Annotated in this window: 56 protein-coding genes (2 of these 56 cut by a window edge); 38 read left to right on the forward strand and 18 right to left on the reverse strand. The window is 64.1% G+C overall.

What is annotated here, in order from left to right; all coding sequences use genetic code 11:
* The 7 genes from AQ12_RS02675 to AQ12_RS23085 form a co-directional block, all read left to right on the forward strand.
* A protein-coding gene (locus AQ12_RS02675) for a hypothetical protein (protein WP_048438315.1) crosses the window boundary here: on the forward strand, nt 1–365 show its 3' portion. Its footprint begins 310 nt before the window's first position; 365 of the gene's 675 nt are visible here — the last part of the coding sequence; the start codon falls outside the window, past its left edge; its stop codon occupies nt 363–365.
* A gap of 66 nt (nt 366–431) precedes the next feature.
* Complete coding sequence (locus AQ12_RS02680) at nt 432–4,004, forward strand: indolepyruvate ferredoxin oxidoreductase family protein (protein ID WP_048438316.1); 3,573 nt, start codon at nt 432–434, stop codon at nt 4,002–4,004.
* Nucleotides 4,005–4,031: 27 nt separating this feature from the next.
* Nucleotides 4,032–4,763 (forward strand): class I SAM-dependent methyltransferase, encoded by a 732-nt coding sequence (locus AQ12_RS02685; RefSeq protein ID WP_053076532.1) that lies wholly within the window; start codon nt 4,032–4,034, stop codon nt 4,761–4,763.
* Nucleotides 4,764–4,921: 158 nt separating this feature from the next.
* Entirely contained in the window at nt 4,922–5,251 is a 330-nt protein-coding gene (gene yajC / locus AQ12_RS02690; protein ID WP_048438417.1) for a preprotein translocase subunit YajC, read from the forward strand.
* The gene (secD, locus tag AQ12_RS02695) at nt 5,248–7,131 is read left to right on the forward strand and encodes a protein translocase subunit SecD (RefSeq protein ID WP_048438317.1); all 1,884 of its coding nucleotides are present in this window, start codon (nt 5,248–5,250) and stop codon (nt 7,129–7,131) included. Before yajC ends, secD begins: the two co-directional genes overlap by 4 nt.
* 12 nt (nt 7,132–7,143) lie before the next feature.
* Entirely contained in the window at nt 7,144–8,097 is a 954-nt protein-coding gene (gene secF, locus AQ12_RS02700; protein ID WP_048438318.1) for a protein translocase subunit SecF, read from the forward strand.
* A 15-nt stretch (nt 8,098–8,112) separates the two neighbouring features.
* Nucleotides 8,113–10,971: a DUF1631 family protein gene (locus AQ12_RS23085; RefSeq protein ID WP_193387951.1), complete on the forward strand. Its 2,859-nt coding sequence runs from the start codon at nt 8,113–8,115 to the stop codon at nt 10,969–10,971.
* A gap of 35 nt (nt 10,972–11,006) precedes the next feature.
* Here the strand turns inward: AQ12_RS23085 and AQ12_RS02710 are convergent, their stop codons facing one another.
* The 3 genes from AQ12_RS02710 to AQ12_RS02720 all read right to left on the reverse strand — a co-directional run bounded on the left by AQ12_RS02710 (nt 11,007) and on the right by AQ12_RS02720 (nt 13,981).
* The gene (locus AQ12_RS02710) at nt 11,007–11,498 is read right to left on the reverse strand and encodes a DUF494 family protein (RefSeq protein ID WP_048438319.1); all 492 of its coding nucleotides are present in this window, start codon (nt 11,496–11,498) and stop codon (nt 11,007–11,009) included.
* Nucleotides 11,499–11,562: 64 nt separating this feature from the next.
* A complete protein-coding gene (gene dprA / locus AQ12_RS02715; RefSeq protein ID WP_048438320.1) occupies nt 11,563–12,711 on the reverse strand; it encodes a DNA-processing protein DprA in 1,149 nt (382 codons plus the stop codon).
* Nucleotides 12,712–12,724: 13 nt separating this feature from the next.
* On the reverse strand, nt 12,725–13,981 hold the full coding sequence (locus tag AQ12_RS02720; RefSeq protein ID WP_053076533.1) for a LysM peptidoglycan-binding domain-containing protein: 1,257 nt from the start codon (nt 13,979–13,981) through the stop codon (nt 12,725–12,727).
* Between the two features lie 161 nt (nt 13,982–14,142).
* Here AQ12_RS02720 and def point away from each other — a divergent pair, with 161 nt between their 5' ends.
* The 7 genes from def to pyk all read left to right on the forward strand — a co-directional run bounded on the left by def (nt 14,143) and on the right by pyk (nt 19,996).
* Nucleotides 14,143–14,655, forward strand: coding sequence for a peptide deformylase (gene def, locus AQ12_RS02725; RefSeq protein ID WP_048438321.1), 513 nt, complete (start codon nt 14,143–14,145; stop codon nt 14,653–14,655).
* Between the two features lie 28 nt (nt 14,656–14,683).
* A complete protein-coding gene (locus AQ12_RS02730) occupies nt 14,684–15,172 on the forward strand; it encodes a hypothetical protein (RefSeq protein WP_238587630.1) in 489 nt (162 codons plus the stop codon).
* Between the two features lie 6 nt (nt 15,173–15,178).
* On the forward strand, nt 15,179–16,153 hold the full coding sequence (gene fmt, locus AQ12_RS02735) for a methionyl-tRNA formyltransferase (RefSeq protein WP_048438323.1): 975 nt from the start codon (nt 15,179–15,181) through the stop codon (nt 16,151–16,153).
* Between the two features lie 66 nt (nt 16,154–16,219).
* Complete coding sequence (locus AQ12_RS02740) at nt 16,220–16,897, forward strand: AzlC family ABC transporter permease (RefSeq protein WP_048438420.1); 678 nt, start codon at nt 16,220–16,222, stop codon at nt 16,895–16,897.
* Between the two features lie 4 nt (nt 16,898–16,901).
* Entirely contained in the window at nt 16,902–17,240 is a 339-nt protein-coding gene (locus AQ12_RS02745; protein WP_048438324.1) for an AzlD domain-containing protein, read from the forward strand.
* Nucleotides 17,241–17,290: 50 nt separating this feature from the next.
* Nucleotides 17,291–18,493 carry a phosphoglycerate kinase gene (locus tag AQ12_RS02750; protein ID WP_048438325.1) on the forward strand — a complete coding sequence of 401 codons (1,203 nt, stop codon included), beginning with the start codon at nt 17,291–17,293 and terminating at the stop codon, nt 18,491–18,493.
* 69 nt (nt 18,494–18,562) lie between these two features.
* The gene (gene pyk / locus AQ12_RS02755; RefSeq protein WP_048438326.1) at nt 18,563–19,996 is read left to right on the forward strand and encodes a pyruvate kinase; all 1,434 of its coding nucleotides are present in this window, start codon (nt 18,563–18,565) and stop codon (nt 19,994–19,996) included.
* Between the two features lie 10 nt (nt 19,997–20,006).
* On the opposite strand, the gene AQ12_RS02760 is transcribed toward pyk, so the two are convergent.
* Nucleotides 20,007–20,318: a BON domain-containing protein gene (locus AQ12_RS02760; protein ID WP_048438327.1), complete on the reverse strand. Its 312-nt coding sequence runs from the start codon at nt 20,316–20,318 to the stop codon at nt 20,007–20,009.
* A 262-nt stretch (nt 20,319–20,580) separates the two neighbouring features.
* Here AQ12_RS02760 and AQ12_RS23460 point away from each other — a divergent pair, with 262 nt between their 5' ends.
* On the forward strand, nt 20,581–21,375 hold the full coding sequence (locus tag AQ12_RS23460; protein WP_048438328.1) for a beta/gamma crystallin-related protein: 795 nt from the start codon (nt 20,581–20,583) through the stop codon (nt 21,373–21,375).
* Between the two features lie 6 nt (nt 21,376–21,381).
* Here the strand turns inward: AQ12_RS23460 and AQ12_RS02770 are convergent, their stop codons facing one another.
* From AQ12_RS02770 to AQ12_RS02805, 8 genes are all read right to left on the reverse strand, one after another.
* Entirely contained in the window at nt 21,382–22,491 is a 1,110-nt protein-coding gene (locus AQ12_RS02770) for a cell wall metabolism sensor histidine kinase WalK (RefSeq protein ID WP_048438329.1), read from the reverse strand.
* Nucleotides 22,488–23,942, reverse strand: a complete 1,455-nt coding sequence (locus AQ12_RS02775; RefSeq protein ID WP_048438330.1) for an ATPase domain-containing protein — start codon at nt 23,940–23,942, stop codon at nt 22,488–22,490. Before AQ12_RS02775 ends, AQ12_RS02770 begins: the two co-directional genes overlap by 4 nt.
* Nucleotides 23,939–24,319, reverse strand: a complete 381-nt coding sequence (locus AQ12_RS02780) for a hypothetical protein (RefSeq protein ID WP_053076534.1) — start codon at nt 24,317–24,319, stop codon at nt 23,939–23,941. The genes AQ12_RS02775 and AQ12_RS02780 overlap by 4 nt, the downstream gene beginning before the upstream one ends.
* Before the next feature lie 49 nt (nt 24,320–24,368).
* Nucleotides 24,369–24,710, reverse strand: coding sequence for a hypothetical protein (locus AQ12_RS02785; protein ID WP_048438422.1), 342 nt, complete (start codon nt 24,708–24,710; stop codon nt 24,369–24,371).
* 105 nt (nt 24,711–24,815) lie between these two features.
* Nucleotides 24,816–25,637 (reverse strand): response regulator, encoded by an 822-nt coding sequence (locus tag AQ12_RS02790; protein WP_048438331.1) that lies wholly within the window; start codon nt 25,635–25,637, stop codon nt 24,816–24,818.
* Entirely contained in the window at nt 25,634–27,292 is a 1,659-nt protein-coding gene (locus AQ12_RS02795; protein ID WP_048438332.1) for an ATP-binding protein, read from the reverse strand. The genes AQ12_RS02790 and AQ12_RS02795 overlap by 4 nt, the downstream gene beginning before the upstream one ends.
* A gap of 78 nt (nt 27,293–27,370) precedes the next feature.
* Complete coding sequence (locus AQ12_RS02800; RefSeq protein WP_048438333.1) at nt 27,371–28,099, reverse strand: Crp/Fnr family transcriptional regulator; 729 nt, start codon at nt 28,097–28,099, stop codon at nt 27,371–27,373.
* Between the two features lie 35 nt (nt 28,100–28,134).
* Nucleotides 28,135–30,303 (reverse strand): catalase, encoded by a 2,169-nt coding sequence (locus AQ12_RS02805; protein WP_048438334.1) that lies wholly within the window; start codon nt 30,301–30,303, stop codon nt 28,135–28,137.
* A 255-nt stretch (nt 30,304–30,558) separates the two neighbouring features.
* Here AQ12_RS02805 and AQ12_RS02810 point away from each other — a divergent pair, with 255 nt between their 5' ends.
* Entirely contained in the window at nt 30,559–30,834 is a 276-nt protein-coding gene (locus AQ12_RS02810; protein ID WP_152682647.1) for a hypothetical protein, read from the forward strand.
* A gap of 24 nt (nt 30,835–30,858) precedes the next feature.
* On the opposite strand, the gene rpe is transcribed toward AQ12_RS02810, so the two are convergent.
* The gene (gene rpe / locus AQ12_RS02815; protein WP_048438336.1) at nt 30,859–31,539 is read right to left on the reverse strand and encodes a ribulose-phosphate 3-epimerase; all 681 of its coding nucleotides are present in this window, start codon (nt 31,537–31,539) and stop codon (nt 30,859–30,861) included.
* A 50-nt stretch (nt 31,540–31,589) separates the two neighbouring features.
* Here rpe and apaG point away from each other — a divergent pair, with 50 nt between their 5' ends.
* From apaG to AQ12_RS02850, 7 genes are all read left to right on the forward strand, one after another.
* On the forward strand, nt 31,590–31,970 hold the full coding sequence (gene apaG, locus AQ12_RS02820; RefSeq protein WP_048438337.1) for a Co2+/Mg2+ efflux protein ApaG: 381 nt from the start codon (nt 31,590–31,592) through the stop codon (nt 31,968–31,970).
* Between the two features lie 67 nt (nt 31,971–32,037).
* Nucleotides 32,038–33,291, forward strand: coding sequence for a cation:proton antiporter (locus AQ12_RS02825; protein WP_048438338.1), 1,254 nt, complete (start codon nt 32,038–32,040; stop codon nt 33,289–33,291).
* A 4-nt stretch (nt 33,292–33,295) separates the two neighbouring features.
* Nucleotides 33,296–34,417, forward strand: a complete 1,122-nt coding sequence (locus AQ12_RS02830; RefSeq protein ID WP_048438423.1) for a YbdK family carboxylate-amine ligase — start codon at nt 33,296–33,298, stop codon at nt 34,415–34,417.
* 45 nt (nt 34,418–34,462) lie between these two features.
* A complete protein-coding gene (locus AQ12_RS02835) occupies nt 34,463–36,040 on the forward strand; it encodes a Re/Si-specific NAD(P)(+) transhydrogenase subunit alpha (protein WP_048438339.1) in 1,578 nt (525 codons plus the stop codon).
* Between the two features lie 19 nt (nt 36,041–36,059).
* Nucleotides 36,060–37,472, forward strand: coding sequence for a Re/Si-specific NAD(P)(+) transhydrogenase subunit beta (gene pntB, locus AQ12_RS02840; RefSeq protein WP_048438340.1), 1,413 nt, complete (start codon nt 36,060–36,062; stop codon nt 37,470–37,472).
* 150 nt (nt 37,473–37,622) lie between these two features.
* On the forward strand, nt 37,623–39,299 hold the full coding sequence (locus AQ12_RS02845) for a long-chain-fatty-acid--CoA ligase (protein ID WP_048438424.1): 1,677 nt from the start codon (nt 37,623–37,625) through the stop codon (nt 39,297–39,299).
* Nucleotides 39,300–39,301: 2 nt separating this feature from the next.
* On the forward strand, nt 39,302–40,009 hold the full coding sequence (locus AQ12_RS02850; protein WP_048438341.1) for a 5'-methylthioadenosine/adenosylhomocysteine nucleosidase: 708 nt from the start codon (nt 39,302–39,304) through the stop codon (nt 40,007–40,009).
* Here AQ12_RS02850 and AQ12_RS02855 read toward each other — a convergent pair.
* The 4 genes from AQ12_RS02855 to AQ12_RS02870 form a co-directional block, all read right to left on the reverse strand.
* A complete protein-coding gene (locus tag AQ12_RS02855) occupies nt 40,006–40,689 on the reverse strand; it encodes a hypothetical protein (RefSeq protein WP_048438342.1) in 684 nt (227 codons plus the stop codon). The genes AQ12_RS02850 and AQ12_RS02855 overlap by 4 nt on opposite strands.
* On the reverse strand, nt 40,689–41,675 hold the full coding sequence (corA, locus tag AQ12_RS02860; protein ID WP_048438343.1) for a magnesium/cobalt transporter CorA: 987 nt from the start codon (nt 41,673–41,675) through the stop codon (nt 40,689–40,691). The genes AQ12_RS02855 and corA overlap by 1 nt, the downstream gene beginning before the upstream one ends.
* Nucleotides 41,676–41,810: 135 nt before the next feature.
* The gene (locus tag AQ12_RS02865) at nt 41,811–43,016 is read right to left on the reverse strand and encodes a patatin-like phospholipase family protein (RefSeq protein ID WP_048438344.1); all 1,206 of its coding nucleotides are present in this window, start codon (nt 43,014–43,016) and stop codon (nt 41,811–41,813) included.
* A 49-nt stretch (nt 43,017–43,065) separates the two neighbouring features.
* Nucleotides 43,066–43,596 carry a DUF421 domain-containing protein gene (locus AQ12_RS02870; protein ID WP_048438345.1) on the reverse strand — a complete coding sequence of 177 codons (531 nt, stop codon included), beginning with the start codon at nt 43,594–43,596 and terminating at the stop codon, nt 43,066–43,068.
* Between the two features lie 167 nt (nt 43,597–43,763).
* Here AQ12_RS02870 and AQ12_RS02875 point away from each other — a divergent pair, with 167 nt between their 5' ends.
* The 5 genes from AQ12_RS02875 (at nt 43,764) to hprK (ending at nt 46,296) form a co-directional block, all read left to right on the forward strand.
* Complete coding sequence (locus tag AQ12_RS02875; protein ID WP_048438346.1) at nt 43,764–43,949, forward strand: hypothetical protein; 186 nt, start codon at nt 43,764–43,766, stop codon at nt 43,947–43,949.
* Nucleotides 43,950–43,980: 31 nt separating this feature from the next.
* Nucleotides 43,981–44,145, forward strand: coding sequence for a hypothetical protein (locus AQ12_RS22930; protein WP_161798977.1), 165 nt, complete (start codon nt 43,981–43,983; stop codon nt 44,143–44,145).
* 237 nt (nt 44,146–44,382) lie between these two features.
* Entirely contained in the window at nt 44,383–44,709 is a 327-nt protein-coding gene (gene hpf, locus AQ12_RS02880; protein WP_048438347.1) for a ribosome hibernation-promoting factor, HPF/YfiA family, read from the forward strand.
* Between the two features lie 147 nt (nt 44,710–44,856).
* Nucleotides 44,857–45,324, forward strand: a complete 468-nt coding sequence (locus AQ12_RS02885; RefSeq protein ID WP_048438348.1) for a PTS sugar transporter subunit IIA — start codon at nt 44,857–44,859, stop codon at nt 45,322–45,324.
* Between the two features lie 18 nt (nt 45,325–45,342).
* Nucleotides 45,343–46,296, forward strand: coding sequence for an HPr(Ser) kinase/phosphatase (hprK, locus tag AQ12_RS02890; RefSeq protein WP_048438349.1), 954 nt, complete (start codon nt 45,343–45,345; stop codon nt 46,294–46,296).
* Between the two features lie 30 nt (nt 46,297–46,326).
* Here hprK and fur read toward each other — a convergent pair whose 3' ends face one another.
* Nucleotides 46,327–46,800, reverse strand: coding sequence for a ferric iron uptake transcriptional regulator (gene fur, locus AQ12_RS02895; protein WP_048438350.1), 474 nt, complete (start codon nt 46,798–46,800; stop codon nt 46,327–46,329).
* 70 nt (nt 46,801–46,870) lie between these two features.
* On the opposite strand from fur, the gene AQ12_RS02900 reads away from it, so the two are divergent.
* The 10 genes from AQ12_RS02900 to AQ12_RS02945 all read left to right on the forward strand — a co-directional run.
* Nucleotides 46,871–47,422, forward strand: a complete 552-nt coding sequence (locus tag AQ12_RS02900) for an outer membrane protein assembly factor BamE (RefSeq protein WP_048438351.1) — start codon at nt 46,871–46,873, stop codon at nt 47,420–47,422.
* A complete protein-coding gene (gene dapB, locus AQ12_RS02905; RefSeq protein ID WP_082151380.1) occupies nt 47,422–48,243 on the forward strand; it encodes a 4-hydroxy-tetrahydrodipicolinate reductase in 822 nt (273 codons plus the stop codon). Before AQ12_RS02900 ends, dapB begins: the two co-directional genes overlap by 1 nt.
* Before the next feature lie 37 nt (nt 48,244–48,280).
* On the forward strand, nt 48,281–48,922 hold the full coding sequence (locus tag AQ12_RS02910) for a MotA/TolQ/ExbB proton channel family protein (protein ID WP_048438352.1): 642 nt from the start codon (nt 48,281–48,283) through the stop codon (nt 48,920–48,922).
* A 2-nt stretch (nt 48,923–48,924) separates the two neighbouring features.
* Nucleotides 48,925–49,350 (forward strand): biopolymer transporter ExbD, encoded by a 426-nt coding sequence (locus AQ12_RS02915; protein WP_048438353.1) that lies wholly within the window; start codon nt 48,925–48,927, stop codon nt 49,348–49,350.
* A gap of 88 nt (nt 49,351–49,438) precedes the next feature.
* Nucleotides 49,439–52,075 (forward strand): leucine--tRNA ligase, encoded by a 2,637-nt coding sequence (gene leuS, locus AQ12_RS02920; protein WP_048438354.1) that lies wholly within the window; start codon nt 49,439–49,441, stop codon nt 52,073–52,075.
* Nucleotides 52,072–52,620, forward strand: coding sequence for an LPS assembly lipoprotein LptE (gene lptE / locus AQ12_RS02925; RefSeq protein ID WP_082151381.1), 549 nt, complete (start codon nt 52,072–52,074; stop codon nt 52,618–52,620). The genes leuS and lptE overlap by 4 nt, the downstream gene beginning before the upstream one ends.
* Nucleotides 52,621–52,634: 14 nt before the next feature.
* The gene (locus AQ12_RS02930) at nt 52,635–53,126 is read left to right on the forward strand and encodes an Lrp/AsnC family transcriptional regulator (protein ID WP_048438355.1); all 492 of its coding nucleotides are present in this window, start codon (nt 52,635–52,637) and stop codon (nt 53,124–53,126) included.
* Nucleotides 53,127–53,263: 137 nt separating this feature from the next.
* Nucleotides 53,264–54,592: an ornithine--oxo-acid transaminase gene (rocD, locus tag AQ12_RS02935; protein WP_082151382.1), complete on the forward strand. Its 1,329-nt coding sequence runs from the start codon at nt 53,264–53,266 to the stop codon at nt 54,590–54,592.
* Between the two features lie 196 nt (nt 54,593–54,788).
* Nucleotides 54,789–55,877 (forward strand): DNA polymerase III subunit delta, encoded by a 1,089-nt coding sequence (gene holA, locus AQ12_RS02940; RefSeq protein ID WP_048438356.1) that lies wholly within the window; start codon nt 54,789–54,791, stop codon nt 55,875–55,877.
* Nucleotides 55,874–56,417: the 5' portion of a glutamate-5-semialdehyde dehydrogenase gene (locus AQ12_RS02945; RefSeq protein ID WP_048438357.1), read on the forward strand. Its footprint extends 752 nt past the window's final position; only the first 544 of its 1,296 coding nucleotides appear in the window; the start codon lies at nt 55,874–55,876; the stop codon falls past the right edge of the window. The genes holA and AQ12_RS02945 overlap by 4 nt, the downstream gene beginning before the upstream one ends.

Here is a 56,417-nt window from a genome sequence, read left to right on the forward strand (position 1 = left end):
AATTGCCTGGCGGTAATTACCCGGCGTTGGTCGCGAACTGCTCTGAGGGCGAGCGTCCGATGATTGGCCACGAGTTTTTCAAGCCCTGGGACGGCTATTCGGAAACTCTGGAACGCGTTCGTTTTTACCAGCCCGTGTATGGTGTCAATGACACGGACCGTAACCAGTCCTGCGAGGACTTGCGCGTCGGCCCATACGCAGTTCTTAAGGTCAGGGGCGCGCTGCCACTTGTTCACGGCGTCGCGGTCGCCAGCGAACCCTGCCGCGAGACGGTGTATGGGGCCGCCGCGCCGTCTGCTGTCGGCAACCCCGTCATCACCGCCAGCCTCATCGCCTTCGCAGCGATCGCGCGCACGCTGGGTTGACACCGCGTTCGGGCGTGACCTGCGCCACCAAGACATTCGGCGCGTGCGGGCATACACTTTGCCCCCATGAACGCACCACTGCCCGAACATATCCGCAAGGCCCTGGAAACCGTCACCCTCGACGACAAGTATTCGCTCGATTACGGCCGGGCTTTCATGAGCGGCGTCCAGGCCCTCGTGAAGCTGCCGATGCTGCAGCGCCTTCGCGATGCCAACGTGGGCAAGAACACCGCCGGCTTCATCAGCGGCTACCGCGGCTCGCCACTGGGCGGCTATGACCAGGCGCTGTGGAAGGCCAGCAGTTACCTCAAGGCGCAGAACATCGTCTTCCAGCCCGGGGTGAATGAAGAGCTTGCCGCCACGGCCATCTGGGGCACCCAGCAGCTGGGCTTCACGCCGAAAGACACGCACAAGTTCGATGGGGTGTTCGGCATCTGGTACGGCAAGGGTCCGGGCGTGGACCGCACCTCCGATGTCTTCAAGCATGCCAACCTGGCAGGCACCACGCCCTGGGGTGGCGTCATCGCCGTGGCTGGTGACGACCACGTCGCCAAAAGTTCTACCGCCGCACACCAGAGCGACCACATCTTCAAGGCCTGCGGACTGCCGGTTTTCTTTCCGGCCAGCGTGCAGGAAATCCTCGACCTGGGCATTCATGCCTTCGCGCTCAGCCGCTACGCGGGGGTGTGGTCCGGCATGAAGACCATCCAGGAAATCGTCGAATCCGCAGCCACCGCGATGATCGATCCGGACCGGGTGCAGATCCAGATCCCGACCGATTTCGAAATGCCGCCCGGTGGCGTGCACATCCGCTGGCCCGACCACGCGCTCGACCAGGAGTCGCGCCTGTTCGACACCAAGTGGTATGCCGCGCTCGCCTACATTCGCGCCAATCGGCTGAACTACAACGCCATCGAAGGCCCCAATGATCGCTTCGGCATCATGGCCAGCGGCAAGGCCTACAACGACACGCGCCAGGCCCTGCTCGACCTGGGGCTGGACGACGCGACCTGCCGCCAGATCGGCATCAGGCTGCACAAGGTGGGCGTGGTCTGGCCGCTCGAAGCGCAGGGCACGCGCGCGTTCGCCACGGGCCTGCGCGAGATCCTGGTGGTGGAAGAAAAGCGCCAGGTCATCGAATACCAGGTGAAAGAAGAGCTCTACAACTGGCGATCCGATGTGCGCCCCAATGTGCTGGGCAAGTTCGAGGAGTCGGACGGCGAGTACACCGGCGGTGAATGGTCTATGCCCAACCCCACGGCCAACACCCTGCTGCGGGCCAATGCGGACCTGTCACCGGCCCTGATCGCACGCGCCATCGCGCGTCGCCTGAAGAAGCTGGGCGTGGACGGCGACATCGGCGCACGCATCGAGGCGCAGCTCGCGATTCTCGATGCCAAGGAGCGCTCGATGCAGGTCATCGAGGTCAAGGGCGACCGCGCGCCGTGGTTCTGCTCGGGCTGCCCGCACAACACATCCACCGTGGTGCCAGAAGGCTCGCGCGCGCTGGCCGGTATCGGATGCCACTTCATGGCGACATGGATGGACCGCGCGACCATCGGCTTCACCCAGATGGGCGGCGAAGGTGTGCCCTGGGTCGGGCAGCAACCGTTCACGACCGAAGAACATGTGTTCGCCAACCTGGGCGACGGCACGTATTTCCACAGCGGCCTGCTCGCGATCCGCCAGTCGATCGCTGCGGGTGTGAACATCACCTACAAGGTCCTCTACAACGACGCAGTCGCAATGACCGGCGGCCAGCAGGTCGGCGAGCGACCCGAGGGGCACAGCGTGATCCAGATCGCGCACAGCCTCATCGCTGAAGGTGTGACGCGCGAAGTGATCGTGACCGATGAGCCCGAGAAGTACGCAACCGCCAAACTGCCTCCAGGCGTCGAGGTATTCCATCGCGACGAACTCGACCGCATCCAGCGCGAGTTTCGCGAGCTCAAGGGCACCACCGCCATCATTTACGACCAGACCTGCGCGACCGAAAAACGCCGCCGCCGCAAGCGCGGCACCATGGTCGATCCAGCGGTGCGGGTGGTGATCAACGACCTGGTGTGCGAAGGCTGCGGTGACTGTAGCGCCAAGAGCAATTGCCTGTCGGTCGAGCCGCTGGAAACCGAATTCGGACGCAAGCGCACGATCAACCAGAACACCTGCAACAAGGACACCAGTTGCCTCAAGGGCTTTTGCCCCAGCTTCGTCACGGTCGAAGGCGGCCAGCTCAAGAAAAAAGCAAAGGACAAGGTCGTCTCGCCGTTCTCGCTGACCGCTTCACTGGGCGAGCTGCCGCAACCGCAGCTGCCGCAGATCCACGGTGCATTCGGCATCGTGGTGGCCGGCGTGGGCGGCACCGGGGTCATCACGATCGGCCAGTTGCTCGGCATGGCCGGGCATATCGAAGGCAAGGGCATCGTCACGCAGGATTCCGCAGGTCTCGCGCAAAAAGGCGGCGCGACCTGGAGCCATGTGCTGATCGGCGAGCAGATGGACGACATCCGCACCACCAAGGTCAGCATGGCCGGCGCCGATCTCATCATCGGCTGCGACCCCATCGTGACAGCAGGCAAGGAAACGGTGCTGCGCATGCGGCAAGGGCGTACACATGTCGCGCTCAACTCGCACAGCACGCCGACAGCGGCCTTCGTGAAAAACTCGAACTGGGCCAATCCTGCCGATGCGTGCGCGGGAGAAATCGCCAAGGCCGTGGGCGCAGAAGGCATCGGTGCATTCAATGCGGATGCGGCGTCGTCGAAGCTGATGGGCGACAGCATCTACACCAACCCGATGATGCTCGGCTACGCGTGGCAAAAGGGCTGGATTCCGCTCGGACATGAAGCGCTCATGCGTGCGATCGAACTCAATGCGGTTGCCGTGGACAACAACAAAGCTGCATTCGAGTGGGGCCGCCGCGCCGCGCACGACTGGGCATCGGTCGAGCGGCTGCTGTCGCCGGGCCAGGTGATCGAGTTGAAAAAGCGCGACACGGTCGATAGCCTGGTGACCAGGCGCGTCGAGTTCCTTACCGACTACCAGAACGCGGCCTATGCCTCGCTCTACCGGACCTTCGTCGAACGGGTGCGCCAGGCCGAGGCGCCGCTGGGCAAGACGCTGCTGACCGAATCGGTGGCGCGCTACCTGTTCAAGCTCATGGCGTACAAGGACGAATACGAAGTCGCGCGCCTGCACACCGAAACCGGGTTCCAGGAAAAGATCGCCGCGATGTTCGAGGGCGACTACCAGGTGAACTTCCACCTGGCGCCTCCGCTGACTTCGAAGCGCAATGAAAAAGGCGAATTGCAAAAACGCAAGTTCGGCCCTGCGATGCTCACGGGGTTCAAGCTGCTGGCAAGGATGAAGGGTCTGCGCGGCACCGCATTCGACATCTTCGGGCGAACCGAAGAACGTCGCACCGAGCGCGCGCTGATCGGTGAATATCGCGCCAGCATCGAACGTGTGATGGCCGAACTCAACGCTGGCAATCATGCGCTGGCCGTTGAAATCGCTCGGATTCCTGAGCAGATCAAGGGTTACGGCCACGTCAAGGAGCGCCACCTCGCGCTGGCGCGACCGCAGTGGGAACGCCTGATGCAGCAGTGGCCCCTGGCTGACGCCGAGCGCCAGGCCGCCTGAGCGATCGCATCGAGGACAGGGGTATCCGTGAACCTGACCACCGCATTGAAAGACCTGGCCAAGACCGCAGGTGACCCTGTGTTCTGGCCGGCGTCGCGGACCGAGATCCGGTCGTTGCTCAAGACCTACCCGGCCCCGCAGTCGGCCGACGTCTGGAAGATCACGCAGCAATATGCGGGACAGGGCTGGTACAAGCGGCTGGGTGCCTACCAGGTCGAGTCGGAGTTTCGCGGCCTGACCGACTGGGCCGCTTCGGTGAAGCCGGCGGTGGTGATCGAGATCGGGACCGCCAATGGCGCCACGCTGCTGATGTGGTCGCGCGTGGCGACCCAGCACATCATTTCGATCGATCTGCCCGGAGGCATTCACGGCGGCGGCTATCCCGAGAAGAAGGGCAAGCTGTTCAAGGAGTTCCTGTCGGATCGCGCGCAGGTGAAGCTTGATTTGCTGCGCAGGGACAGCCAGCGGCCGGAAACCAAGGCGCAGGTGCAGTCCCTGCTCGCAGGCCGGCAGGCAGACATCCTGTTCATCGACGGCGATCACCGGCTCGAAGGCGTCACCCGCGATTTCGAGCTGTGGAAGGACATCGTGCGGCCCGGCGGGTACATCGTCTTTCACGATGTGGTCCCGCACCGCGAGGCGACGAGCCAGGTCGATGTGCTGTGGCGGCAGATCAGGGCGGCACATCCGGACCGCACCCGGGAGATCGTCCAGGCGCAGGATCAGGGCTGGGCGGGCATCGGCATCTTGCAGGTTTAGGCGACTTGCGAGGGGAAACCCCCGGTTTCACGCTGGGTTAGAACCAATTGGTTCACGCCCGCCGCATACAATCGAATGTTGCGCCCGCCGATGGCGCGGCCCGCGTGCCTGCCTGTCAGCAGGCGTTGCGTTTCAACGATTTTGTCCCTGGAGCCACCGTGTTCATTTCCACTGCCTATGCCCAAACCGCTCCCGCCGCCGGCGGTGGTGAGATGTCTGCCCTGCTGTCGCAGGCACCGTTTTTCCTGGTGATGCTGGCCGTCCTTTACTTCCTGATGATCCGCCCCCAGATGAAGCGCCAGAAGGAGCACCGCACCATGATCGATGCGCTGGCAAAGGGCGATGAAATCGCCACCATCGGTGGCGTCATCGGCAAGGTGACCAAGCTGGGCGACAGCACGCTCACGCTGGAAGTCGCCAACGGGATTGAACTTCAGGTGCAGCGCAGCGCGGTCGCGCAAGTGCTGCCCAAGGGCACGATGAAGTGAACAGATACCCGGTCTGGAAGTACGCGATCATCCTGGTCGCGCTGTTGATTGGGGCGATCTACACGCTTCCCAATTTCTTTGGCGAGGCACCTGCCGTGCAGGTGTCTTCGAGCAAGGCCACGATCAAGGTCGATTCGGCCACGCGGGCCAAGGTGGAGCAGGCCCTCGCCGCTGCCGCCATCAAGCCGCTGGCGATCACGCAGGACCTGGTGTCCATCAAGGTGCGCGTTGACAGTGGCGACACCCAGCTCAAGGCCAAGGACGCGATCCAGAAGGCGCTGGTCCCTGACGCGACCGATCCGCAGTACGTCGTTGCGCTCAACCTTTTGTCGGCATCGCCCCCCTGGCTGACCGCGCTGCGCGCAGCCCCCATGTACCTGGGCCTCGATTTGCGAGGTGGCGTGCACTTCATGCTTCAGGTGGACATGCAGGCCGCGCTCACCAAGAAAGCGGAATCGTTGTCGGGCGACCTGCGCACGCTGCTGCGCGAAAAGAGCGTGCGCCATGGCGGCATCAACCGCAACGGCCAGGCGATCGAAGTGCGTGTGCGCGACCAGCAGACGCTGCAAGCCACCAAGGCCGTCATCGCGGACCAGCTGCCGGACCTTCAGGCGGTCGAGACGCCTGAGGGCACCGAGTACAAGATCACCCTGACCATCAAGCCTGATGCCGCACGCCGCGTGCAGGACCAGGCCCTGAAGCAGAACATGGTCACCCTGCACAACCGGATCAACGAACTTGGCGTGGCCGAGCCGGTGATCCAGCAGCAAGGCACCGACCGCATCGTCGTGCAGTTGCCGGGCGTGCAGGACACCGCCAAGGCCAAGGACATCCTGGGCCGCACCGCGACGCTGGAGGTTCGCCTGGTCGATGACAGCGCCGAGGCGCGCACCGCCGAATTCGGCGGCGGACCGGTTCCTTTCGGCGCAGAGAAATACCTCGAGCGCAGCGGCCAGGCCGTGATCGTCAAGAAGCAGGTGATCCTCACCGGCGACAACCTCACCGACGCCCAGCCCGGCTTTGACAACCAGACCCAGGAAGCAGCCGTGCACCTGACGCTGGACGCCAAGGGTTCGCGTATCTTCAAGGACATCACGCGCGAGAACATCGGCAAGCGCATGGCGATCCTGTTGTTCGAAAAGGGCAAGGGCGAAGTCGTCACCGCACCAGTGATCCGCAGCGAAATCGGCGGCGGACGGGTCCAGATCTCGGGCCGCATGACCACGGTTGAAGCGGCCGACGTGGCGCTGCTGCTGCGAGCCGGATCACTGGCGGCACCGATGGAAATCATCGAGGAATTCACCATCGGCCCCACGCTGGGCGCCGAGAACATCACCAAGGGCTTCCACAGCGTCGCCTGGGGTTTTGCGGTGATCTGCGCCTTCATGGCCGTTTACTACGGACTCTTCGGCCTATTCTCGGGCCTTGCATTGGCGGTGAACCTGCTGCTGCTGGTGGCGATTTTGTCGATGCTGCAGGCCACGCTGACGCTGCCCGGCATGGCGGCCATGGCGCTCGCCCTCGGTATGGCGATCGACTCCAACGTGCTGATCAATGAGCGGGTTCGAGAAGAGTTGCGCAGCGGTGCGTCACCGCAGGCCGCGATCAATGCGGGCTACGAACGCGCCTGGGGCACCATCTTCGACTCCAACATCACCACGCTGATTGCAGGCGTCGCATTGCTTGCGTTCGGCTCCGGCCCGGTGCGCGGTTTTGCGGTGGTTCACTGCATCGGCATCCTGACGTCGATGTTCTCTGCGGTGTTCTTCTCGCGTGGCCTGGTCAACCTTTGGTACGGCCGCCAGAAGAAGCTGAAGTCTGTGTCGATCGGCACGGTCTGGCGCCCCGATACGGATGGCGCTATAACCAAAGCCGAGTAGGAAAGCGACCTCATGGAATTCTTCAAGATCCGGCGCGACATTCCGTTCATGGAAAACGCGCTGGTGTTCAACATCATCTCGTTCCTGACGTTCGCGGCAGCTGTGTTTTTTCTCGTCACCAAGGGGCTGCACCTGTCGGTGGAGTTCACCGGTGGCACCGTGATGGAAGTGGGCTACTCGCAGGCCGCTGACGTCGAAAAGGTCCGCAAGACGGTCTCTGACCTGGGTTTCGCCGATGTGCAGGTCCAGAACTTCGGCACCTCGCGCGACGTCATGATTCGCCTGCCTGCACAAAAGGGCGTCAGCTCGGCGCAGCAAAGCGAAAAAGTCATGGCAGCGCTGAAGGCGCAGGACCCCGGCGTCACCCAGCGGCGTACCGAGTTCGTCGGGCCGCAGGTCGGCGAGGAGCTCGCCACCGATGGCCTCAAGGCGCTGGGCATGGTGGTCGTGGGCATCATGGTGTACCTCGCGTTTCGCTTCGAGTGGAAGTTCGCGGTCGCGGCCATCATCGCCAACCTGCACGACGTGATCATCATCCTGGGCTTCTTTGCGTTCTTCCAGTGGGAGTTCTCGCTGGCGGTGCTCGCGGCGGTGCTTGCGGTGCTGGGCTACTCGGTCAATGAATCGGTGGTGATCTTCGACCGGATTCGCGAGAATTTCCGGCGCTACCGCAAGATGACGACGATCCAGATCATCGACAACGCGATCACGTCCACCATCAGCCGCACGATCATCACGCACGGCAGCACGCAGATCATGGTGCTGTCCATGCTGCTGTTCGGCGGGCCGACGCTGCACTACTTCGCGATGGCACTCACGATCGGCATCCTGTTCGGCATCTATTCCTCGGTTTTTGTCGCCGCTGCCATCGCCATGTGGCTGGGCATCAAGCGCGAGGACCTTGTGAAGTCCGTTGCCAAGAAGGACGAGGATCCTGCGGACCCCAATTCTGGCGCCACCGTTTAAGGACGCAAGGCATCTGTGAACGATCCGCAGCTGCCCCGCGAAACTGCCGCCCGTCTTGCACGGCAGGCGCGTGAGCATTTCGTGGCGCAGGCGCAGGCTTGCGTCGTCCCGATGCTGCAGGCCGTGCGCGCCCGTCTTTCAGAACTCGCCGAGAGCGCTGGCGGTTCGCGCGAGATGTATGAGCGGCGCGATGCCCTGCTCGACTTCGAGCGCAAGGGTGCGCTCTGGGGCAAGAGCATCGTCTCCGCCTGGCGCAAGGCTGTTGTTCCGCCGACCGCCACCGCGCGGGTGCGACTCGATTCGCTCAATCTTGAGCTGATCGGCGACGAAGTCGTCGAAAACAAGATCCTCGCGGGCCGCATTGCCCTGTCCATCCAGGAGAAAACCTCTTTCGAGGCCAACGAACTGCGTGTGCGCATGCAGTTCCTCGATGGCGTGGACGAGCCAGGCTCATCCGATGTGCTCCGGCCCGAAGCGCTGGCGCAGATGCTGATCGAACAGTGGACATCTGCCGGACTCACCCGTGAAATCTGGACCCTGGTTCAGGAGACGGTCCAGAAACAGCTGGCAGAACACGTACCCAAGGCCTACAAGGCCACGAACGACTTCCTGATCGAGCAGGGTGTGCTCAAGGACATCGACCTTGCGGCGCGCGTCAAGCGCACCAGTTCTTCACCCACGGCTCGACGCTCCGAGCCGGCCGCGCCACCCGATGGGGCATCCGGCCGTAGCGAATCGGGGCCTGGCTCGTACCCCGGAGATTTCGGTCAATCCGGCCAGGCTGGCCAGTATGGCAACCAGGGTGGTTATGGCGGCCACGCTGGCGGTGGCGGCGGTTCCTCCGGTGGATATGGCTCAGGCGGCGGTGCGCCGGGTGGGCAGGGTGCAGGTCCTTACGGAGCGCCGCAGGGGCCGGGTGGTCAAGGCGGGACCGGTGGGTCTGCTGCCGGTGGTAGCGCAGGCTATGGCGGCGGCAGTGGAACTGGTGCTTACGGTGGCGGTGGCGCTGCTGGTGGCGGTTACGGCGGCCCGGGTGGTTCGGGCGGTTCTGCCTATGGCGGCGGCCCCGGCGGACAGCCGGGAGCAGGTGGTGGAGGTGGTGGAGGCGGTGGCGTGGGCGGTGGATCTGGCGATTCGGGCGCTCAGGGCGCGCAAGGCTCACAGGGCCGTCAAGGCGGCTACCAAGGGGGTGCCGGCGGCTACCAGGGCGGCAGCGGCGGATCGGGCGGCAGCGGCGGATCGGGCGGCAGCGGCGGATCGGGCGGCGCAGGCATGACGCATCACGGCTCGGGCCAGTCGTCGCGCTCAGGCGCAGGCGTCGCCGACGAAACACGCATGATGACCTCGACGCCGCCCCTCGCGCGGGCTCGCGCGCGGGCCAGCGGCGTCCTGGGCCAGCTCAAGCGCCTGCTGACCGACCGCATCGCGGGCTTCGACCCGGCGGTGCCGGTTACCCGGCCCTCACCCGCGCTGGCCGAGGCGCTCCAGCAGCACCAGGTCACGCAGGCCCATTCAACGCAGATGGCCGTCACGCCCAGCCAGGTTGCTGCGCAGGAAATCCTGGTCTATGACGACGCCGCCGTCCAGGAAGTTGCGGTCGACCTGCGCCGCCGCACCGGCGAGCTCAAGAAGAAAGCCAATACCCAGACCGAGAAGGCGACGATCGAGATCGTTGCCCTCATGTTCCAGAGCATCCTGTCCGAAGAGCGGATTCCACCGGCTGTGCGCGTGTGGTTTGCGCGCCTGCAAATGCCGGTGCTTCGCGTTGCCATCGCCGAGCCGGAGTTCTTTGGCACGCTCGAGCATCCCGCGCGCCAGCTGATCGACCGCATGGGTTCCGTGGTCATGGGCTTCAACGCCGCGACCATAGGCGGCACGACGCTTGAAGTTGAAATCAAGCGCATCGTCCAGGTGATCGAGCAGTACCCCGAGACGGGGCGACGGGTGTTCCAGCTGGTGTATGACGAATTCCAGAAGTTTCTCTCGCGCTTCCTGACCGAGCACGGCGACACACAAAAGCTGGTCAGCGTTGCGCAGCAAGTCGAGCAAAAGGAAACGCTGGCCATCCAGTACACGATCGAATTGCGTTCGATGCTGGCGGACCTGCCGATCCGCGATGAGATTCGCGACTTCCTGTTCAAGATCTGGGCCGAGGTGCTGGCCATGGCCGCGATCCGCCACGGCCCGCAGCACCCCGATACGCTGGCGCTCAAGGCGTCTGCTTCCGAGCTGGTCTGGGCTGCCAGCGCCAAGCCCAATCGCGCCGAGCGCGCGCGCGTGATCAAGGACCTTCCGGCGCTGTTGCAGCGCCTGCGAAAGGGGATGACCCTCGTCAACATCGAGGGCGCCGCGCAAGAGGCCCAGATCAAGGCGATCGGCGATACGCTGGCCGATGCGTTCCTGTCCAAGACCGAATCGATCCCGCAGGCCCAGATCGAATCCATGGCCAAGCGGCTCGCGCACCTGGAAGACTTTGTCGCCGACGACCCGACGACCGACCTGCCGCTCGACCAGGAAAGCATCGAGATGATGCTGGGCATTGACGCGTCCAACATCGAAGTGGTGGCCGACGGCGGCTCGCGGCCGAGCCAGGCCATGCTGGCGTGGGCGACCGAGCTGCCGCTGGGCAACTGGTTCGCGCTGGACCACAACGGCGCCACCGCGCAGGTGCAATATGTCTGGCGCAGCGATCGCAAGCAGCTGCACCTGTTCGCCGCGCCCGGCGGGCGTAGCTATCTGCTGCAAAACCGGCGGCTGGCGTCTTACCTCCAGGCCGGATTGCTGCTGCCTGCGGAAGAGGAAGCGCTCACGGTGCGGGCCACGCGCGACGCGCTGGCCAAGCTGGATGCCAATCCGGAAAGATTGCTGCAGTAAGGTCGCGCAATTCGATGCGCGGGTCGGTCCGCAGTTCAGTGCGCGAGCCGCCCTTGCGCGGGCTCGCACAGTTCATCGAGCACCAGCGCATCGGGCTCATGACCGAAGCTCCAGTACACCATCAGCACGATGATTTTCAGGTCGTCGATGGGCACGGTTGCGTCTGGCGTCGCCATGGCGCGCTCGATCACGATCTCGCGCATGGCGGCAGGCAGCAGGCCCGCCGATTCGAGGAACGAAATGAAGCCCAGGCACTGCGCGCCCAGCCTGTCCTGCTCGGTGATCGAATAGACCCGCATGCTGTCCGCGGACGGCAGATGAACTTCGGGGAGTGGGGGCTTGTCCTCGCTCTGGCCGGCACCGGCGCTCTGGGCGGCGAGGTTCAGGCCATCGAGCCAGATGAGGGCGTCGTGGATTTCATCGGCTTCGAAGCCGTGCGCGCTGAGCTTTCGCTCCAGCAGCGTTGACTCAGGGCAGGCATCGCCTCGCCAGTAGTTCTCGTAGACAAAAACGAGCACTTCGAACATGGGTCCAATATAGCCCAGAACTCAGAACGCACGGGCGTTCAGCTGCAAGTGTTGCCGCCAGGCCTCAGGCGTGCGCGATGCGCTGGAACAGCCCGCCCGGCAGCCGCGCGACTTCATCGCCCAGCTCCAGCTCCAGCAGGCGCGCCTGGAGTTCAGAGGCGCTGATGCCGGTGCGTGCGATGAGCGCATCGAGGCTGACCGGATCGAAGCCAAGCGCCTCGAGCAGTGGATTGTCTTGCCCAGGTTTGTCGCTCTCGTCGTTCGCAGCCGACTGCGATGAAGCGCGCCCGGAGGTTTGCGCAATGGGTAACTTCAATTCTTCCAGCACGTCCTGCGCGGTCTCGACCAGCTTGGCGCCCTGCTTGAGCAAGGCGTGACAGCCGCGCGATTGCGGCGAATGAATCGAGCCGGGAATCGCGAAGACCTCGCGGCCCATTTCGAGCGCCTGGTGGGCGGTGATGAGCGAGCCCGATTTCAACGCGGCTTCCACCACAACCGTACCCTGGCTCAACGCCGCAATGATGCGATTGCGCCGCGGAAAATTCTCAGGCAGCGGTGGCGTGCCGATGGCGTACTCGCTCACGATCAGGCCCGATCGCGCGATGCGGTGCGCGAGCGCCAGATGCCTGCTGGGGTACACGCGATCAAGCCCGGTGCCGACCACGGCAATCGTGGCCAGGGATGAATCGCTGGTATCGGCACCCGCGCCATCCAGAGCACCTTCATGGGCGGCTCCATCAACGCCGAGCGCCAACCCCGAAATGACGGTGAGGCCCGATTGGGCAAAGCTGCGGGCGAATTGCTTGGCATTGAGCAGGCCCTGCGCCGTGGGATTGCGGCTACCGACGATGGCGAGCGATTGCGGCCACGGCGCGCGCGTGCGACCCATCAGGTACAGCATCAGCGGCGGGTCGGCTGTGTTGAGCAGCAGCTCAGGGTAATGGGCATCGCCCAGCGCAATGATGCGCCGCTCAAGGCCGTCGTCCTGGTGCAGCCACTGCCACGTGGCCTCCAGCAAGTCTGAAAGGCCCGCAGGTTCTTCGCGCAGCGCCTTCGCCTGTGCCGGTCCGACCACAGCGGCGAAGCCTTCAGGCGATTGTGAAAAGATGGCCCCCGGCAGACCGAACGCGGCGAGCAGTCGCCGCGCAGTCGTGTTTCCGACGCCCGGCGTCAATGCCAGGCGCAGCCATGCGGCCAGCTCCCCTCGTTCCATCGGCAATGTCCGTTTAGCGCGGATTGACGACCCGGTCGCCTACCTTGACGGTGCTGGAGATTTCCAGGACGAGTGCGTAAGAGAGCTTGTCGAACGGGCGGAAGACCATGAGCAGCCCGGTGCGTTCGTCGGGGATCTTGATGTTGGTGCGCTCGCCGGGTTGGGTCCGGTCGATGCGGCGCTCGCCGTCGCGCAGGATCGCCATGACATGGCCGACCTCCACGCCATCGGCGGTGCCCTTGTTGATCACGACGACCTGGTTCTGGCCGACGAACGACACAGCGTCGCCATAGACCGAAACGATGGCTGCATCCACCGGCATGGACGGCGCGTGCGGAACGTAAGCCTGGAACTGGCGCGCGGGCTCAGGCAGCAAGCGGTCGCCGACGCGCATTTCTTCTTTGGCGGCGGTGATGTCGATGGTGCCGGGAATCACGGTGTTTTCAGACTTGCCGCTGGATGCGCGCACCGGCTCGATGCTCTCGTCGCGAACGAGCTGGGCACGGCCGAGGTACATCGCTTCATAGCCGAGCACCACGCTGGTCAGCGGGTCCTTGAGCGGCCTGGCATTGCGAAACACGCGGTAGTCGTCGGCCCGGCCGGCCACGCGCTGCTTGAGCGGCGTGGTCACGAGGCCGCGCGCATAGGCGCGGTCGCCACGGGTAATGAGAACGCGTTCTTCGGGGCCGGCCACGATGCGCGGAGCTGCCAGCAACGTGGCCTCATCGATGATGAGTGCTTCGGCCAGGAAAGGCTCGATCAGGTGTGTCTTCAGGGCCGGGACCGACAGGTCGGCCATGGATTCCACCCGCACGCGCGGTGAGACACGGACCGTGTCGGTTGGCTCTGCTCCGGCAGGACCGCGGCCCATGCGAAGAATCGCGCGGCCGTCTTTCTTTTCGAGCACCAGCAACTGGCCGGGGAAGATCAGGTGGGGATTGCGCACCTGTTCCATGTTCATGCCCCACAGCTCGGGCCAGCGCCACGGGCTCTTGAGGAAGATGCCGGAAATGGCCCACAGCGTATCGCCGCGCTTGACCGTGTACTCGTCGGGGGCGTTGGGGGCCAGCTCGGACAGCGGGACGCCCTGCTGGGCAACCTGCTGCGCAGTGGAGCGCTGGCCGGGGGTGATGGGGAAGTTCTGCGCCGCAGCGCTCATCGGCCAAAGCCCCGCAGCAAGTGCCGCCAGCGCGACCACGGTGGGCAGGGCGCGGCGTGATACCGGCACAATTTGCGAGGCTGCGGATGAGTTCTGGCTGTGTATTTTCATTTGCGGGCTGCGACCGTCGGCGTAAGCCGAGGCGGCCAAAAGTCTTGACAAAGTACTGGCGATTCTGCGCTCAAGCCCTTGATTGGGCAACGTTTATGCCCATCGCACCCTGCCAGAGCCGCCAAAAGTGGCGAAAATAGCGACAGCTACCTTTTCTTACCATGGCCCTCCTTCCCATTCTTTGCTTTCCCGATCCCAAGCTGCACACTGTCGCCCGCCCGGTCGCCTCGGTCGATGGCCGCATCCGGCAGCTGGTCGCCGACATGCTCGAAACCATGTACGACGCCAGCGGCATCGGCCTTGCCGCGACCCAGGTCGATGTGCATGAGCGGGTGGTCGTCATCGACGTCTCGGAAGAGCGCAATGCGCCGCTGGTACTGATCAACCCCGAGATCACCTGGTACAGCCCCGAAAAGCAGATGAACGAAGAAGGCTGCCTGTCGGTTCCGGGCGTCTATGACGGCGTCGAACGCGCAACGCGGATCAAGGTCAAGGCGATGGACGACCAGGGCCAATCGCGCGAGATAGAAGCCGAGGGCATCCTGGCTGTGTGCGTCCAGCACGAGATGGACCACCTGCTCGGAAAAGTGTTTGTCGAATACCTGTCGCCGCTCAAACGCAACCGCATCAAGACCAAGATGCTCAAGGCGCGGCGCGATACCGAACGGGCCTGAAGCGCAGGTCCCTTTCTCCATGTACAAAATGTCCTGGGCTGTTGCAGCCACCGTCCTGATGCTCGCAGGCTGCGCGGGCGGACCATTTGCCAGTTACGAATTTGCGCCCGGCACACCCCGTCAGCAGGTGGTCGAGCGCATGGGCCAGCCGCAGCGCGTCGTGAAAATCGCCGCCGGTGAGCGGTTGCAGTATTCGATGCAGCCCGTCGGCCACTTCGCATGGATGGTCGATGTCGATGCGTCGGGCAAGGTGATCGGGTCGCGGCAGGTCCTGACCGAAGGCAACTTCAACCGCATCGAGGTCGGCAAGTGGACCCGCGACGACGTCGAGCGTGAGTTCGGGCGTCCCGCGTGGGTCGACAGCGTGGCGAGCTGGCGCGGTCCCATCCTGACTTACCGCTGGCGCGACGTGCAGCGCAGCGACATGTTCTATTACGTCTACCTTGACGAACGCGGCGTCGTGCAGCGGGCCCACCCCGGCATGGAATTCGTCAACGCCCCCAACGACAGGAACTGATCTTCGATGCGCCTGGTTTTTGCGGGAACGCCTGAATTCGCCCGCGTGGCGCTGGAGCGCCTGCATGCGGCGGGCTTTGAGATTGCGCTGGTGCTGACGCAGCCGGACCGGCCTGCGGGTCGCGGCATGAAGCTGCAGGCCTCGCCGGTCAAGCAGTTCGCCACCCAGCAGGGCATCGCCGTCGCGCAGCCGCGCAGCTTGCGGCTGGATGGCAAGTACCCCGAAGACGCCCGCGCCGCGCAGCAAGCAATTGAAGCGGCCCATGCCGATGTGATGATCGTGGCGGCCTACGGCCTGATCCTGCCGCAATGGGTGCTGGATGCGCCCCGCCTGGGATGCCTGAACATCCACGCATCCCTGTTGCCGCGCTGGCGCGGCGCAGCGCCTATCCACCGCGCGATTGAAGCGGGCGACAACGAGACCGGCGTCACCATCATGCAGATGGACGCGGGGCTGGACACGGGCGACATGCTGCTCGAAGAGCGCGTGCCCATCTCGGACAACGACACCACCGGGGTGCTGCACGACAGGCTCGCAACGCTGGGCGGACGCCTGATTGTCGAGGCGCTGGAACTGGCGGCCTGCGGCGGCTTCCAACCCGTCAGGCAACCCGAACAAGGCGTGACCTACGCGCACAAGATCGAGAAAGCCGAAGCCGCGATCGACTGGTCGCAGCCCGCCGACGTGATTGCCCGGCGCATCCGTGCATTCGATCCGTTCCCCGGCGCAACCGGTTTGCTCGCGGGTGAACTGATCAAGATATGGGCTGCGCAACCGGTTGCGTCCAGTGCCAGCGAAGCGCCGGGACAAATCCTCGCCGTGCAAGGCGGCGGTTTCGATGTTCAGTGCGGCCGGGGCGCATTGCATGTCACGCAGGTGCAGCGTCCCGGAGGCAAGCGGCTGGCAGTCGCCGACTTCCTGCGCGGCTTCGAGCTGAAGCCGGGAATGGCTTTCGAGCGCACCGGCGAAGCTTCGGCTTAAGCACCTCACGTGTTCTTCCTGCGCGACAACTACGCACACCCAGCCTTCCGTGAGGCGGGGCGCAGCATGGCACCGCTGGCCACCGGCATTGCCGCATGGGGCCTGATGACGGGCGTGGCGATGGTCAAGTCGGGCATGAGCGTGATCGAGGCGCTGGCCATGACGTTCCTTGTTTATGCGGGCAGTTCGCAGCTGGCGGCGATCCCGCTGATCGTGGCCGGCGCGCCGATGTGGGTGATCCTGGCGACGGGCTTTTGCGTCAACCTGCGCTTCGTTGTCTTCAGCCTGCACCTGAGGCCTTACCTCATGCACATGCCGCGCTGGCGCCGCATGACCCACGGCTTTCTCACCGCCGACATGACCTATGCGATGTTCACCCGCCGCTTTCCCAAGCCGCCCGTGGGCGATGCCCAGCGGCGTGAGCAAGAGGCCTATCTTTCCGGCAACTACTTCGTGACCTGGACCAGCTGGATGGTGTTCAGTGTCATCGGCATCGTGCTTGGAAACCTCATTCCGAGCTCGTGGGGGCTGGGCTTTGCGGGCGTGCTTTGCCTGGTCGGGATTCTCTGTTCGCTGGCGAACACACCGCTGCGCCGGCTCTCGGCGCTGATCGCGGGGGCAGCCGCAGTGGCTGCGTATTCGCTGCCGCTCAAGCTCAACATCGTCGCGGCCATCGCGGTGGCGGTGTTCGTGAGCTTCTGGCTCGAAAAGAAGGCGCCGCAAACCTGGCGCGAGGCGTCATAGGGCCATGACCGCACGCACGGACCTGTGGACCCTGCTGGTCATCGTCGGCCTCGCAGCAGTGACGGTGATCACGCGGTGCTTTTTCTTCATACTGGACAAACCCTGGAGCTTGCCGCTGTGGGCTGACCGCGCGCTTCAATACGCGCCGGTCGCCGCTTTGGCCGGTGTGGTTGCGCCCGAAGTGGTGATGCAGGCCGGAGCGTTCGTGGGCACCTGGCAGGACGCGCGGCTCTTCGCTGCGCCCGTGGGCGCAGCGCTTTATTTCTGGAAGCGGAATGTGCTGCTCACCATCATCGGCGGCATGGCGGTGTACCTGCCGCTGCATCTGGGGCTGGGCTGGTAGGGCGCTCTTAAAATGAGGGGCTGTACCAATCCACCAGCGAGCGAGCCCTCATGAACGTCCTGCGCTTTTCCGATCTCTGCAACCAGGGCCGCGCGAGCGGCCAGCGCGTGTTCATCCGCGCCGACCTCAACGTGCCGCAGGACGACGCGGGCAACATCACCGAAGACACGCGGATTCGCGCATCGGTGCCTTGCATCGAGATGGCGCTCAAGGCCAACGCGGCTGTCATGGTCACGTCGCACCTGGGCCGCCCCACCGAAGGCGAGTTCAAGCCCGAGGACTCGCTCGCGCCCGTCGCCAAACGCCTGTCTGAACTGCTGGGCCGCGATGTGCCGCTGCTGCGCGACTGGGTGGGCGGCGTTGACGTGAAGCCGGGCCAGGTGGTGTTGCTGGAGAACTGCCGCGTGAACAAGGGCGAGAAGAAAAACAACCCCGAGCTGGCGCAGAAAATGGCCGCTCTGTGCGACATCTTCGTGCACGACGCCTTCGGCACTGCGCACCGCGCGGAAGCATCGACCTACGGCATCGCACAGTACGCAAAGATCGCCTGCGCCGGCCCGCTGCTGGCCGCCGAGATCGACGCGATCACCCAGGCGCTGGCGAACCCGAAGCGACCGCTCGTTGCGATCGTCGCGGGCTCCAAGGTATCGACCAAGCTCACCATCCTCAAGGCCCTGGCAAGCAAGGTCGATCAGCTCATCGTGGGTGGCGGCATTGCCAACACCTTCCTGCTGGCCGCGGGGCTGCCGATCGGCAAGTCGCTGGCAGAGGCCGACCTGGTGGGCGAAGCGCGAGCGGTCATCGAAGCGATGAAGGCGCGTGGCGCGCAAGTGCCGATTCCCACGGATGTGGTCACAGCCAAGACCTTTGCCGCCGATGCAGTCGCCACCGTCAAGGCGGCTGCGGATGTAGCGCCCGATGACCTGATCCTGGACATCGGCCCCGACACGGCGGCGCGCCTGGCCAGGCAGCTGATGTCGGCCGGCACCATCGTCTGGAACGGGCCGGTCGGTGTCTTTGAATTCGACGCTTTCGCGCATGGCACGGAAACGATTGCGCGTGCGATTGCGCAGTCACCGGCGTTCAGCATTGCGGGCGGCGGCGACACGCTGGCGGCCATCGCCAAGTACGGCATCGAAAAGGATGTGGGCTATATCTCCACCGGTGGCGGCGCGTTCCTGGAAATCCTGGAAGGCAAGACGCTGCCGGCGTTCGAGATCCTGACCCGGCGTGCGGCCGAGGGTAATCGCTGAGGCAGCATCGTCACTCACTCGTCACCGCTTCTGGGCGAGAATGCCTCTCCCGTTCCAAAGAAAGCTCACATGGCACGTCGCGCCACCAAGATTGTTGCAACACTCGGCCCCGCTTCCAGCGATCCGGCACTGCTGGAGCAGATGATCCGCGCCGGCGTGAACGTGGTGCGCCTGAACTTCAGCCACGGCAAGGCCAAGGACCACATAGACCGCGCAGCGCTGGTGCGCGAAGCCGCTCAGCGCGCAGGCCGCGAGGTCGCGATCATGGCCGACCTGCAGGGCCCCAAGATCCGCGTGGGCAAGTTCGCTGAAGGTAAGGTGCTTCTCCAGCAGGGCGCGAAGTTCGTGCTGGATGCGTCCCGCACCGAGCCCGGCGACATCGACGGCGTGGGCCTGGATTACAAGGAACTGCCGCGCGATGTGAAGGCAGGCGACCTGCTGCTGCTCAACGACGGGCTCATCATGCTCACCGTCGACAAGGTGCTGGGCGAGCAGGTGCTGACCACCGTGAAGCAGGGCGGCTACCTGTCCAACAACAAGGGCATCAACAAGCAGGGCGGCGGACTCACCGCGCCTGCGCTGACAGCCAAGGACATGGAGGACATCCGCACGGCGATGGCCTTCCAGGCCGATTACGTGGCGGTGAGTTTTCCGCAGAACGCGACCGACATGGAAATGGCGCGCCAGCTTTGCAACGTGGCCGGCGCCGAGTTTCGCCATCGCCCGGGCCTTATTGCCAAGATCGAGCGCGCCGAGGCCATACCCAACCTCGAAGCCATCCTCAGGGCGAGCGACGGCATCATGGTCGCGCGGGGCGACCTGGCGATCGAAGTGGGCAACGCAGCGGTGCCTGCGCTGCAAAAACGCATGATCCGCATGGCACGTGAACACGACAAGGTCGTGATCACGGCAACGCAGATGATGGAGTCGATGATTCACGCGCCCGTGCCCACACGCGCCGAAGTGAGCGACGTGGCCAATGCGGTACTCGACGGCACCGATGCTGTGATGCTCAGCGCGGAAACCGCGGCTGGCAATTACCCGCTGGAGACCATCATCGAGATGGCGAACATCTGCGTGGAAGCCGAGAAGGCCGAAGACGTGAAGCTCGACGCCGATTTCACAGGCATGAACTTCAGCCGTATCGACCAGTCGATTGCAATGGGCGCGCTGTTCACGGCGCATCACCTGGGCTGCAAGGCCATCGTGGCGCTCACCGATTCCGGCTCCACACCCCTGTGGATGAGCCGGCATCGCATCCACATCCCGATCTTCGCGCTCACGCCCAAGCTGACGACGCAGCGCAAGATGGCGCTCTACCGCAATGTGCGGCCGCTCCTCATGGACCAGAGCGTCGATCGTGACCGTGCGCTCGGTGAAGCAGAAGAGCACCTCAAGCGCCGCGGCATCATGGCCACGGGCGACATCTATGCCATCACCTGCGGCGAGCCCATGGGCGCCCCGGGGGGCACCAACATGCTCAAGATCTGCCGCGTCAGCTGAAGGCGGTTTTTTACTTCACGCGCATGTCGTTGGCGACCGAGGTCACGCCGCGCACGCCTTGAGCGACGGCCACGGCGCGGTCGATGTTGGCGCGGCTGGACACGAAGCCGCTCAGTTGCACGCGGCCCTTGAACGTCTCGACGTTGATCTCGGCGGACTTGAGCGTGGGCTCATTGAAGATCGCGGCCTTCACGCCGGTGGTGATGGCGGTGTCGTCGATGTACTGGCCGGTGCTTTCATGCTTTTGCGTGGAGGCGCAGCCAGCCAGTGCGGTGAGGGCAACAGCGGCGACAAGGACGGAAATGCGTGCGAATTGGGTCATGGTGAATCTCCAGGAATCTCGTTTAACGGCCCGGCGAGAAACTCACCAGAGCGGATGACGGCGTCAACCCATGTATTGGGCGATGGGGGCCTTTGGTGGTCTGTGCGCTGCCGTACCGAAGAGCCAGCCGCCGTGTAGGACAACGTCGCTTCCTGCGCCAATGTGCGTGATCGCACAGACGGGGCAAGCTCATGCGCGCACCGTGTGGACAGGGCGCCGTTTTCCGGTGCCTTTGAAATGCTCCGCACAGAAAGAAAACCCAATGAACCGCAAACTCAAGATCGCACTGGCCGCCAGTGCAATGGTGTTCGGCGCGCAAGCCATGGCACAAGTCACCTTCTATGAAGGCGAGGGCTTTCGTGGCCGCGCCTTCACCACCCAGACCCAGGTCGACAACTTCGCGCGCATCGGCTTCAACGACCGCGCATCGTCAGTCGTGGTGGACAAGGGCCGCTGGGAAGTCTGCGAGAACGCCCGCTTTGACGGCCGCTGCACCTTGCTGCGCCCCGGCAACTATGACTCGCTGCGCGCGATGGGCATGGAAAACAGCATCTCCTCGGTGCGCCCGGCCCGCAACCGCCGCTATGAAAACGAAGCGCCGACGCCCCAGCCGGTCGCCAATTACGAATACCGCCGCCGGGCCAATGAGCGCGTTTACGCGGCACCTGTCACGCAAGTGCGCGCAGTCATGGGCGCCGCCACCGAGCGATGCTGGGTCGAGCGCCAGCAGGTCTCGCAAGACAGCGGTCGAAATGTCGGCGGCACGATTGCTGGCGCCCTGATCGGCGGCATCCTGGGTCACCAGGTGGGCGGCGGTTCGGGCAAGGACCTGGCCACCGTGGGCGGCGCAGTGGCCGGCGGTGTGATCGGCTCCAACGTGGCTGGCAATGGCCAGATGGGCAGCCGTGATGTGCGACGCTGCGAAAACACCACCAGCGGAACACCGGCTTACTGGGACGTGACCTACAACTTCCGCGGTCGTGACCACAACCTGCAGATGAGCGCAGCGCCCGGCTCGACGATCTCGGTCAACGAGCGCGGCGAACCGCGGCAGTAAGCCGTTCTAGGAGGGGCTCGTGACAGGAGCCGCCGGATGAACGACGGCCAGCGGCAGCCTGACGACAAACTCGCTGCCCAGGCCCTCGCCCGCACTGGAAGCAGTGACAGTGCCCTCGTGCGCGCGCACCAGTTCGCGCACGATTGCCAGCCCGATGCCCAACCCGTCGTGCGTCATGCTGGCCTGTGCATCGCGCACGAACATGTCAAAGACGTGCGGCAATGCCTTGGCCGAAATGCCGATGCCCTTGTCGCTGATGACAATCACGATGGCGCCGCCCGCCACCGTTGCGCGCATCGATATTTCGCTGCCTTCCGGTGAATACTTGGACGAGTTCTCCAGCAGGTTACCCAGCACCTGCACCAGGCGCACGGTGTCGCCCAGCATCATGATCGGCCCGGGTGGCACGCTGCTGGTGAAGGTGTGGTGCCGTGCGTCCATCGCAGGCTGGCAGGTCTCGATGGCGCGGGCAATCACGTTGCACACATCGATCAGCGTTCGTTCCATGCGGAATTTTCCGGTGCTGATGCGCGAGCCGTCCAGCAGGTCGCCGATCAATCGGGTCATCTGGGCGACCTGGCCGGTGATGGTGGCCTGCAGCTTGGCATGGGCAACGTCGTCGGTGCGTGCACGGTCGAGCATGAGGGCCGCCAGGCGCAGCGGCATGAGCGGATTGCGCAACTCGTGCGCGACGGTGGCCAGGAATGAAACCTGCCGGCGATGCGCTTCCACCGCCGTAGCCTCCAGCTCCTGTGAGCTCAGTGCAGCAATGACCAGCCGTTCGTTGGCTTCGCGCAGTGTCTTGGCGTCGTGATCGAGTTCGCGGCGAAACAGCTGCGAGTCCCGTTCCGGCATGGTCGAGCGCACCATTTCACCCAGCCGGGCAGTTGCAGCTTCGGCGATGGCCTCGGCCCGCATGGCGGCAATCACCAGCTGCTCGTTCACCCGCCGCATCACGACGCCTGGCGACGCATTGAAATTGCGCTCGACCTGCGCGAGGTCTCGCCGCAGCACCTGCAGGTCGGCGCGAACTGCATCGGCCTGGCCATTGAGCACGCTCAACGTGCGCGCAGCCTCCACTGCGGCATCGGGCGCGGGACGGCCGGGCTCGGTCATGTGTCTCGCCGCAATGTCGGCCTGCCGCCGAGCAGGCCTTCGTAGCCTTCGAGCATCGAGCCGATGGACAGGCCGTGTTCGTCGATGCTGAACAGGCGCAGCTCATTGGAATGCGCGCTGTCGCGAATCTTGGCCACGGCGATCACGCGTTTGAGCCGGCTTTCAACTTCGATGTAGCGCTGCACGATGATGGCATCGGTGAGGAATGCGGTGCCGTAGGGGCTGAAGCGCAGGTCGTCGTAACGGTCTTCCAGCTCTGACGTCATGAGCACGGTCGCACCGGTGCTCGCCAGTGCAGAGACCAGGCGTGACAGCGATTCGCGGAAGTCCTCGCGGAACGTGGGCGCCAATGCAAGCTCGAAGCCCGACAGCGAGTCGATCACCACACGCACAGCGTTCAGGCGCCTGACCTCGGCGATCAGGAGCGTGGCAATCTCGTCCACCGACAGACCCGGTGCGCGCGCGTCGATGACGCCAATGCGACCGGCCGCGATCAGCTCGGACAATTCGCGTCCACGCGACTTGCCGGGGCGCTGCTCGAAAGCCGCAATCACGCCCGATTCGCCGTTGCGCGCCCCTTCCACCAGGAACCTGGAAGCCAGCACGCTCTTGCCAGAACCCGTCGGACCCGCGACCAGCAGCGAGTAGCCGCGCGGCAGGCCGCCACCCATCATCTCGTTCAGGCCCTCAACGCCCATGCTCAGGCGCGACGGCGCGTCCAGTCCTGTGACCGGCTCACTGCGTTCGGTCAGCTGCGGCGGTGGAAAGACCCGCAGGCCATCGGCGTCGATGCGGAAAGTGTGCAGACCTGCCAATGTGGCCTGCCCGCGCATCTTCATGATCTCCATCTTGCGCACAATGGAATTGCGTTCAACGCTCTGGCGCATCCAGATCAGTCCGTCCGCGACGGTAAAGACCGGGTTGGGTTCGGTGTCGGTGAAGTATTCGCCGATCAGGAAGGAGGTGGCCTGCCAGCTGGTCATCAGCATGCCCAGCTGCTGCACGAAGGACTGCAGGGTGATGAACGAGTTGCCGCCATCACCGGCCAGCACGACGGAGCGAAACGAGTCCACCATCACCAGCCCGGGGCCGTGGGCTTCGACCTCGGAGGCGATGCGCGCCAGTACCTTCGAGAGGTCGCCGGTCGATGCTTCTTCCGACAGGTTCACAAAGCGCACGCAGGCATTGACCTTCGTGTCGTCGAAAAAGTTGAACTGCTGCTGGTAGCGCAGCATTTTCAGCGGCGGCTCGCCGAGCACCGTGAAATAGATCGCCGGACAGGCGTGCGAGGCCAGGGCAAACATGATCTGGTGGGCCAGCGTCGTCTTGCCGCAGCCGGGCGCCCCCGCAATCACATTGAAAGAAAATTCGGGCAGGCCTCCGCCGAGCACGTCGTCAAGCCCAGGAACGCCGGTGCGCAGGCGATGGATAGCGGCTTTCTGGGTGGTCATGGGGAGACATCCTGCACGGCCGGGCCGGCCGAAAGTAAATGGGAAGCGGGTTTCAGCAAACGCTCCGTGAGGGAAGGACCTATCAGGGTCGAAAGGAGGTCGTTGAGGGTGCGCACGATCGTAGCGTGAGCGGCTGCGGCAACGGGTGTGTCCTGCGCCGCGAGCGCGGCGTGCAGCGAGCTGAAATTACCGGGCGTAGCCGCGCCCTCGTAGGCCGCGGCAAGCCACGGATAGTCGACACGCGCCAGGTGCAGTGCGCGCTTGTAGAGCGCGGCCGCGCCACCTTGCCCGATCACCGGCGCAAGGGCGTCGTGCAGCGCGGTCCACGCCGCTACTGCCGCATCCGCAGTGGCTTGCGCAGTGGCGTCATCGGCCACCAGGTGCGCGGGAGTCGATGAGATGGCGGCCTCCGTGCGGCGGTGTGGATCAGCGCGACGCGGCTGGTGCGGGCACGATGACGACCGTGTCGCCCGTGCGGCCGCGCTGCCCGGTGTCGCCGGTGCTGCCAGTGGCGCCGGTGGAACCGGTTGCGCCCGTGAAACCAGTCGATCCGGTGGAGCCCGTCGATCCGGTCGAACCGGTTGCACCCGTGGATCCGGTGGAGCCTGTCGATCCGGTGTCACCTGCAACACCCGGTGCGCCCGCAGGTCCGGGAACGGGCGTGGGCACGGTCACGACGGTGGGCGGTGCAACGACGTCGCGCTGGCAGGCCGAAAGTGCGAGCACCGAGGCGAAGAGCGAGACGGACAAGGCAAGGGATTTGTTCATGGAAGTTCCAATATAAGGGTTGATGGCTTCAAACATACGCGGCTGCGTCAAATACATCTGTTCGCTGCCGCACGTAAAGTCAAAACAAGGCGTGAAAGTGAGAGATCAGTGCCGGCTCTTGAGTTCGATGCCGATGCCGCGATAGCCCAGGAACTGGCAGGCGGGACCGAACATCGGCTCGCCGCTCACCTTGAACTTCTGCTTCGAGCCGTCGGGGTTGACGCGGCTGAAGACGAAGTCCAGGAACGGCTTGCGCGCGGCGATGGCCGCTTGCAGCGCGGCTCTTTCGTCGGCGTTCCAGCCCGGCACAGGCTCATCCGTTGCATCGGCGACGAATCCGTCGACACGGATGCCCAGCATCTCCAGCACCGGTCCCGAGACCTTGGTGAAGTTGCCGTTCTCGTCCTGCTCCCAGTACCAGTCGGACGCCAGTTCGGTGAGGCTGCGGTAGCGCGCTTCGCTCTCGCGCAACTCGGCGGTGCGTTCGCGCACGGCCGATTCCAGCACCTGGCTGTAGTTTTCCAGGCGTTTGTAGAGCAGGCGCACTTCCAGCATGTTGCGGATGCGGGTCTTGACTTCGATGAGATCGAACGGCTTGCTCACGAAGTCGCGCGCGCCCGCATCGAGCGCCCGCAGCTTGTGGCCCGGCTGCGCCGTGATGACCAGCACCGGCAGGTAGGCGTCGCGGTCGTTGGTCTTGAGGGCCTCGATTACCTGGAAGCCATCCATCACCGGCATCTGCAGGTCCAGCAGGATCAGGTCGTAGGGCTCGCGGCGGTGCAGTGCGCACACCTTGGTTGGGTCCATCGTGGAGGTGACGTTGCTGTAGCCTTCCTGGCGCAGCATTTCTTCGAGCAGCGTGACATTGGCTGTCTGGTCGTCCACAACCAGAATGCGGGCGCGCAGGATTTCTGCAAGATTCATCATGCCGGCTCGTTCTGTGCCACAGACTTGGCGTGCAGGAGCGCGACATCCAGCGCCTCCATGAAGGTCGCCACCACGATGGGCTTGGTGATGTAGTTGAAGAACCCCGCCTCCATCGCCCGCTCGATATCGCGGGGCACCGCATTGGCGCTGAGGGCGATGATGGGGATATGCGCCGTGGCCGGGTCGTCGCGCAGGATCTTCATGGCTTCTATGCCACCCATGCCCGGCAGGTTGATGTCCATCAGGATCACTTCGGGCAGCGCGGCCCTCGCAAACTCGATGCCGAGTTTCGCGTCGGCGGCGCTGTGCATGTACAGGTCGCTGCGCCGTGCGATCAGCTGGCCGACCAGTTCGAGATTGGCAGGGTTGTCTTCGACATAAAGCAGCGTGTGGCGTTTGCCCCCGTTGTCCACTGCGGGGGGGGGCAGTGCGGTGGTGGCAATCGCGGCGGCGAGCAACGGCGCAACCGTGGCCTTGAATTCAATCCAGAAGACACTGCCCTTGTCCACGATGCTTTCCACGCCGATCGAGCCATCCATCAGGTCCACCAGCCGCTTGGTGACGACAAGGCCGATGCCCGTGCCCTCTTCGGCGCCGCCTTCCTTGCCCAGGCGGTTGAAGGGCTGGAACAGCTGGCCGAGTTCGGCGGGTGTCAGTCCCACGCCGGTATCGCGCACGCTGATGCGCACCATCGATCGCACCAGGGCCACCTCGACGGAGACCGATCCGTTGGGCCGGTTGTACTTGACGGAGTTGGACAGCAGGTTGATCAGCACCTGCTTGACGCGCGTGCGGTCGGCGCTCACGTATCGCGGAATATCGAACTGCGGAAACGTCATGCCGATTCCGCGAGAGCGCGCCTGCGGCTCGATCATCGCCCGGCACTCGGTCATCACCTCGGCCAGCGAAACCGGTTCATTGGACAGCGACACAGTGCCCGACTCGATGAGCGCCAGGTCGAGCACTTCGTTGATCAGCTCCAGCAGGTACCAGCCGGCCTTGAGGATCTGGTCGATGTTGCGGCGCTGCGTGACGGTGGGCGTCGGCGAGCCGGACTCCAGCAACTGTGCGAAACCCAGGATCGCGTTGAGCGGTGTGCGCAGCTCGTGGCTCATGCTCGAGAGAAACTCCGACTTCGCGCGGTTGGCCTTTTCGGCAGCGGCCATCGCTTCATTGAGTTCGCGCTCCACCCGCTTGCGCGCCGAGTTGTCGGTGCCGATCAGCAGGTAGCCGATGATGTTGCCCGGATCGTCGCGCAAGGCGGTGATGGACACGATGGCCGGGAAGCGGCTGGCGTCCTTGCAGATGTAGGTGAGCTCGTAGATGTCTTCGATCTCGCGCGATGCCTTGAATGCGAGTGCTTCAAAGCCCGGCGCGATGGGCGTGCCCAGCTCCAGCGTGAGCGCAGCGGCGCGCTCGGCGACTTCATCGGGATCGTGGATGTCGCTGGGGCTGATGCAGTTGACGACTTCATCGGCGCTATAGCCCAGCATCCGCTCGGCACCGACGTTGAACAGCTGGATGATGCCCTTCTCGTCTGTCGCAATGATGGAGAAGTTGGCGCTGGTCAGGATGGCGTTTTGCAGCGCACCCGCCTTGAGCAGCACCAGCGCCGCATCGTCGGCGACCAGAGGCCACGCGGATTTTTGATTCATGACCTACGCTAACGCGACCCGGCCCTGCGGTCTGTGCGCCAGCCAACATAGCGCCCTGTTGGGGGGCGCAGCCGCGCGTCAGGGCTTCACGCCCCGCGGGATGTCATCCATCAGTCGGTCGTACTCGATCTTCACCACCCCGTAGCACTCGCACACGGCTTTTTCCAGTCCCGCACGATCGAGCACGTCGATATGGCCACGCCGATAGCGAATGAGGCCTGCGCGCTGCAGATGCCCTGCCGCCTCGGTGACGCCCTCGCGCCGGACACCCAGCATGCTGGCGATCAGCTCCTGCGTCATGGTGAGCGAATCGCCCGACATGCGGTCCAGGCTGAGAAGCAGCGCGCGGCACAGTTGCTGCTCGACGGTGTGGTGCCGGTTGCATACGGCGGTCTGCGTCATCTGTGTGATGAGCGACTGCGTGTAGCGCAGCAACAGCCGCATCACCGCACCCCCGCGATTGAACTCCGTGACCAGCAGCGCGGCATTGAGCCGGTAAGCGTGGCCGGCGCTGCGCACGACGGCGCGGCTGGGCGTGGTGTTGCCGCCCATGAAGAGCGAGATACCCACGATGCCTTCGTTGCCCACCACGCCGATTTCGGCGGACGAGCCGTCGGCCAGGACATAGAGCAGCGAGACGATGCAGGTGGTCGGGAAATAGACGTGGCTCATCTGTCCGCCCGATTCGCTCAGGACCTGTCCGAGCGACATCGGCACGAGTTCGAGCCCGGCTTGCAGGCGTTCGTATTCCTCGGCTGGAATGGCCGCCAGCAAATGGTTTTGGCGGGTGTCGTGTGCAGGGCCCATCTTGATGATTGTGCCCCCTGCGGATGCGCAATTGTTCAGGCTGGAACAGCGTCCACGTTGGCCCGCGTCCAGTGGCGATGGCGGCCGATGGCCGCAATGAAATCCTGTGCCATCGGCACCCGGGTGGTCGGGTCGTTCTTGCCGCGCACCACACCTTCGGGCAAGGGAGTGCTGTCGGCCGTCACGCCAAGGCTCGATAGCAGCTCGACGCCCTCGCCGATCACGCAGATTGCCTTGCAATGCTTGAAGGCTTCCAGGGCGAAGTGCACAGCATCACCATTGCGCGCAAGCGCCTGTGCGCTGGCCGCGCCACCGGGCACCATCACGGCGTCGAACATGATCGATGCCGTGTTGGTGAAGGTGTGATCGACCGCGAGCTGCTGGCCCGATGACGTGGCAACGAAGCCCAGGCGGTCCGACACGATCTTCGTGGTCGCGCCCGCATCGTGCAGGGCCTGCTGGATGACACGCATTGCGCCGATCTCGACACCGCCTGCCACCAGGATGGCGACCTTGCGGGTAGAAATGGCGTTGCTGGCTGGCGTAGCCGGGGGTTCCATGCTCAGGGCCGGAGAGCTTTCGACGGGCAGCTTGCCGCGCACATCGCGAAATCCTGCGCGTCCCGCGGCGGCCTTTGCGTCGGGCGATGCGATGCCGATGGCCTCGGCCACCTTGCGCGCAAGCTTTGAGTCGACGTGCGCCAGGTTGTCCACGACGCGCTGGCGAATCGCAACCGTCTCCACCTTCGACAGTTCAAACTGGAACGCAGCCGCGATGTGGTCACGCTCGACCGAACTGAGCGAGTTGTAGAAGAACGAAGCCTGGCTGAAGTGATCGTCAAAGCTCGGGCTACGCCGACGGATCTTGGGGGACTCGAGTTCTTCGGCGTAGCTGTGAAAGCCCTGCTGGCCACCGTCGGCCCGAAACTCCGCGCCGCTCGCCAATGAGTTCGGCTCATACGAGACCTGGCCCTTGTTGAGCAGCATGCGGTGCATGCCGTCGCGCTGGAAATTATGGAAAGGGCATACGCCCTTGTTGATCGGGATCTCGTGGAAGTTGGGCCCGCCCAGGCGCGACAGCTGCGTGTCGGTATACGAGAACAGCCGGCCTTGCAGCAGGGGGTCGTTGCTGAAGTCGATGCCGGGCACCACATGGCCGGGGTGGAATGCAACCTGCTCGGTCTCCGAAAAGAAGTTGTCCGGGTTGCGGTTGAGCACCAGCTTGCCCACGATCTGCACCGGCACCATCTCTTCAGGGATCAGCTTGGTCGGATCGAGCAGGTCGAAGCCCAGGCTTGCAGCCTTGGCTTCTGGAATCAGCTGCAGGCCCAGTTCCCACTCCGGGAAATTGCCCTGCGCGATCGCTTCCCAGAGGTCGCGGCGATGAAAGTCGGCGTCCTTGCCGGCGATCTTTTGCGCCTCGTCCCAGGCCAGCGCGTGCTTGCCCAGCTTGGGCTTCCAGTGGAACTTGACGAAGTGCGAAACGCCGTGCGCATTGATCATGCGGAAGGTGTGAACGCCAAAACCTTCCATCATGCGCAGGCTGCGCGGAATGGCGCGGTCCGACATGACCCACATCAGCATGTGCGTGGTCTCGGGCATGAGCGAGACGAAATCCCAGAAGGTGTCGTGCGCGCTGGAAGCCTGCGGCATCTCGTGATGCGGCTCGGGCTTGAGTGCGTGAACGAGATCCGGAAACTTGATCGCGTCCTGGATGAAAAAGACCGGCATGTTGTTGCCGACCAAATCGTAGTTGCCTTCACGCGTGTAGAACTTGACGGAGAAGCCGCGAACGTCGCGCACCGTGTCGGCCGAGCCGCGTGAGCCCGCGACGGTGGAAAAGCGAACGAAGACCGGCGTGCGCGATCCGGCTTCCTGCAGGAAATCGGCGCGGGTGTATTCCTGCATCGACTTGCTGAGCTCGAAGTAGCCGTGCGCCGCCGAGCCGCGTGCATGGACGACGCGCTCGGGGATGCGCTCGTGGTCGAAGTGGGTGATCTTCTCGCGCAGGATGAAGTCTTCCAGCAGCGAGGGGCCGCGAATGCCGGCCTTGAGCGAATTGTGGTTGTCGGCAATGACCACACCCTGGTTGGTGGTCAGCATGTTCTCGGTGCCCTGGCTGAAAGTCTCCAGCTGCTTTTGCTTGGATGCGGCGCCTTCGCCCGCCTTGGATTTGCGCTGGGCTTCACCCTTGGACTGTGCCATTCAATCAACTCCTCTTTTTGCTGCTGCGTGGTGCATCGTGTGCGCGTGGTCACGCAACCCTCAGAGCATGGCAAGCTCATGAGCGAACCCCCGTAGTGGGCGGACGGGCGCGGCTGTCGGCCAGGAACCTCATCTTGGGTAGGACGTGTCCCACAAGGCCGGCGCGTGTGAGTCCTACGTTCAGTCGGTTGTGATGACTACCGTTGCTGTTTCGCGCCAGGCCCACCATGGCTGAATCGAAACAAGGGGAACAACGTGCACAGCAATCCGAAACGGACGGACGACAACAAGGGCGAAACGATTCCCCTGCAAGGCGAGACGCAGGAGAGCGCTCCCCGCATGCCGCACGAGCGCGACGAATCGTCCAGCAGCCAGTCGTCGGGAGAACCCACGGCCAAGGTCGTGGGCAAGCAGGCGCTGGCCGATGTCGAGCGGGGAATCGTCGATACGACGCGAGGCGCGGAAACCGACCGGGCGTACACGCAGGTGCGCAAGAGCACCGATACGCCGGACAGGAAGCCCAGGACCTGAGCTGCCCGGATCAGCCTGACCAGGTCAAGCTAACGCGAGCCTCATCGCATCGATCACGCTGCGGTAATCGGGTTTGCCGAAGATGGCGCTGCCGGCGACGAACGTGTCTGCGCCTGCAGATGCAACACGCGCGATGTTGTCGATCTTGATGCCGCCATCGACTTCGAGCCGGATGTCCTTGCCCGATGCGTCGATGCGCTTGCGCGCATCCTCGATCTTGCGCAGGGCCGAGTCGATGAAGCTTTGTCCGCCGAAGCCCGGGTTCACGCTCATGATGAGAATCAGGTCGATGTCTTCGATCACCCAGTCGAGCACGTCCAGCGGCGCTGCGGGGTTGAACACCACGCCTGCCTTGCAGCCTGCTGCGCGGATCGCCTGCACGCTGCGATGCACGTGGGCCGAGGCGTCGGGGTGAAAGCTGATGTAGTCGGCCCCCGCCTCTGCGAACGCCTGCGCGAGTGCATCGACCGGTTGCACCATCAGGTGCACATCGATCGGAACGGCGACGCCTTGCGCGGTTTTGGCGTGGGGCTTGAGCGCCGAACAGATCATCGGCCCGAACGTGAGGTTGGGCACGTAGTGGTTGTCCATCACGTCGAAGTGAATCCAGTCGGCGCCGGCGGCGATCACGCTCTTGACTTCGTCGCCCAGCCGGGCGAAGTCGGCCGACAGAATCGAAGGTGCGATGCGATAGGTCTTGGTCATCCATGAATTCTCGCAAATTGTGGGCACGCCGGGCGGGTTAGGATGGACGCATGGCGAAGTACCAGCTCAACGTTGAAACACAACCGCAATACCTGCCCGAACATTCGGCGCCGGCGCAAGGCATCTACGGCTTTGCCTACACGATCACGATCACCAACACGGGTGACATCGCGGCGCAGGTGATCTCGCGCCACTGGATCATCACCGACGCAGCCGGTGAGATCGAGGAAGTCAAGGGGCTCGGCGTGGTGGGGCATCAGCCCCTGCTCAAGCCGGGCGAATCGTTCCAGTACTCCAGCGGTTGCCGTCTGCGCACCTCCAGCGGCACCATGCACGGCACCTATTTCTGCGTGGCCGAAGACGGTGAGCGATTCGATGTGGAGATCGCTGCCTTCGTGCTCGACGACGGTTCAAACCGCGTTCTGCACTGATCACTACGCTGCCTGCGCAGCGCATTGAGAAACTGTTGCGGCCGCTTGCCGCCGGGAGACAAAGCACGTGAATGAAGTCATGGCGATCTGGGCCGACTGGCTCAGGCCCTCTGCGGGACTGCCAACGGTGCAGTGGTCCATCCTGCTGGCGGTGGCGGCCCTGGTCGGGCATCTGTTGCAGCGACACACCGGCCTGCCCAAGGTGGTCGGCTATTCGATGGTCGGCGCGATCGCGGGCCTGGCCGGCTTCTCGGGTGCGGCGTGGCCGTTGCAGGGGACGGCGCTCTTCCTGCTCGAGCTGGGCGTGTCGGTGGTGCTGTTCGAGGCCGGCGGGCGCATTGCGCTGCGCTGGTTCCGGCACAACCCGATGGTGCTGCTGCAAAGCGTCGCGGAGTCCGCGCTCACTGCGCTGTTCGTGTATCACGCGCTGCGCTGGTTCGATGTGCGACCGATGGTGGCCGAAGCCGTCGGCCTGATTGCGATGGCGGCATCGCCTGCGGTGCTCAGCCGGGTCATCATGGACACACGCGCCTCCGGGCCTGTGACCGAACGCGCGATGGTGCTGGCGACACTCAGCACGCTGTACGCATTGACGTTGGTCAGCGCGCGAACCGGGCTCATGCACCGGCCGCAGGCCGAACTGATGGAGACGCTCTTTCCGGTTGCGGTGGTGCTGGGCGTGTCCTTTGTCGTGGCGGGCATGCTGGCGCTGGCCTTGCGCATGGCGTTGCGCGTCATGAGCCCGACGAGCGAAAACACATCGATGCTGCTGATCGCGCTGATCACGGCGGCGACTGCGCTTGCCGCGCACTTCGGCGGTTCCGCGCCGCTGGCCGCCCTGCTCGGCGGCATCCTGCTCAAGCAGTTGAATCCGCGGCCCTGGGCCTGGCCGCGCCAGCTGGGCACGGCGTCGTCGATGCTGATGATGCTGATGTTCGTGCTGGTGTCGGTGGTTGCTGCCAAGGCGGACTGGAATCCCGCCGTCGCAGGCCTCGTGACAGCCGTCGTGCTCGCGCGCGGCATCGCCAAGGTGCTGGGCGTGGGCGCGGGCAACTGGGGCAGCGGCACGAGCTGGCGCCAGGCGCTGTGGACGGGCTGCGCGATGTCGCCGATGTCATCGGTCGCACTGCTGCTCGTCTCGCAATTCGTCGCATCGTCGATCACGCTGGGGCCGCGCATTGCCAGCATTGCGTTGCCTGCCATCTTGCTGATGGAAGTGCTCGGCGCGATCCTGGCGACCTTTGCGCTGCACCGCGCAGGTGAAACATCAAGGCCGATGTATGTCGAAGGAACCACCGCAGCGGGAGAGCAGCGTGGCTGAATCCATCCTTCTCGAACCCTTCCAGAAGTCCGCCGCGCTCTCGCTGGGTGTCGAGCTGGAGCTGCAACTGGTGAACACGCACGACTACGACCTCGCGCCGTATTCCGACGAGATGCTGCGGCTCATGTCGAAGTACGAACTGCCGGGGTCGGTGGTGCCCGAGATGACATCGAGCATGATCGAAATCTCCACGGGCGTCTGCCATTCGTCCGACCAGGTGCTGGGCCAGTTGTCCGAGATTCGCGATGCACTGATCAAGAGTGCCGATCGCCTCAACATCGCCGTGGTCGGCGGCGGCACGCACCCGTTCCAGCAATGGCATGAACGCCGCATCTACGACAAGCCGCGATTTCGCGAGTTGTCGGATCTGTATGGTTACCTGTCCAAGCAGTTCACCATCTTCGGCCAGCACGTTCACATTGGCTGCCCCGATGCCGACTCGGCGCTGCTCATGCTGCACCGCATGTCGCGCTACATCCCGCACTTCATTGCGCTGTCGGCGTCGTCGCCGTATGTGCAGGGGCAGGACACGCAGTTCGATTCGGCGCGGCTCAATTCGGTGTTCGCATTCCCGATGTCGGGACGCGCGCCTTTCACCTTGAGCTGGGAAGCGTTCGGCCAGTTCTTCGAAAAGACCACGCGCACCGGCGTGGTCAAGAGCATGAAGGATTTTTACTGGGACATTCGCCCCAAACCGGAGTACGGCACGATTGAAATCCGGGTGTTCGATACGCCGCTCACGGTGGAGCGTGCTGCGGGTCTGGCCGGCTTCGTGCAATCACTCGCTTCGTGGTTCATCCACGAGCAGCCGTTCATGCCGCAGGAAGACGACTACATGGTCTACACCTACAACCGCTTCCAGGCATGCCGCTTCGGGCTGGATGCGGTGTATGTCGACCCGACCACCGGCGAGCCCATCGCGCTGCGCGAACACATCCGGCTCACCCTGCGCCAGATCAGCGACCACGCCCGCAAGCTGGGCGCGAGCTACGGCGTGCACATCCTGGGCGAGGACGCGGAACTGGGCACCAACGACGCGCGCTGGCTGCGCGAGACGCAGCAGCGCGAGCGCTTGCTGGCGGAGGTGGTGAGACGCGCGTCGATGCGGTTTCGGGGCAGGGGCTGATGTAAGCTCGCGGGTCAGTCCAATGATGACCCGAGGAGAAACCGCATGCAGATAGGCGTTCCTGCCGAAACGGCAGCAGGCGAGAAGCGTGTTGCAACCGTGCCCGACGTAGTCGAGAAGCTGGTCAAGCTTGGATTCACCGTTGCGGTGCAAAGCGGCGCCGGCGACGCTGCAAACTTTTCGGACGACGCATACGTTGCCGCCGGCGCGCGAATCGAGCCGACCGCTGCTGACCTGTGGGCCACATCCGACATCGTTTTCAAGGTGCGCGCCCCCAGCGCGCACGAAGTGGCGATGATGCGCGAAGGCACCCTGTTGCTCGGCTTTGTGTGGCCCGCCCAGAACCCCGAACTGATGCAGCAGCTCGCCGCCCGAAAGGCCACGGTGCTGGCAATCGACTCGCTGCCGCGCCAGTTGTCGCGCGCCCAGAAGATGGACGCGCTCACCTCGATGGCAGGCATCAGTGGCTATCGCGCGGTGATCGAGGCGGCGCATGCCTTCGGTCGTTTCTTCAATGGCCAGATCACCGCAGCGGGCAAGGTGCCCCCGGCGAAGGTGTTCGTGGCGGGTGCGGGCGTGGCAGGGCTCGCTGCGATTGGCACGGCGGCCAACCTGGGTGCGATTGTTCGCGCCAACGACACACGTGCCGAAGTGGCGGACCAGGTCGTGTCGCTGGGCGGTGAATTCGTCAAGGTCGACTACGAAGAGGAAGGCTCGGGCGGCGGCGGCTACGCCAAGGTCATGAGCGAGGGCTTCCAGCAGGCCCAGCGCGAGATGTACGCGAAGCAGGCCAGGGAGGCCGACATCATCATCACGACAGCCCTCATTCCCGGCAAGCCCGCTCCAAAGCTCATTACCGCCGAGATGGTGCAGTCGATGAAGCCCGGCAGCGTGATCGTGGACATGGCGGCCGAGAACGGCGGCAACTGCGAGCTGACCGAACCCGGGCAAGCCGTGGTCCGGCACGGCGTGACGATCGTCGGCTACACCGATCTGGTGAGCCGCCTTGCCAAGCAATCGTCCACGCTCTACTCGAACAATCTGCTGCGCGTCGCCGAAGAGCTGTGCAAGGCCAAGGACGGCCTGGCAGTCGTGAACATGGAAGACGACGCGATCCGTGGCCTCACGGTGATCAAGGACGGTATCGTCACCTGGCCCGCGCCGCCATTGAAACTGCCGGCCGCGCCGGCAGCCAGGCCGGCCGTGGCGGTTGCTGCAGCCAAGGGCCACGGACATGGCGCCAGCGAGCCGATGGACGGCAAGTCGCTGGCGATGGTGTTCGGGGGCGGCGCGCTGCTGTTCCTGCTGGTTGGCCTGTATGCGCCTGCCAGCTTCCTGTCGCACTTCACGGTCTTCGTGCTGGCCTGCTTCATCGGCTACATGGTGATCTGGAACGTGAAGCCTTCGCTGCACACGCCGCTCATGAGCGTGACCAACGCCATCTCGTCGATCATCGCGCTCGGCGCACTGGTGCAGATCGCGCCACCGCTCACCGGCGTCAATGCTGACCGGCCCTCGCAACTGATCCTCGGCCTGGCCGTCCTGGCGCTTGCGCTGACGGCAGTCAACATGTTCGGCGGCTTCGCGGTCACCCGGCGCATGCTGGCGATGTTCCGCAAGTAAACGCGAAGAGAACAACAACATGACCTCCAGCCTCGCCACCGTCTGCTACATCGCTGCCACCATCCTGTTCATCCTGAGCCTGGGTGGCCTGTCCAACCCGGAGACCGCGCGCCGCGGCAATCTCTTCGGCATGATCGGCATGACGCTTGCCGTCGTCGCCACCGTGCTCGGCCCACGCGTCACGCCCGCGGGCTATGCCTGGATCGTCGGCGCACTGGCTGTCGGCGGCGGTGTGGGCCTCTTCGCTGCGAAGAAGGTGCAGATGACGCAGATGCCCGAGCTGGTTGCGTTGATGCACAGCCTCGTGGGTCTCGCAGCCTGCCTGGTGGGATTTGCCAGTTACATCGACACGTCAATCGAATTCACCGGCGCGGAAAAGGCCATCCACGAGATGGAGATCTACGTCGGCATCCTGATCGGCGCTGTGACCTTTTCCGGCTCGATCGTCGCCTTCGGCAAACTGTCAGGCCGCATCGGCGGCAAGCCGCTGCTGCTGCCGGGACGCCATTTGATGAATCTCGCCGGGCTGCTGGTCGTCATCTGGTTCGCGCGTGAGTTCATGAACGCACCGAACATCCAGGCCGGCATGACGCCGCTCATCGTGATGACGGTGATCGCGCTGCTCTTTGGCGTACATATGGTGATGGCCATCGGCGGCGCGGATATGCCGGTCGTCGTGTCCATGCTCAACAGCTATTCGGGCTGGGCCGCGGCTGCCACCGGCTTCATGCTTTCCAACGACCTGCTGATCGTTGTGGGCGCACTCGTCGGATCGTCTGGCGCGATCCTGTCGTACATCATGTGCAAGGCGATGAATCGCAACTTCTTCAGCGTGATCGCTGGCGGGTTCGGCACGGGCGGCGGAGCGCCTGCCGCAAGCGGCGCGGGTGCGCAGCCCGCGGGTGAGGTGTCGCCCATCAATGCACAGGAAACCGCAGAACTGCTGCGCGATTCGAAGAGCGTGATCATCGTGCCGGGGTATGGCATGGCAGTGGCGCAGGCCCAGCACACGGTCTATGAAATCACGAAGCTCTTGCGCGAGCGCGGCGTCAATGTCCGCTTCGGCATTCACCCGGTCGCGGGCCGCATGCCCGGGCACATGAACGTGTTGCTGGCCGAAGCGAAGGTGCCGTACGACGTCGTGTTCGAGATGGACGAGATCAACGAGGACTTTCCATCGACCGATGTGACCATGGTGATCGGTGCGAATGACATCGTGAACCCTGCCGCGCAGGACGATCCGACAAGTCCGATCGCCGGCATGCCGGTGCTCGAAGTCTGGAAGGCGCGTACGTCGATCGTCATGAAGCGCAGCATGGCTTCGGGCTATGCCGGTGTCGACAATCCGCTGTTCTACAAGGACAACAATCGCATGTTGTTCGGAGACGCCAAGAAAATGCTGGATGAAGTGCTGGCGGCGTTGAAGGGCTGAACAGGCGATACCGGCGCAGCCGCAGCCCTTGCCTGATTGGTAGCGCAGCTCTAGGGAAAACAAGGGGAAACCCGCGCCGGTCGTCATGTGTCGCAGGGGACAATCCGCCAAGCCCCAACGAACGGACGGAGACACACACAAATGAGCGATCTGAGCGCGCGCCCCTGGCTGAGTTCCTATTCCCCCGGCGTCCCTGCGGACATCGACCCCAACCAGTACGTTTCGCTTGTGCAGCTGATGGAAGAGAGCTTCCAGAAGTACGCGAGCCGCCCTGCCTACAGCTTCATGGGCAAGGAAGTTACCTTCGCGCAAACTGACTCGCTCAGCCGCGCGCTGGCTGCCTACCTGCAAGGCCTGGGCCTGGTCAAAGGTGACCGCGTCGCGATCATGATGCCCAATTGCCCGCAGTACCCGGTGGCTGTCGCCGCCATTCTGCGGGCCGGCTTCGTGGTGGTGAATGTGAATCCGCTCTATACCCCGCGTGAACTGGAGCACCAGCTCAAGGACTCGGGCTCCAAGGCGATCGTCATCATCGAGAACTTCGGCAGCACGCTGGAGCAGTGCATCGCCAACACGCCAGTCAAGCACATCGTGCTGGCCGCGATGGGTGACCAGCTCGGCACGCTCAAGGGTGCGCTGGTCAACTATGTGGTGCGCAACGTCAAGAAGATGGTGCCGGCTTTCAACTTGCCCGGCGCGGTGCGTTTCAACGATGCGATTGCGCGTGGCACCAAGGCGCCGTTCAAGAAGCCCGAGATCAAGAGCGACGACATCGCGGTGCTGCAGTACACCGGCGGCACCACCGGCGTCTCCAAGGGCGCTGTGCTCCTGCACAGCAACATCATCGCCAACGTGCTGCAGTCCGAGGCTTTCAACGCGCCGGTGATGCAGAAGGTGCCTGCCAGCGAGCAGCCCACCAGTGTCTGCGCGTTGCCGCTGTATCACATCTTCGCGTTCACGGTCGGCATGATGCTGTCGATGCGGGTCGGCGGCAAGCTGATCCTCATCCCCAATCCACGCGACATGCCCGCCGTTCTCAAGACCTTGTCCAAGGAAACCTTCCACAGCTTCCCGGCGGTCAACACGCTCTTCAACGGCATCGCGAACCACCCAGACTTCGGCACGGTGAACTGGAAGAACCTCAAGGTGTCGCTCGGCGGCGGCATGGCCGTGCAGGGCGCGGTCGCCAAGCAGTGGCTGGAGCAGACGGGCTGCCCGATTTGCGAAGGCTACGGCCTTTCCGAGACCAGCCCCTCGGCCAGCTGCAACCCGACCACCAGCACCGAGTTCACCGGCACCATCGGCGTGCCGCTTCCCAACACGTACTTCAAGCTGCTCGATGACGACGGCCGTGAAGTGCCGATGGGCCAGCCCGGCGAGATCGCGATCAAGGGCCCGCAGGTGATGGCCGGTTACTGGCAGCGTCCCGATGAGACCGCCAAGGTCATGACGCCCGACGGCTTCTTCAAGACCGGCGACATCGGCACGGTGGATGAGCGCGGCTACTACAAGATCGTCGACCGCAAGAAGGACATGGTGCTGGTCAGCGGCTTCAACGTGTATCCGAACGAAGTCGAAGACGTGGTGGCCAAGCTGCCTGGCGTGCTCGAGTGCGCCGTTGTCGGCGTGGTCGATGACAAGACTGGCGAGGCGGTCAAGCTCGTGATCGTCAAGAAGGACCAGGCCCTGACCGAAGCGCAGGTGCGCGAGTATTGCCGCGCCAACCTCACCGGCTACAAGCAGCCCAAGGTCGTCGAGTTCCGCACCGAGCTGCCCAAGACGCCGGTGGGCAAGATCCTTCGCCGCGAATTGCGCGACAAGAAATAGGCATGACGATCGCCATCGTCAGCGCCATGCGCGAGGAGCTGGCGGCGGTGCTGGCGTTGATGCCCGATGAGCACAAGCAGCTTGCGGCAGGGCGCGAATTCTTTGTCGGGCATTTGCACGGGCGCGATGTGGTTGCCGTGCTCTCGCGCATCGGTAAGGTCGCGGCCGCAACCACAGCCAGCGTTCTCATCCAGCAGTTTGGGGTGAAGGCCATCGTGTTTACCGGCGTTGCGGGCGGACTTGCACCGGGCGTCCACGTCGGTGATGTGGTGGTCGCCGATGAGTTCCTGCAGCACGACCTCGATGCCTCACCGATCTTTCCGCGCTACGAAGTGCCGCTCTATGGCGTCAGCCGGTTTGCGACCGACGCCGCGCTCACGGCGCAACTGGCAGCCGCAGCGCAGCGCGCCTTGCCCGGCGTGAAGGTGCATAGAGGGCTTGTGGTGAGCGGCGACCGCTTCGTCTCCACCACGGGCGAGAGCCGCGCGCTCCAGTCGGCCCTGCCCGATGCGCTGGCGGTCGAGATGGAGGGCGCAGCGATCGCGCAGGTGTGCCATGACTTCGGCATTCCTTTTGCGGCGGTGCGGACGATTTCCGACCGCGCGGATGATGCGGCGCACGGCGACTTCCTGAAGTTCATCGAAGAAGTCGCGAGCCGGCATTCGGCTGCCATCGTCCAGGCGCTGCTCGCTGCGCCCGACGATCTTTAAAACGCGCGCGTCAGGCCCAGCGTCCAGTCGGATTCGCCGGGGCCGCGAAGCCGCTGTGCACGGCTGAAATCCAGGGTCCATCCGGGCGCGAGATTGCCACGAACGCCAAGCCGCGCGAACTGCGACAGGTCCTGCGCATAGCGCTCACCGACGAGCCACCAGCCGTCCTTGAATGCCCATTCCGCCGAGACGCCCGAGCGGTTCAGGCGGGGTCCGCGATGCACGAAGTCGCGTCCCATGTTCAGGTGCACATTGATGTCGTCGCGAGCCGCCCAGGTCAGCAGCAGGGAAGCTGTCGTGCCCTGGTAGGACGGACGGGTGTGCGCCGCCGATCCTGCCGTGAGGGACAGGCCCACGTTCAGGTTGTCGCTGACCGCGGTCGCCCACTTGGCCTGCACCTGGTAGCTCGTCTCGCTCACACCGCCTTGCCGTGCATATTCCGCGCCCACACCCAACTCGACTGGCCCGACGCGGCATCCCGCGCCCGCGTGGAGCAGGCGCGAGCCGCCTGAGGCCTTTGAAATCCAGCTTTCGATTTCGCACGACCCTGCATCCAGGATGGCTGCGTCGTCAACCGCGTGATGTCCGCCTGCCGCCTGCGCTGCGGCGCAGCCGATCAGCAGCAGGGTTGCGAGGGTGCAAACGCGCCAGGTGTTGCGGCCGTCGTGCTTCACATCCATCACTTGAGCCAGCCGCGCTTTCGGAAGTACCACATAGGAACCAGCGCGCTGGCCACCATCAGCACCAGCGCAAACGGGTAGCCCCATTCGCGCGACAACTCGGGCATGTGCTGGAAGTTCATGCCGTAGATGCTCGCGATCAGCGTGGGCGGCAGCAATGCAACGCTGGCCACCGAAAAGATCTTGATGATCTTGTTCTGGTTGATGTTGATGAAACCGACGGTCGCATCCATCAGGAAGTTGATCTTGTCGAAGAGAAACGCGGTGTGGTTGTCCAGCGATTCGATGTCGCGCAGAATCTGGCGCGCTTCCTCGAATTGCTCTGCATTGAGCATGCGGCTTCGCATCATGAAGCTGAGCGCTCGGCGCGTGTCCATCACGTTGCGGCGAATGCGGCCGTTCAGGTCTTCCTGCCTGGCAATGGCACCCAGCACCTCGCCGGCCAGCGCATCGGTCACGTCGCCGGACAGCACCTGCTTGCCGACTTTTTCGAGCTCGTCGTAGATGCCCTCCAGCGTGTCGGCTGAATATTCGGCGTCGGCATCGAACAGCTTGAGCAGCACTTCGCGGGCGTCTTCGATGAGCCCAGGTGCACGGCGCGCGCGCAGCCGCAGCAGGCGAAAGACTGGCACGTCCTCATCGTGAATCGAAAAGAGCACGCCCTTGCTGCGCAGCGACTCGTTCATCAGGTTCAGGATGAAGGCGACCCGCACCGTGCGGGGCTGCTCGTCGTCGGCGATCAGGAAGTCGCTGCGAATGTGCAGGTCACCGTTGTCTTCTTCGTAGAAGCGCGCCGATTCCTCGATGTCCTCGTCCATCGCGTCTTCGGGAATGGACAGGCCGAAGTACTGCTTGACCCAGCGCTTTTCTTCGAGCGTGGGTGACTCGAGGTCCACCCAGATCGGCTGGAATTTTGAAAGCTCTTCGAGCGACTCGATCTCTTCCTGGAAGAGCCGGCCGTTGACGAGCGTGAAGATATTGAGCATGAGAACTCGCTCCGTGACGAAATGCTTTGGGGGGCGTTTGGGGCTGGGTGCTTCCAACGCCGCTCACGGACGCTGAAAGCTACCGACTCGGGTAGGTTTCCAAGGAGTTCTCTTTCGAAACTGACGACCGCGCGATTATGCCGTCACGGTATCGATGAACGCCAGCAATTGCGCCTTGCGTGCATAGGCGTCCTGCTCGCCCAGGGCGATCAGTGCCTGCACGAAGCCGGGCTCGAACAGGAGATAGCTCGCAAGCGCCCCGCCGCCGCCTTTCGTCGCACCCAGTCCGCCCAATGCGCGCTGGATCGAAAGCGGCAGTTCATGCGCGTGCGCCTGGGCCAGGGCGTCCAGTGACTGGGTGGGTTGTATCGCCAGCACCTCGACGCTGCGGTAGGGCAGCACGCCCGCCACTTCGCGCGGCAGCTGCTGCAGCGTCTTGGTGACGCGCTGGGCCTGCTCCACATCGGCCTGCAGTGTGTCGTGGAAGACGGATGCCATCGCATGGCCTGCAATGCCGCCGAGCGTCGGCGCGTCCTGCGCCGCGTCGGACCCCACGAGTCCAGAGCGCTGCGGCTGTCCCGCGCCCACCACCAGGATGTGATGCGCGCCCAGGTGCATGGCGGGCGACAGTGGGGACACCTGGCGCATGGATCCGTCGCCAAAGTATTCGCGGCGCCCGTCCACCCACAGCGGCGTCGCAGGAAAGAGGAACGGGATCGCGCTCGATGCCATCAGGTGTTCGATCGTGAGGGGCTGGAACTCGGAGCGGCGGCCGGGGCGGTTCCATCCTTCATGGCGACCGTCCCTTGCGGTGTGACAGAAAGTCCAGTGAACGCCGCTGGAATAGCTCGATGCGGTGATGGCGACCGCATCGACCGCCTTGCTGGTGAGTCCGTCCTCGATGCCGGACAGCGAAATGGCCTTGTGCAGCGTGTCGACCAGCGGCATGTTGTCCAGGATGGCGCCCTGGCTCTTTGCATTTTTCCAGAGGCTCGCGGCTGCGAGGATGCGGCTGAATCGGGCCCAGCGGCTGACCTCCAGTTCATAGACGTCATCCGAGCGCAGGCGCCCCCAGAACTGCGCCAGCTGTTCGAAAGCCGCAAGACCGGCGATGGCCGTGCTCGCCAGGTAGGCGACGTTGATGGCGCCTGCCGAAGTGCCTACCAGCACCTTGAACGGAAACCCGCAGCGCCTGCCCGGCTGCAGCTCGAGCATGGAGCCAAGTGCCCGAAGCACGCCCACCTGGTAGGCCGTTCGCGCGCCTCCGCCCATCAGTACCAGCGCGTGCACAGGCCGGTCCGGCCGGACCAGGCCCGCATGGATGATGGTGCCAAGGCTCATTGGCGTACCTTGCTTGTCTCCTCTTCAGGAGATAGTAGGCTTGCCGGGTCTAGCCTGCAACTTTACGTTTAGGTGCGGCATCGGCGCCGTCGGCGGTGCCGTCGCGCTTGATGACGCTGATCTCGCCGTCGCTCTCCATCACGACCAGCTTGGCGTCTTCTATCTTTTCGAGACCGTGTTCTCGCAGCTTGGCCATGAGCTCATCGACCGTCAGCATCTCGCGCCGCATGTTGCGCCGCAGCATCTTGCCGTCCTGGAGCATCACGATCGGCTTGGCTTCGAGCAGGTCGCGAAGCGGCTTGAAGTGAAATGACAGCGCATCGATGACCCAGTTCCAGCCCGCAATCGTGACCACCAGGATGCAACCTTCCGTGATCGATTCGTAGCCGCCGGCCATCGCGTTTTGCGATGCGTCCGCGATCAGCACCAGCAGCAGCATGTCGGCCACGCCGATCGAGCCCATGTCGCGCCGCAGCACGAAGCGCAGCAGCAGGAACAAAAACCAGTACATCACCGTGCCGCGAACGACCAGTTCCCAGGGGTTGCCGCTGAAAGCGAACAGGTACGAAATGTCAGGCATGTCCGCATTGTGGCCATGCCTGAGCCAGCAGTGGAGACAGCCGCACTACAGCTGAGGCAGGACTGGTCCTACAAATTCGGGCCGACCTGTCCGACACTCCGGCTGAGTCGGCGGTCCTAGATTCAGATTCATACCGGCGCATCCCTGTCCGGCTGAAGGAGTTTTTCATGATCCAGCTAGCGACCGCACCCGATGCAGGCCGAGCCTTTCGCCCCGCAGGCAGCGAGGAAAAAGGCGCAGGACAGGAATTCCAGCGGCGCGGCGGCCATGCGTGGCCGTTCATCAGCCGCAAGTTGGCTCGCCCTCAGCAACCCAGCGACACCAAGGCCACAGCCGCATCCAGCGGCAGCTGAATACGAACTTATTGCATACCGGAGCAAGACCATGAGAGAAGACAAGACATCCAATCGTCACGTCGACACGCCCAGCGACAAGCCTGTTTCGGAGCGCGTCGAGCACGCAAACCTGCGGCGCCCCGGTGCGCAGGCGCATCCCCGCGCAAGCGCCTGGACGCGCCCGGATGCTGCAAGCGCATGGCGCCTGGCCTGACCACAGTTCGTTGTATCTGCCAACCAAGACAAGCGGCCTGCGGGCCGCTTTTTCATTGGCTCTTCCATTGGGACAAAGCGTTTCAGTTGCGACGCCTTCTGATGAGCGAAATGTCGTTGCAATTCATTTTGTTCGGGCGCATAGTGATTTGACCTTCACGAAAAACGCAAATTCCTTTCGCCGGCCATCCGGTAGCACGGACGGCCATTTCAACCAGTGTGAGACAGGAGGTCATTCATGAATTTGACGATCAGCGGGCACCATCTCGAAGTCACTCCGGCGCTTCGAAACTACGTGACCACCAAGCTTGATCGAATCACCCGGCACTTTGAGGTGGATTCCATCCGGGTGCTGCTAACCGTTGAAAAGCAGAAGGAACCCGAACGACGACAGCGCGCTGAATGCATGATTCACGTCAAGGGCAACGACCTGTTTGCCGAGAGTTCGCACCATGACCTTTACGCAGCCTTCGATGAGCTGGTCGACAAGCTCGATCGCCAGGTCGGCCGCCACAAGACTCGCGTGCAGAACCACCACCACGCAGCGCCCAAGCGCGTGATGTAGGCGTGATGTAGTTCAAGCTTGATGAACCCACGCAAGGCGCCCCCAGGGCGCCTTTTGCATTTGTGGCGTTTCCGTGTCATCAATTCAGGCAGCCCGGGCGTTTTGTTGCAGTGCACTGCCCCGGGTGCATAATCGAAAACCCCAACCATGAACCGCCTCGCGTCCATCCTGCCTGCCGCTCAAGTGCTCGTGAGCGTCGATGCCACCAGCAAAAAGCGCGCTTTCGAAGAGGCGGGGCTCCTGTTTGAAAACCTGCATGGTTTGTCTCGCGCCCTCATCACCGACAGCCTGTTTGCGCGTGAGCGCCTGGGCTCGACGGGCCTGGGGCACGGTGTCGCGATTCCCCACGGCCGCATCAAGGGCCTGAAGGCTCCGATGGCCGCGCTGTTCCAGCTGGGACAGCCGATCGGGTTCGACGCGCCGGACGAGCAACCCGTCAATCTCCTGATCTTCCTGCTGGTGCCCGAAGCGGCCACGCAAAAACATCTGGAAATCCTTTCCGAAATCGCGGAACTGCTCAGCGATGCGCCGCTGCGCGAGAAGATCAAGGCCAGCACCGATGCGGCCGAGCTTCACCGCCTGATCGCCACCTGGCAATCCGCGCAGCCCGCCTGACGTTCCGGGTTCAGACGCTTGAAACCCACCGTCGTCAGCGCCGACGTCCTTTTTGAAGACCACCGGGCGCAGCTCAAGTGGGAATGGGTCGCCGGCCTGGGTGCCTCCGAGCGCCGCTTCGATGAAGTCGCCGTGCGCGCCGCGCGCTCGGGCGCAGACCTGGTCGGCTATCTCAATTACATCCACCCCTACCGCGTGCAGATCCTGGGCGAGCGGGAGATCGCGTATCTGACCAACGCCACCGCCGAAGACTGCGCCCGCCGCATCTCGCGCATCGTCACGCTGGAGCCGCCAGTGTTGGTGCTCACTGACAGCAAGGCCGCGCCGGAAGCGCTGCTGTCCATGTGCGAACGGGCGCAGATCCCGATGTTCGCAACGCACGAGCCGTCGGCATTCGTCATCGATGTGCTGCGCGCCTATCTTTCCAAGCACTTTGCCGAACGCACCTCGATGCACGGTGTGTTCATGGACATTCTCGGGCTCGGCGTGCTCATCACTGGCGAATCAGGCCTGGGCAAGAGCGAGCTGGGGCTGGAGCTGATCTCGCGCGGACAGGGACTCGTGGCGGATGACGCGGTGGACCTGTACCGCATCAACCAGACCACCATCGAGGGCCGTTGCCCCGAGTTGCTGCAGAACCTGCTCGAAGTGCGCGGCATCGGCCTGCTCGACATACGCGGGATTTTTGGTGAGACCGCCGTGCGCCGCAAGATGCGCCTGAAACTCATCGTGCACCTGGTGCGGCGCGAAACGCTGGAGCGCGACTACGAGCGGCTTCCCTATGAGCCGCTCACGCAAGACGTGCTGGGCGTGCCGGTGCGCAAGGCAGTCATCCAGGTGGTGGCGGGCCGAAATATCGCGGTGCTGGTCGAAGCGGCCGTGCGCAACACCATCCTGCAATTGCGCGGGGTCGATACCTACCAGGATTTCGTCGAACGGCACCGCCGCGCGATGGAGCAGGGCGGCGGCTAGCGCCGGGACTGCCTGCGGGCCTGGTCCGGTTCAGTCGTCCGTGAGTGGGTTGCCGCGCTCGCTGCCAAAGCGATTTTCGGGCGGACGATTCGGGCAGGGGTTTTTTGTGCAGTGGGCGTAGAGGCTGAGCGCATGCTCGGCAATCTCGAACCCCTTGGCAGTGGCCACCGAGTTCTGCCGCCGCTCGATTTCCGCGTCATAGAACTCCTCGACCCGGCCGCAATCGAGGCACACCAGGTGGTCATGGTGGGTTCCCTCGTTGAGCTCATAAACCGACTTGCCGCTTTCAAAATGGCTGCGGGTCAGGATGCCGGCCTGCTCGAACTGCGTGAGAACGCGGTAAACCGTCGCCAGGCCGATGTCGGAGCGATCCCGGAGCAGGACGCGAAACACGTCCTCGGCGGTCATGTGGCGCTGATTGCCCTTCTGGAACACATCCAGGACTTTCAGTCGAGGCAGGGTGGCCTTCAGGCCCGTACTCTTGAGTTCTTCGATGTTGGCCATGGCTTTTTCCTGCGGCGGCTACAGCGGGCCAGCCGCTACAATCGTTTCGATCATACGCTGACGGTTTCCCATGCCCGCATTCATTTCCCGCACCCCGCGCCTCGCGCTGGCCCTCGTCTGCGCCGGCGCCGCTGCCTCCGGGTGCAGCAGTTTCGACCGCATGAGTTATGGCGTTGCCAACGTCGTCACACCCTATCGCGTTGAAATCGTCCAGGGCAACTTCGTGTCGAAAGAGCAGGCCGCTGCGCTGCGCCCCGGCATGAACCGCCAGCAGGTGCGCGACATCCTGGGCACACCGTTGGTGACCAGCGTCTTCCACGCCAACCGCTGGGACTACGTGTTCACCATCAAGCGCCAGGGCGTTGAGCCCCAGGCTCGCAAGCTCACCGTGTACTTCAAGGGCGACGCGATGGACCGGTTCGAGGGCGACGAGATGCCCAGCGAAGCCGAATTTGTCGCCACCCTGGACAACAAGCGCAAGAACGCGCGCGTGCCGGTCCTGGAAGCGAGCGAAGAGTCGCTGCGCAAGTACGCACCGGCGAACCCGCCTGCGGCCGTCAGCGGTCCGCAAGCGGCGCCGCCTCTGACCGCATACCCCCCACTCGAAGCCCCGACCCGGTAATGACACAGGGCGGGCAAGCACTCCACAAGGTGGCCGTGGCCGGCGCGAGCGGGCGCATGGGCCACATGCTGATCGAGGCCATCCGCAGTTCGGGCGACTGCCAGCTGGCAGGCGCGCTCGATGTGGCTTCCAGTCCTTCGATCGGCAACGATGCGGCTGCATTCCTCGGATTGGCCAGCGGCGTTCCGGTCACTGCCGACATACGCACCGGACTTGCCAACAGCCAGGTGCTGATCGACTTCACGCGTCCCGAGGGCACGCTGGCGCACCTGAAGCTCTGCCGCGAGATGGGCGTCAATGCGGTCATCGGGACGACGGGTTTCGGGCCCGGCCAGAAAGAGATCATTGCCGATGCGGCCCGCGACATCGCCATCGTGATGGCGCCGAACATGAGCGTGGGCGTGAACGTCACGCTCAAGCTGCTCGAAATGGCCGCGAAGTCGCTGGCGACGGGCTATGACATCGAAATCATCGAGGCCCATCATCGCCACAAGGTCGATGCGCCATCGGGCACGGCCCTCAAGATGGGTGAAGTCATCGCCAATGCCATCGGGCGCGACCTTTCCAAGTGCGCGGTGTACGGGCGCGAAGGCGTGACCGGCGAGCGCGACCCCTCCACCATCGGCTTTTCGTCGATTCGCGGCGGCGATGTCGTCGGCGACCACACCGTGCTGTTCGCCGGCACAGGGGAGCGGATCGAGATCACCCACAAATCCGCCAGTCGATCGACCTATGCCGAAGGCAGCCTGCGCGCGGTCCGCTTCCTGGCGGACAAGCGCAAGGGCCTGTTCGACATGTTCGACGTGCTTGGGCTGAAGTAAGCCCTGCACCCGTGCAGTCCATGGGCCCGCAAACCGCATGAATCTCCTCGACCTGGTGCGACAGGGTGATTTCGTTACCCAACTGGTGACGGTGGTCCTGCTGGCCATGTCGGTTGCCAGCTGGGTGGTGATCCTGTGGAAAGGCTGGTTGCTGCGCCGTGCGTCAGTGGACGTGAACCGCAGCATCGCCGCGTTCTGGCAGGCGCGCACCATCGACGATGCGAAGCCGGCAGTCACCGCGTTCGACCGGCAGCAACTGGTGATGCCGCTCATTGCGGCCACCACGGAGCAGGCCCAGGGATCGCTCGCCTCGGCGGGCGACCGGTCGCAGCAACTGACCCGGGTGCTGCGCGATGCATTGCACCGCGTGCTCGACAAACTTCAATTCGGCCAGGTCCTGCTTGCGACCGTGGGCTCCACTGCGCCGTTCGTCGGTTTGCTCGGCACGGTCTGGGGCATCTATCACGCACTGACCGGCATTGCGGCATCGGGACAGATATCCATCGACAAGGTCGCCGGTCCCGTGGGCGAGGCGCTCATCATGACCGCCGCCGGCCTGGCCGTCGCGATCCCTGCCGTGCTGGGCTACAACGTCTACGGCCGGTTCATCGGCCGTATCGAGGCTGACCTCGAAGGCTTCGCGCGCGACCTGCGCGAGCTGTTGACGCACGGAGCCTGACCATGGCATTCGGGCGCCTGGAGCGCACTCAACGCCCCCAGCCGATGAGCGACATCAACATGACGCCGCTGGTGGACGTGATGCTGGTGCTGGTGGTGATCTTCATCCTGACCGCGCCGCTGCTGGCCAGTTCGATCCGCCTGGACCTGCCGCAGACCGAGGGCGCCAAGCCCAATGAAGCGCCACGTTTCGTCACGGTGGTCGTGGACAAGGCTGGTGCTCTCTTCCTGGACGACAAGCCGGTGACCATGGCCGAGCTTGCATCCGGTCTGACCCAGGCCGCCGGCCGCAGCATCGAAACCGAAGTGCAGCTGCGTGCCGACCAGGCCGTGCCGTATGGCCGGGTGGTTGAAGTCATGGGCGCCGCGCAGAAGGCGGGGCTCAACCGCATCGGGTTTGTGGCCGAGCCGACCTCGCCTTCCCGTTAAAGCAACTGCATCGGTAAACGGCAACTGCGGCAACGCAGGGCCGACCGTAAAATGCCCGGACGCCGCGTCTTTGCGCGGCAATCCATTTATGCAAGAGAAATACACCCCTTCGGACGTCGAACGCTCGGCGCAGGCGCACTGGACGGCGCGCGATGCCTATCGCGTGACCGAAGACCTGAGCAAGAAGAAGTTCTACGCGTGTTCCATGCTGCCCTACCCCAGCGGCAAGCTGCACATGGGCCACGTGCGCAACTACACCATCAACGACATGCTCACGCGCTACCTGCGCATGAACGGCTACAACGTGCTGATGCCGATGGGCTGGGACGCGTTCGGCCTGCCGGCAGAGAACGCGGCGATGAAAAACAAGGTGCCACCAGCCAAGTGGACCTACGACAACATCGCCTACATGAAAAAGCAGATGCAGGCGATGGGCCTGGCCATCGACTGGAGCCGTGAGGTCGCCACCTGCGACCCCGACTACTACCGCTGGAACCAGTGGCTGTTCCTGAAGATGCTGAAAAAGGGCATCGCGTACCGCAAGACGCAGGTCGTCAACTGGGACCCGGTCGACCAGACCGTACTGGCCAACGAACAGGTCATCGACGGCAAGGGCTGGCGCACCGGCGCGCCCGTGGAGCGCCGCGAAATTCCGGGCTACTACCTCAAGATCACCGACTACGCAGAAGAGTTGCTCGACCACGTGCAGAACAAGCTGCCCGGCTGGCCCGAACGCGTCAAGCTGATGCAGGAGAACTGGATCGGCAAGAGCGAGGGTGTGCGCTTCTCGTTCACCCACGGCATCCGCGGATTCGACGGGCAGATGATCGGCGACGGGCACCTGTATGTGTTCACGACGCGTGCCGACACCATCATGGGCGTCACCTTCTGCGCCGTTGCGCCCGAGCACCCGCTGGCTGCACATGCCGCGCGCACCAATCAGCGCCTGGCCAACTTCATCGAAGAGTGCAAGCAGGGCGGCACCACGGAGGCCGAACTCGCCGCGCGTGAAAAGGTCGGCATGCCTACCGGGCTCGTGGTGTTCCATCCGCTGACGGGTGAGCCCATCGATGTGTGGGTCGGCAACTACGTGCTCATGGGCTACGGCGATGGCGCGGTGATGGGCGTGCCCGGCCACGACGAGCGCGACTTTGCATTCGCGCGCAAGTACAACCTGCCGATCATGCAGGTGGTGCATGTGGACGGCGAACACTACGACTACAAGGTCTGGCACGACTGGTACGCGGACAAGGACCGTGGCGTCACCGTCAACTCAGACATCTTCAGCGGCTTCTCGTACAAGGATGCGGTCAATGCCGTTGCGCACGCCCTGGAGCAAAAGGGCCTGGGCGGCAAGAAGACGACCTGGCGCCTGCGCGACTGGGGCATCAGCCGCCAGCGCTACTGGGGCACGCCGATTCCCATCATCCACTGCGACGAGCATGGTGCGGTGCCCGTCCCCGAGGACGACTTGCCGGTGGTATTGCCGCAAGACTGCGTGCCCGATGGTTCGGGCAACCCGCTGAACAAGCGCGAAGATTTCCTGGCGTGCCAGTGCCCCGTCTGCGGCAAGCCCGCACGCCGCGAGACCGACACGATGGACACGTTCGTTGATTCGTCGTGGTACTTCATGCGCTACTGCGACCCCAAGAACGACAAGGCCATGGTCGCGGCAGGCGCGGACTACTGGATGCCGATGGACCAGTACATCGGCGGCATCGAACACGCCATCCTGCATCTGCTCTACGCGCGTTTCTGGACCAAGGTCATGCGCGATTTCGGCCTGGTGAAGGCCGACGAGCCGTTCACCAAGCTGCTCACGCAAGGCATGGTGCTCAACGAGGCGTTCTCGCGTACCGGCGAGAAGGCCGGCAAGCAGTACTACTGGGCGCACGACCTGGACATCGAACGCGACGAACACGCCAAGGTGATCTCGGCCAAGGCGAAGGATGACGGCCTGCCCGTGACGTATGAGGGCTGGACCACGATGTCCAAGTCCAAGAGCAACGGCGTCGATCCGCAGGACATCATCGAGAAATACGGCGCCGACACGGCACGGCTGTACACCATGTTCACCGCGCCGCCCGAGGCGACGCTCGAATGGAACGACGCCGCGCTGGAAGGCTCGTTCCGCTTCCTGCGCCGCGTGTGGAACTTTGGCCACAAGATGGCCGCGCAAGCGTCGCACGGCGCAGCTGCGAACTACGGCAAGCAGGCCAAGGCCCTGCGCCTCGAAGTGCACACGCTGCTCAAGCAGGTGGACTATGACTACCACCGCATGCAATACAACACGGTGGTATCGGGCGCGATGAAGCTGCTCAACGCGCTGGAAGATTTCAAGGGCGGCGCCGAGGCGAACTCGGATGCCGCTGTGCGCGAATGCTTTGGCATCCTGCTGCGCGTGATGTATCCGGTGACGCCCCACATCGCGCAGGAGTTGTGGCGCGAACTGGGTTACGCGCAGCAATCAGGCGAGCTGCTCGATGCGCCTTGGCCCAAGGTCGATGAATCGGCGTTGGTGCAGGACGAAATTGAACTGGTGCTCCAGGTCAACGGCAAGCATCGCGGCTCGGTCCGTGTGCCCGCCGGTGCGACGAAGGAAGAGATCGAGCAACTCGCGGTGGCGAGCGAAGATTTCGGCAAGCACGCGGGTGGCACGGCAGGTGCGTCAGTCAAGAAAGTGATCGTGGTCCCGGGCCGCCTCGTCAACGTGGTGGTTGCATGAATATGGCCCCCACGCTTGTCACTTCGTGTACTGCGCTGACCCCCGCGCTTGCCGCTCGCCGTGCTGTCTTGATTGGCGGAGTGCTCGGTCTCACCGGCTGCGGCTTCAAGCTGCGGCAAGCACCGAACTTCGTGTTCAGCTCGATCTACATCGCTGTCGCGCGAGGCTCGGCCCTGGGCAACGAACTCAAGCGCAGCATGGCTTCGGGCGGCACCATCACGGTGTTGCCGGAAACCGCTTCGCCACAAACGGCGCAGGTGATCCTCGATGTGCTGGCCGACCAGCGCGAAAAGGTCGTCGTCGGCCTGAATGCAACCGGGCAGGTGCGTGAGTTCCAGTTGCGCATCCGGTTCAAGTTCCGCCTGCGCACACCGCAAGGCAAGGAACTGATCCCCGAGACCGAACTGCTGCAGCAGCGCGACATCAGCTTCAACGAATCGGCGGTGCTCGCCAAGGAAGCCGAAGAAGGCCTTCTCTACCGCGACATGCAGACCGACATCGTGCAGCAGCTGATGCGGCGGCTTGCTGCCGTGAAGTCGCTCTAGGCCCGCGTTTGCCGATGCAGCTCGATCGCGCGGACCTCAAGCTGCTCGATCTGCTGCAGCGCGATGGGCGCACCACGGTGCAGGCCCTCTCCGAAGCGATCCACCTCTCGGCACGCGCAACGCTCAATCGCGTGCGCAAGCTGGAGGCCGCAGGCGTCATCGAAGGCTATCGAACACTCATCAGCCGCTCGGCGCTGGGCGAGCAGATCTGCGTGTTCGCGGAAATCGCGCTCAAGGACCAGCGGCAAGCGGCCATCCAGCGCTTTGAAAAGCGGATGGCGCAGACCACCGAAGTGGTGGCCTGCTACATCGTGAGCGGCCGCTACGACTACCTCGTGCGCATCGCCTGCCCGCACCTGGAGCAGTACCACCGGCTCATTAACGACTGGCTCGACGATGCGTCGCTGGGCATCGAGAAGATCGTGACCAACATCGAGCTGCAGACCATCAAGGAATTCACGGGCTTCCCGATTCCGAAGGCTGGAAGCAAGCCGGCACGCGGCTAGAGCGCCGTCCTACACCGCTTCCGAAACGGAAGTGAAACTGCAGCACGGCAGCGGTTAGCGGCGTTGACTCCACGCCGATTGACGTTGCCGGAATCGCACCCCGTCCTAGACTTGTTTCATCTGATGGAGCAAGAGTCATGGACCACACAAGCAACAACGCGACCCGGGAATTCATTGGCAAGGAAGCGCGCTTTGGCGCACGAAACTACGCGCCGATCGGCGTCGTCGTCGATCATGCGAAGGATTGCATCATCTACGACGTCGAGGGGCGAGAGTACATCGACATGATGAGTGCGTATTCCGCAGTCAGTCACGGCCACCTGCATCCGCGCATCGTCGCCGCCGCACACCGCCAGCTCGAAAAAGTCGCCGTCACATCGCGCGCTTATCACGGCACTGCGCTGGGCCCCTTTCTCGAAAAACTCTGCACCATGTCCGGCTTCGAGCGCGCACTGCCGATGACCACTGGCGCGGAGGGCGTCGAAACCGCCATCAAGTGCGCGCGGCGCTGGGGCTATCGCGTCAAGGGCATTGCCGACGGCCAGGCCGAGATCCTCGTCGCGCGCGGCAACTTTCACGGCCGCACCAGCACCATCATCGGGTTCTCGACCGAAGACGACTATCGCGACGGCTTCGGTCCCTTCAGTGGCGGGTTCAAGCACTTTGACTTCGGCGACATGGCCGGTGTGCGAGCCGCGACCACGGCCAATACGTGTGCCGTGCTGATTGAGCCGGTGCAGGGTGAAGCCGGCGTGGTGGTGCCACCGCGCGGCTTCTTCAAGCAGCTGCGCCAATGGTGCGACGAGAACAACATCCTGCTGATCGCCGACGAGATCCAGTCGGGTCTGGGCCGCACCGGCAAACTCTTTGCGTACGAACACGAGGGCATCCGTCCCGATGCGCTGATCCTGGGCAAGGCCCTGGGCGGCGGCGTCATGCCTGTGAGCGCATTCCTTGCCGATGCGAAGGTGATGGACGTGTTCAGCCCTGGCAGCCACGGCTCGACCTTCGGTGGCAATGCGCTCGCAGCTGCGGTTGGCCTGGAAGCACTCAAGGTGCTCGAAGACGAGAAGCTTGTCGAACGCAGCGCGCGTCTGGGTGAGCAGCTCAAATCCGGGCTCGTCGACGTGATGGAAGACAGCCGCGGGCTGATTCGCGATGTGCGGGGGCGCGGCCTGTGGGTGGGCGTGGACCTGAACCCCGACATGGCGAGTGGCCGCGAAATGATCGAACGGCTGGCCGCGCGCGGTGTGCTGTCCAAGGACACGCACGAAACGGTGATCCGCTTCGCGCCGCCGCTCACCATCTCTGAACACCTGATCGAAGTCGCCATCGGCATCTTCCGCCAGGTGGTGATGGAAAAGTGCATGGAGCTGGGCCTGGTCTCCGGTGCATCGATGGAAGTGGCGCGAAAGATCGACCGGATGCTGCAGGACGAGGAAGAGGTGGACCGGGTCTCGGCCTGAACGGCTGTCATGCCGGACTCAAAGTGGCTGTCATGCCGGACCACGATCCGGCATCCACCGCGAAGCGGCGACTGCGCCTGATCACAGATGGATTGCGGATCAAGTCCGCAATGACAGCCTTGGGGATGTCACGCGCTCCGGTCGCGCCACGCAATGACTGCCAACCTGAGCTGTTGCGACCCCTTAAACTGGCGGCATGCAGCTCGCAGCCGCTCAACTTAACAACCACCTGCAAAAGGGCCTGCGGTCCCTCTACACGCTGCACGGCGACGAGCCGTTGCTGCAGCAGGAGGCGGCCGACGCCATTCGCGCAGCCGCGCGCGCCCAGGGCTACACCGAGCGAACAGTTCACACCGTCGCGGGCGCGCATTTCAACTGGGGCGAAGTTCTGGCGGCCGGCGCGTCGCTCAGTCTGTTCGCCGACCGGCAAATCGTGGAAGTGCGCATTCCTTCAGGCAAGCCCGGCAAGGAAGGCAGTCCCGCGCTGCAGCAACTGGCCGAAAGCGCCGACGGCAACGACAGCACGCTCACGCTGGTGCTGCTGCCCAAGCTCGACGGCATGACGAAAAAAGGCGCGTGGTTCGGCGCGCTCGACAGCCACGGCGTCACCATCGAATTGCCGCCGGTTGAGCGTGCGGCCTTGCCACAATGGATCGCGCAGCGCCTGTCGATGCAAGGGCAACGCGTCGCAGCCGGTGACGAGGGCCAGCGCACCTTGCAGTTCTTCGCCGATCGCGTCGAGGGCAACCTGCTCGCTGCCCACCAGGAAATCCAGAAACTGGGGCTGCTCTATCCGCAAGGTGAACTCGGTTTTGAACAGGTCGAAAGCGCAGTGCTCAACGTTGCGAGATATGACGTGTTCAAGCTGTCCGAGGCCGTGCTCGGCGGTCAGGTCGGCCGGGTGCAGCGCATGCTCGACGGACTCAAGGCTGAAGGCGAGACGCCCATCCTGGTTCACTACACCTTGTCAGAAGATATTCGTGCGCTCAAGCGCGTGAAAGACGCGATGGCCGCGGGCCGCCCGCTGCCGATGGCGCTGCGTGAGCAACGTGTCTGGGGCATTAAAGAGCGCCTGTTCGAACGGGTGCTGCCGCGCCTGACCAACACCGCCGTTGACAACCTGCTGCACTCCGCGCACCTGGTCGATGGCATCGTGAAGGGCCTGAAAGCGCCGGGCTGGCCGACCGATGGATGGCAGGCGCTGCACCGGCTTGCGTTTTCGCTCTGCATGGAATGCTCTGCTATCTCACCCTCCCACAGAGGGGGAGGGATAATACCGGCGTGAATGCGTTGAACATCTCCGAATACACCCAATCGCTCGGCCTGCAAGCCCGCCAGGCCTCGGCTGCCATGGCGCGCGCCGATTCCGCGACCAAGAACAAGGCGCTGCTCGCCCTCGCGCGACTGCTGCGCGCCAACGTCGAGCCGCTACAGATCGACAACGCCAAAGACATCGAACGCGCAACGGCCGCCGGCCTCTCGGCGCCGATGGTCGATCGCCTGAAGCTCACGCCGAAAGTAATCGACACCATCGCGCAGGGCTGTGAACAGTTGGCCGCGATGCCCGACGTGATCGGCGAAATCATCGGCATGAAGCAGCAGCCCAGCGGCATCCGCGTCGGCCAGATGCGCGTGCCGATCGGCGTGTTCGGCATGATCTACGAGAGCCGCCCCAATGTGACCATCGAGGCCGCGAGCCTGTCGATCAAGAGCGGCAATGCCTGCATCCTGCGCGGCGGCTCGGAGGCCATCGACTCCAACAAGGCGCTTGCGCGGCTGGTGCAGCAGGCCCTCGTCGAAGCGGGTCTGCCCGCCGAAGCCGTGC

Origin of the sequence: Caenimonas sp. SL110 (genome assembly GCF_001044395.1) — a bacterium.
Taxonomy (GTDB): Bacteria; Pseudomonadota; Gammaproteobacteria; order Burkholderiales; family Burkholderiaceae_C; genus Ramlibacter.

Bases quoted from the DNA above. Each gene is read 5' to 3' on its own strand.
- AQ12_RS22930 (WP_161798977.1), top strand. From the start codon at position 43,981: ATGAGAGAAGACAAGACATCCAATCGTCACGTCGACACGCCCAGCGAC.
- AQ12_RS02870 (WP_048438345.1), bottom strand. From the start codon at position 43,596: ATGCCTGACATTTCGTACCTGTTCGCTTTCAGCGGCAACCCCTGGGAA.
- AQ12_RS02900 (WP_048438351.1), top strand. From the start codon at position 46,871: ATGCCCGCATTCATTTCCCGCACCCCGCGCCTCGCGCTGGCCCTCGTC.
- AQ12_RS02930 (WP_048438355.1), top strand. From the start codon at position 52,635: ATGCAGCTCGATCGCGCGGACCTCAAGCTGCTCGATCTGCTGCAGCGC.
- leuS (WP_048438354.1), top strand. From the start codon at position 49,439: ATGCAAGAGAAATACACCCCTTCGGACGTCGAACGCTCGGCGCAGGCG.
- holA (WP_048438356.1), top strand. From the start codon at position 54,789: ATGCAGCTCGCAGCCGCTCAACTTAACAACCACCTGCAAAAGGGCCTG.
- AQ12_RS02775 (WP_048438330.1), bottom strand. From the start codon at position 23,942: ATGACCACCCAGAAAGCCGCTATCCATCGCCTGCGCACCGGCGTTCCT.
- AQ12_RS02805 (WP_048438334.1), bottom strand. From the start codon at position 30,303: ATGGCACAGTCCAAGGGTGAAGCCCAGCGCAAATCCAAGGCGGGCGAA.
- AQ12_RS02740 (WP_048438420.1), top strand. From the start codon at position 16,220: ATGGCACCGCTGGCCACCGGCATTGCCGCATGGGGCCTGATGACGGGC.
- dprA (WP_048438320.1), bottom strand. From the start codon at position 12,711: ATGGAACGAGGGGAGCTGGCCGCATGGCTGCGCCTGGCATTGACGCCG.
- AQ12_RS02750 (WP_048438325.1), top strand. From the start codon at position 17,291: ATGAACGTCCTGCGCTTTTCCGATCTCTGCAACCAGGGCCGCGCGAGC.
- pyk (WP_048438326.1), top strand. From the start codon at position 18,563: ATGGCACGTCGCGCCACCAAGATTGTTGCAACACTCGGCCCCGCTTCC.
- AQ12_RS02850 (WP_048438341.1), top strand. From the start codon at position 39,302: ATGACGATCGCCATCGTCAGCGCCATGCGCGAGGAGCTGGCGGCGGTG.
- AQ12_RS02865 (WP_048438344.1), bottom strand. From the start codon at position 43,016: ATGAGCCTTGGCACCATCATCCATGCGGGCCTGGTCCGGCCGGACCGG.
- AQ12_RS02730 (WP_238587630.1), top strand. From the start codon at position 14,684: ATGTCCTGGGCTGTTGCAGCCACCGTCCTGATGCTCGCAGGCTGCGCG.
- fur (WP_048438350.1), bottom strand. From the start codon at position 46,800: ATGGCCAACATCGAAGAACTCAAGAGTACGGGCCTGAAGGCCACCCTG.
- AQ12_RS02710 (WP_048438319.1), bottom strand. From the start codon at position 11,498: ATGTTCGAAGTGCTCGTTTTTGTCTACGAGAACTACTGGCGAGGCGAT.
- AQ12_RS02915 (WP_048438353.1), top strand. From the start codon at position 48,925: ATGGCATTCGGGCGCCTGGAGCGCACTCAACGCCCCCAGCCGATGAGC.
- pntB (WP_048438340.1), top strand. From the start codon at position 36,060: ATGACCTCCAGCCTCGCCACCGTCTGCTACATCGCTGCCACCATCCTG.
- AQ12_RS02835 (WP_048438339.1), top strand. From the start codon at position 34,463: ATGCAGATAGGCGTTCCTGCCGAAACGGCAGCAGGCGAGAAGCGTGTT.
- secF (WP_048438318.1), top strand. From the start codon at position 7,144: ATGGAATTCTTCAAGATCCGGCGCGACATTCCGTTCATGGAAAACGCG.
- corA (WP_048438343.1), bottom strand. From the start codon at position 41,675: ATGCTCAATATCTTCACGCTCGTCAACGGCCGGCTCTTCCAGGAAGAG.
- AQ12_RS02680 (WP_048438316.1), top strand. From the start codon at position 432: ATGAACGCACCACTGCCCGAACATATCCGCAAGGCCCTGGAAACCGTC.
- fmt (WP_048438323.1), top strand. From the start codon at position 15,179: ATGCGCCTGGTTTTTGCGGGAACGCCTGAATTCGCCCGCGTGGCGCTG.
- AQ12_RS02855 (WP_048438342.1), bottom strand. From the start codon at position 40,689: ATGGATGTGAAGCACGACGGCCGCAACACCTGGCGCGTTTGCACCCTC.
- AQ12_RS02875 (WP_048438346.1), top strand. From the start codon at position 43,764: ATGATCCAGCTAGCGACCGCACCCGATGCAGGCCGAGCCTTTCGCCCC.
- AQ12_RS02785 (WP_048438422.1), bottom strand. From the start codon at position 24,710: ATGAACAAATCCCTTGCCTTGTCCGTCTCGCTCTTCGCCTCGGTGCTC.
- AQ12_RS02800 (WP_048438333.1), bottom strand. From the start codon at position 28,099: ATGGGCCCTGCACACGACACCCGCCAAAACCATTTGCTGGCGGCCATT.
- dapB (WP_082151380.1), top strand. From the start codon at position 47,422: ATGACACAGGGCGGGCAAGCACTCCACAAGGTGGCCGTGGCCGGCGCG.
- AQ12_RS23460 (WP_048438328.1), top strand. From the start codon at position 20,581: ATGAACCGCAAACTCAAGATCGCACTGGCCGCCAGTGCAATGGTGTTC.
- AQ12_RS02760 (WP_048438327.1), bottom strand. From the start codon at position 20,318: ATGACCCAATTCGCACGCATTTCCGTCCTTGTCGCCGCTGTTGCCCTC.
- AQ12_RS02770 (WP_048438329.1), bottom strand. From the start codon at position 22,491: ATGACCGAGCCCGGCCGTCCCGCGCCCGATGCCGCAGTGGAGGCTGCG.
- rocD (WP_082151382.1), top strand. From the start codon at position 53,264: ATGGACCACACAAGCAACAACGCGACCCGGGAATTCATTGGCAAGGAA.
- AQ12_RS02790 (WP_048438331.1), bottom strand. From the start codon at position 25,637: ATGATGAATCTTGCAGAAATCCTGCGCGCCCGCATTCTGGTTGTGGAC.
- AQ12_RS02910 (WP_048438352.1), top strand. From the start codon at position 48,281: ATGAATCTCCTCGACCTGGTGCGACAGGGTGATTTCGTTACCCAACTG.
- AQ12_RS02885 (WP_048438348.1), top strand. From the start codon at position 44,857: ATGAACCGCCTCGCGTCCATCCTGCCTGCCGCTCAAGTGCTCGTGAGC.
- AQ12_RS02795 (WP_048438332.1), bottom strand. From the start codon at position 27,292: ATGAATCAAAAATCCGCGTGGCCTCTGGTCGCCGACGATGCGGCGCTG.
- AQ12_RS02720 (WP_053076533.1), bottom strand. From the start codon at position 13,981: ATGAAAATACACAGCCAGAACTCATCCGCAGCCTCGCAAATTGTGCCG.
- AQ12_RS02745 (WP_048438324.1), top strand. From the start codon at position 16,902: ATGACCGCACGCACGGACCTGTGGACCCTGCTGGTCATCGTCGGCCTC.
- rpe (WP_048438336.1), bottom strand. From the start codon at position 31,539: ATGACCAAGACCTATCGCATCGCACCTTCGATTCTGTCGGCCGACTTC.
- apaG (WP_048438337.1), top strand. From the start codon at position 31,590: ATGGCGAAGTACCAGCTCAACGTTGAAACACAACCGCAATACCTGCCC.
- lptE (WP_082151381.1), top strand. From the start codon at position 52,072: ATGAATATGGCCCCCACGCTTGTCACTTCGTGTACTGCGCTGACCCCC.
- hpf (WP_048438347.1), top strand. From the start codon at position 44,383: ATGAATTTGACGATCAGCGGGCACCATCTCGAAGTCACTCCGGCGCTT.
- def (WP_048438321.1), top strand. From the start codon at position 14,143: ATGGCCCTCCTTCCCATTCTTTGCTTTCCCGATCCCAAGCTGCACACT.